Genomic DNA, 57,024 nt, shown 5'->3' with positions numbered 1-57,024 from the left:
AATACCTACACTCCAAAATGAAATGTAGGTATTTTTGTCGCTTACCTTTAGATATTTCACCTGTCTACTTGACAAGGGGCATATCATTTTGTTCCTACAGCGGCTGTTTTTATTTATGAATCTTCTCCAACAAAAGACAGGATATTTTCATCAGTTTGTAATGTAATTGTTGCGCTTTCTGAATCATCAGAATAAACTCTTGTTCCATATACGCCTGTAACAGGCTCCTCTAAATTTTCAAAAGTTAATCCGAGTTTCGAAGAAGAATTGTCAATCTTTTCAAGCGAATATGTACCTGTCCATTCTTGTTTATGAGTGTTATCTGTTAAGATAAAACTTTTTTCTTCAAAACTCAATGTCAAATCCAATACTGGTATGTCATCATGCACTGAACCTGAGAATAACATATTACCATCTAAATCAGTAATAAATTCTAAAGACCAGTTATATGATGATACCGACCGAGTTTGGGAAGAATCACACGAACATAAGCCTACACACATAAAAAAACATACGCATATTGCCAATAACCGTTTCATTTTACCTATTACCAACCTTAATTCACAACTGTTTTGCATTTAATTAGGGAAGTGTCACAGGGTAAGAAATAGCGAAAGCTCCACCGCCTGCCAAGGCATTATTAGCGGTAGCAACACCAGAAACAGAAACCGTTCCCTTATCTCCGCTATTACCTGTTCTTCCAGTATCCACATCAGTTTCGATTGTTTCTTCACCGTCGGCTAATTCTGCAAATGCCGTATTGGTGGATTTTTTGTTCATAAGCACATTAACTGTACCAGTCATACCAGTGAACTCCGGTTTTGGAGATTCATACCACGGTACATACAACTTCACATGAACTTGAATCCCATCATCCTCATCATAAGTTGCATAAGAGTTAATACGAACATTAGCGACTGCTCTTTTGGTGACACCATCGGAAATCATAACATCGGTTAAGTATCCGTCATATTCTCCAATGACTACCGGCTGTTGAGTATCCGTTATTTCCGTTGTTGTTTCCGCTGCAAAAGCAGGAACCGCACTCACAGAAAAAAGCATACAAAACGCTACCAACGAGGTAAACAATCTTTTACTAAATTTTTTCATAAACAATGCTCCTCGTATTATAAAGTAGTAGTGTTTATAGACCCTCTCCAAGGTCTGTATGCTATACTATTGGAGATACTGTGGATTGTTTTGATTCTCCTACCACTTGATGGTTTCAGAAAGGCTACAACCACAGTCCCTTTGTATATTTGTTAATCAGTTAGATACCGCATGACGGTTTATTTAGAACGAGGTTACAATCGCAAGGAGTACCAGTGGTTCTATAAACAGTATCAAAATATTTACTCAAAGGAGATTTTTATGATTTACGTTGGAATTGATATTGCCAAAGACAAACACGATTGCTTTATTACTAACTCAGACGGTGAGGTATTATTTAAATCCTTTACCATCTCTAACAACCGGGATGGGTTTGAAACCTTATTTCAGAAAATACAATCCGTATCAGATGATTTAACCAAAGTAAAAGTAGGACTTGAAGCCACTGGACACTATAGTTACAATCTGCTTGGATATCTCTTAGATAAAGGTCTGCCAACCTACGTTATCAACCCGTTACATACTAATCTTTACAGAAAAAGTCTTAGCCTTAGAAAGACGAAAACGGATAAAGTAGATGCCCGCACGATTGCGTCTATGATTATGTCTGATGTGAACTTAAAGTCCTACTCAGACACATCTTACCACAATGAGGAATTAAAGTCACTCACTCGTTATCGTTTTGATAAAGTAAAGGAACGTGCAAAACTCAAAACATCTGTCTCACGGCTTATCTGTATCCTTTTCCCAGAATTAGAAAAGCTTGTTCCAACCCTTCATATGGCATCTGTTTACGCTTTGTTATCTGAATTTCCATCTGCTCACGCTGTTGCATCTGCACATCTTACTCGGCTTATCAATCTGCTCTCCCAAAGTTCAAAGAACAGATACGGAAAAGACACTGCTGTCATGTTTCGTGAAGCTGCCAGAAACTCAATCGGTTCGAATATGCCTACAAAATCCTTGGAACTGAAACACACCATTAAACTCATTCAAGAATTGACTTCTGAAATTGATGAAATCGAAGCCGCCATCAAACAGATCATGGATGAAGAAATCCAGTCACCGATTCTTACCATTCCTGGCATCAGTTACCGGATGGGTGCCATGATTATTGCTGAGATTGGAGATTTCTGCCGTTTTGATTCTGCAGATAAGATCCTCGCATACGCAGGAATGTCTCCCTCTACTTATCAATCAGGGCAGTTAGATAACTGTTATTCCCATATGGAGAAACGAGGTTCCAGATACCTCCGGTATGCCCTTTACAACGCCACAAAATACGTCTGTCACTGGGATAAATCCTTTGGTGAATATCTTGCAAAGAAACGCTCGGAAGGCAAGCATTATAATGTTGCCATATCCCATGCCGCTAAGAAGCTTGTGCGATTGATTTTTGCAATGGAGAAATCCAGAAAAGCATATCTGCCAACAGCTTAACTTTTTTTCTGTAAATATCTCCTTTTAGAGTGCCAGCAATGACACTCTGTTTGTCATGCAGTTTTCAAAGTACAACTATATCTGAAGTGCATTTCTGCAATTCATTCAAAAAAACTTCGTTTTAGACTTGACTTTTAATAGTTAGTCTTTCTAAAATGACCAGAACCTACATTTTTTGTATTCAGTTATTGGCAATATGCTACTAACCTGCAAGCACACTCTCAAATCATAAAATGTTTCAAATGTACTTGTTTTATTTTATGATAGCACTTATTTACATTGGGTACAATAGAAAATATACACCATTAAAATTTAATTTTTTGTGCAAATCGAATCAAATATAAAATTATATCGCTTTAGATATTGTCCTGTTCTAATTTAATCACATTCATAATACCACAATTCAAGGCTTCACAAATGCGAACCAGCGTTTCCATGCTGATATTCTTTCCCTTGCCCATGTTGGCAATCATATTTGTGGTAAGACCGGCGGCAAGCCGCAAATCCTCTTTCCTCATGCCACGCTCTTTCAGTGTGTTCCATAGTGGCTGATAACTAATGTGCATAGGCTTCCCGCCTTTCTTTCCATCGTCAAGTGTTTTATACCCATTATAGCAGAAATCTTGCGTTTCCACAATATTTCTTGACTACACCGCCGGTTCCGTCTGGATTGTGCTTTTCCTTTCTCCGCTTTTATTACATCTAATTAGCCATGAGCTGCTTTATGCCTGCGGGCTCATTTTTATAGTCCGGCATATACAGCAAGAGTGTATAGAGATATTGATAAATGTTCAGGTTGTTTGCCTTGGCTGTTTCAATCAGGCTCATGACGATTGCGCTTGCATTTGCACCGTCAACTGTATCATGAAACAGAAAGTTTTTCCTCGCTGTTGCGTAAGACTTTGCCCTCCGTTCCGCTGCGTTGTTTGAAATCTCACATCTTCCATCAAGAAGATAGTTCATCAGTGTTTCTTTGTGGTTGAAGGCATAGTTTACTGCTTTTTCAAGTTTGCTTCCGCCTGTCGGATTCAGGCTTCCCAGCCATGACCAGAATTCATTCCATATTTCCGGTTCCTTTTCCTGGCGTTTCTGTTTCCGTTCCTCTGCAGGCAGTTCCTTATAGCAGCGTTCCAGGAAAAACAGACGGTTGCAGAAAGCTACTCCTTTTTCTGCCGGAAGAAGGCCGTTATCATCTGACATTCCGGAAGAAGGCTCTTTTAGTTCCTCTTCTGAATTGATATCCAGAAGCTTCAGCTTTTTCCGACGTCCTGTCGGGACAGCTTCATAAAACTTCCTGCGGCAGTGTGCCAGGCAGCATACCAGAACCACATCTTCAATCCTTCCATATGCGGAATAACCGTCACAGTGCAGCAGCCCTTTGAATCCGGACAGGAATTCGATCGGGTTTTCCCCGCCTCTGCCGGGCCGGTAATCGTAAAGCACGATCCCCGGAAGCCCATCGCTTTCACTCAGATAGATCCACATATTATGTGACTAGTTACATAATATGTGGGTCTACCGGTCAGGCTTCATGTATCCGGAACGTCAGATCATCCTTTATGAATACCAGAAGACACGGAATGCTTCACATCCCCGGAACTTTCTGAAAAATTATACCGGGATCTGTGTTACGGATGGATATCAGGTATACCATACCCTGGAAAAGGAACGGGAAGACCTGAGGATTGCCGGCTGCTGGGTTCACTGCAGGCGGAGATTTCATGAGGCGTTGGAAGTCATACCAAAGGCACACAGGGAAGAATCCATCCTGTATTTATTCATGAAACAGATACAAGCCATCTACCGGGAAGAGGGAAAGTTGTCCGGTATTCCGGCAGAGGAACGGCTCACCCAGCGTCAGCTGGTGGTAAAACCACTGGTGGATGCTTTCTTTGCGTACCTGAAGCAGAACGAAGCAAAGGTTCCCAAAAGCGGAAAAACAAGGGAAGCATTTACTTATGCTTTAAATCAGGAATGGTATCTTCGGGTGTTCCTGGATGATGGTGATGTTCCGATAGACAACAATGCCAGTGAACGGGCAATCCGTGGTTTCTGTATTGGAAAAAAGAACTGGGAGATGATTGACACAGTCAATGGAGCTACAAGTTCCGCAATCCTTTACAGCATAGCGGAAACCGCAAAAGCGAATAACCTGAAACCATTTGACTATTTTGAATACCTGCTGGCTGAGATTCCAAAGCATACAGATGATCAGAATACAGACTTTCTTGAAGAACTTTTGCCCTGGTCCAAAACATTGCCAGAACATATCCGGAAACCTAAGAAGGCAGACGATTAACGGCCGCTAAAAGCGGCCTGATATTTGTCAAGGTACTTGGGTTCTACCGTTTACGCCTAACATAATGCCCGCAGCGCAGAGAATGTATTTGCGATCGTTTCCCTAGCTGCCCTGTTTGAGATATCAGGCTGGATTCCGTTCATCCGGATTGTGATGACAGTATCAGGATGAATCCCCTCTCCACCTGCTGTTTAGGTTGGCGGGATACAGAATTTCTGCTCTGCGAAAGAAACCGGAACAACTTCCTGTTTCTGGGGAAGCGTATCCTCCCGTTCCGTGATTTCACATGCCTTGGCCCGCAGGCGGCGTATATGATAATAAAACTTGCTTGGCTGGATATGATGCTCTTCGCACCAGATTTTATCCGAAAGACCGCTGGTACGGCACTCATGAATAATATTTAGCCATTCCTCATCAGATCGGCGCGGATGTCTTTTCAAAGTAAATCACTCCCTAATTATAAGAATTATTTGGAGTGTTTTTTTACACAGGACCTTAATGATGTGAAGTAAAATAGTCCGAATAGTAAAGTCACATAGAAGATGTATAGAAGTTCCACTCCATGAGAGAATTATCTTATGAAAAAAGAAAACTGTCTAAACGGTGGGTTATTCATCGCTTACGTTCTTTTTTCTTGCATTGTTTTGCTTCTCCTATGTGTATTTTTGTGTAAAGGAAAAAGGACAATAAATAAAAAATGTATAGTGCAGTGGAAACACTATACATTTCAAAAATTTCTTTTTCGCTAAACATACTTTGGGATTCTGGAAATATACTGTATGCAACACGTCCGGATAAATAAATTGAGATAATTTTGTCTTAAATCATGGTTGGAAGGTATTTTTTTATTTCTTCCAAAATAAAGCAAGCAGACTCATATTGTTTAGCAGCATCCTCTGCTGATGCGATGTAGAATTCACTGTAATCGCTATCTTCTCGGACTGTTTTAATCCTTCCCAGCCTTTTTCCTACTTCTCTTGATACCTTTCCTGATGCTACGTACGTTTTGTTAAAATATGCTACAGCATCTTTATGTCTTTTAAAGTCTACTCCTTCAATGGCCAGCACAGCCTTTACTGCATAAAAGGCAACATAATAAGAACGGTTAATACAGTCCTTATATAGATGATATTCCAGGCACATTTTAGCAGCTGTCAGAGTTTCTTCCGCTTGTTCCATGCGGTATACAGAAAGAGCTTGTCGTTTTTCATTATCCATTAACTACGATCCCCTCCTGTTCTACATTATAATAATAAGGAAGATCATTCTTCCAATAGTTAAAATGATCTATATTTTTTATAACTGGTGAAATATCTACCCTGTATTTCATAAGATATTCGAATGCGCAATCTGAAACCTGATCATAAAATGAGTTTATTTTATCCACAGGAGTATTTACCAAAACCATTACATCTATGTCTGAATTCTGGTTATAATCACCCCTTGCATAAGAGCCATATAAGCGAACCATACGAAAATCATCTTTAAAAATGTTTCTCATATCTCGCTCAAATTCTTTTAATATAGTTGAAAGTTCTCTTCTACGCATATAGTCACCTTCTCCCATTTTTTGGATACTTTAATTATAATCCTTCCCATATAGATTGCAAGACTATAATTTTTGTAAACAAGAAAAAAGGCTACTTAGAATTCAACCTAAATTTTTGCTTCACGTTCAGTGTAACCATATTTTTCTGCAATGTCTCTGTTTGATTCGAAATAAAAATATTTTAGAACGAATATTCTTTGGCTCACCTTTTGTTCCCGAAAAAAAGACTGACCAATTTTCTAATCTCTTCATCGTTTCTGTCAGAAGCATACTTTTCATTCGGCAATATGCCCGTAAATTCATCTAGTGCGATAATTACTTTAGCTGACCGCTTTTTTGCTTTTTAGATACCTTGAGGTATCTATAGAAATCATTTCTGGCAACTTTAGCAACATGAGCCCTAAAATTGACTGACTGTGTAGGTGGATTTTGTTCCATATTCCTAAATATGTGTCATTCAGTCATCGTCCCATTGGAAACTTCAATTATCGTTGTCTCACTCTGTCGAAAAACAACTTTTCCTATCGAAGCTAAGAGTTCGCTATTGATTTCTCCATATTTCTCATACTCACAGCTTCCGATGAATAAATAAGAAATCTTATACTTTTCTATCAAAGATTTTATTTGATCAGCGTTGCTTGAAGTGTATATGGTCTGTACGTCCTCTTTTCTCTGGTTTTCTTCTTCCAGATCATTTCTCCACAGCCATTCATGCACATACCAGCCTAAAACCGTTGGCAGTCCTGTCATTGCAGAAACACGGTTATCATAATCCTGGTAACTGTCACCGCTGGCTTCCAGAATGATAGGCTGGCCTTCGACGTTATCATTCAGCCAGCGGATCGCAGCGGCGTCATCGGAAATTGCAGTTTCCAGATAATTTGTTGCATTTAGTGTCTGATATGCATTTCTTTTCGGGAATCCGGTAAACCAATGGGTGATCGCATTTTCCAGGTAGCCGCAGGTTGAGATCAGAACAAGGATCGCAATGATCTCTGTCAGGGACTGAAGCCTTGGACACCTCAGAAGCCCTTTACACATGACAGTACTGTCAGCGCCATTGCATCTTTTTATCCTGTTTACTGTAAAGAATACCAATATATACGCCATCATAATCCCAAACATGATATACGCCTGATAAGTGAGCTTGAACATAGTGTTAGCTCTTGGGGCTGTTTTTTCATAAATGTCCCGTACATAAACAAACTCGGGAATAAAGATCAGCCCTATAGCACAAAGTACAAGAACCAGACCATACAGATCTGGATAGTTTATACCGTTAAAAAAGTTGCGAAATTTTTTCTCTGGAAACATCCCTATACTTCTTAGAATCCCGATAACAAATGGTACGCAGACCAAAAGCGGGAATGCCCATAATACACAGAACTGGTAAAAAGCAGTATGTATTTTTACAATTCCAATTCCCTGGACCATTACATTTTCAAAAGTCATATGAAATGGAAGGGATACAAGAAATGCAGCTACCAGCAGTTCAACCCATTGTACCACACTCCATTTCAGTGCCTGGCTTATAAAAGAACCAGCAGAATAACGTTTCAGATTTCCAAAGAGCAATGTTCCGCAGATCACAACGTAGTAGATCATAAAATCCCATGTATTGGAAAAAAGGAACATTCCCAGAAGCAGCCCAAGAAGTCCAATTTCTCTCTGACTCCAGCTTTTTCCTGAGTTTATCTTCATCCAGGAATAAAGGATCCCAAGTACCGTCAGGACCAGAAAGACATTGATCACATGGGCATGAAGATCTCCCAGTACAAAAGAATAGGATGGAAACTCATGGATCGTCTCATCCCCGGTCACAGCCGGATCAAAGCCGATATAGCGGGTAGAGCTTGGAAACCAGTAATCTGTTTTTATTTTCAGCAGCCGGAGGAGGATCCCATAAATAATATAGTGGAGATTTCCGCTCATGGATACTGCCATTCCTGCCAGGATGCCGCCAAAATATAAAGCCCATTTTCTCCCAGTCCTTAATTTATCCTTCAGCATCTGACGCACCAGACTAAAAGGAAGAAGAAAGGCAAAAGCTGCAACCATAGTCCTCATCAGATTATAAGTGATCTCTACATTTGTTCCGGTCAGTTTGGTAAGGAATACGGCAAGATACTGTCCGCCATAATAATAATTAAAAGGCTTTCCGGCATACCACATATCCTGGGCTGGTAAAGTGGTACTTCTCATCATGGCCTGCATGAAACCAAAATCCATATATTTTTCCGTCCCATGGGCTGCCGGATGGAAGCCCGCCAGATACGTCCAGAAAAAGAACACAATGAAAAACAGGATCTCTTCCCGGTAGACCAGGGTTGCCTGTTTCCAGGGAAGTGAATCCGGGAGCCTGTTCTTACATTTGATTCCATATAAAAGACTACCCAGGCAGCAGCTAATGGTGAGAATCACACAGGTGATTCCTGTAAATGGGGTGATTTTCAGACAAGCCAGCAACCATTGAACATATCCGCAAACCGCAACCGCCAGTACCTTGGAAAACATCCAGCCATTATCATCAAATCCCTGAAACATCCGAGATGTTACCGGCATAAATACCAGTCCTAACAGAAACAGCATCTCCCACCAGGTTAGAAATGTAAAAAAATCAGAACCCAGGAGCCAGTAAGCAGCGCCTGCCAATAAAACAACAGGGGCAATCTTTATCCAATAAATTCGTTTCGCATTCAAACCAGTACCCTTCCTTTTCCTGTTTTTATTATTCCTGAGTTAGAATATCATCTTCTTCAAGCGTTCCTGTAATATGGAATATGCTCCCGTTACCTCGCAGTTGCTGGAAATTTTCCCTTCATATTCAACCGCTACAAGATCTCCTGTCTTGATTTCCCCGCTTTCAATCCATCTTCTTACCCTTATATCATCTGTATATATCTTATATTTTTTTCCGGCTTTTGGTTTCCGGCATAAAACTGTATCATCAACTATCATATATCCATCTCCAATTTCCGTAACAGTTCCGGATATGGTTGGCACACTGCTGCTGGATTTTGTTTCCGTGGAATGCTTTTGTACATAACTGCTGATTTGTCCTGCTGCTTCTTTTCCAATGAAATAGCTGTATTCATAGTCTAAAATATTGGTTGCGAAATAGCCGTCTTCAGAAATGTAGATCACCCGGTTATAAACACCCAGCGTTTCCGAGGTTGCAGTGAAAGCGAGATAAATACGGTTCTCTCTTTCAAAGAAATCACTTGTATTATCAAGTTTTGCATCACTGCGGCCCGCAAGGATCTGCCAGATCTCATCATCATTATCCAGCAAAAGTTCCTCTTTTTCCTCATAATTTTCACATTTTGTCACGTAGTTTAACTCTATATTTTGAGAAAGACCATACAGTTCCAGCAACTTCCCTAAAGTATCTGGAGCAGTGCTTTCATCAGCTGCATAAACATAAAATCCGTCTTCATTCCCTGCAGCAATCATCAGTTCTTCTGATATTCCATGAATCTTCCGCACCTCAAATGTTTCCGTATATTTTTTTTCGGTATCAGGATCAAGGCCTTCTGCTATACAGGAGCCAATCTCATCCCCTAGTGCATCTGTGTGGATTGGATTCTGGCTTTTTACGGTAAACTGTTTTCCATTAAACTTAATAGCAGGATACTTTTCAGCTGCAGTCTTGTATTTCCATGGCCATTCTATGGCTCGTTCTGTTTTAGAAACATGATATTTATATTTGCTTTCAGCTGTTGCGTCATTCTTTAAAAGATGCGGAATCAAAATACCTGCGATTACAAATAGGGTAAGACAAGCCGCAGCCGTCATCCATTTCATTACAGGATTATGCCTTTTCTTTGGCGGTGCTTCCAGTGTAGCAGTGATAAGCTCATTATCAATATAACCAATGGCATCTGCAATTTTGGGTATGTTCATAGATAGATTTCCTCCTTGATCAGATATTCTTTTAATTGGGCTCTGGTGTGAGCCAGCATATGTGTTACTTTGCGTTCAGTAAAACCACATCTCTCTGCAATAGCTATGTTAGATTCAAAATAAAAATATTTTAGAAGAAACACTCTCCGGACCACTTCTTTTTGTTTATTAAGAAAAATACTGATTGATTTTCCAATCTCTTCGTCATTCCTGCTCGGAGCATACCTTTCATCTGGCAGTATATCTGCAAGTTCATCCAATGCCATAACCATATCAGCGGATCGTTTTTTAGCTTTTTGTTTTCTAAATTTATCTATGGAAATACTTCTGACAATTTTGGAAATATAAGCCTTAAAGTTATCCGGCCTTGTAGGTGGAATTTTGTTCCACACTCCTAAATATGTGTCATTCACACACTCTTCCGAATCCTGGAGGTTATTTAGGATATTATAGGCAATTTTATGACAAAGTTTTCCATATTTTATATCTGTTTCCTTAATTGCCTGCTCGTTTCTTTCAAAATAGAGTTCTATGATTTTTTTATCGTCTATGATATTCCCCTCCTCAAAAATGTTCTCAATTATAAAGTCGGCTTTTTTTGATGGGCGTCTCAAAAAATTTATATTTTTTTGAATTATAGCATAGAAAAAAGAGAACAGCTTTAGCCATTCTCTTTTTGTCATCTGAATCCAAATTTTTTTTATCAAGAATACCAATTTTCTACTGCTTTTCTTGATTTCGAATCTCCTTAATCAGCTCTACTGCATTTTCTGCATCATCAGTTTTTACGAATATATCCATTCCATATATTCCAAAGCCAGGTGCCCCATGCATCGCAACATTCGCACTTGCCTCCTGTGAAAAAGCCATTATTCCATTTTGTCTTAACATTTCCATGAGTTGTTCCGTTTCTATTATATTTTGTGCATTGTAAATCTTGATATATTCCATCTTAGATAATGGTGAAATTTCTTTTATATTTTGAGTATTTGTTGGATTTTGTTTCTTTTTCCGATTGATAAATGTCAGAATTCTAAGAATAATAAATGCGACAATAGTAATACCGATCCAAAATTCAAAAGCTAATCGTGTTATCTGTGTTTCTGTAGCTCCCATTCTTAACAAGCATACGCCATAGAGGAAAGCAAAAATTCCTGAACATAATACGCTGGTAAGAAAATCCCTCCATACAGTAGTATTTTGGGGCAAACATTTATCCCATATTCCATTGTATATCATAATAGTTGCATACAGGATTCCTCCGGCTAAAACACTTACTGTCTCTCCTAAAATAAAACGAATATTTATTGTCAATAACATTTGAATAATAATTGCCATTACACCAATCACAAACATTGATGCAAAGGCAAGATTTCCAGCCTGTAGTGCTTTTCGTTTTGTCCATTCTTCATACATTGCAACTTTGTCCAAAGTTTCTCTCATCTCTTTATTCATAGCCTGGCTCCTTTCTCCATCCAGGAGCTCTCTCATTTCAACATCGTAATATTCAGCAAGCTCAACAAGTATGCTAAGATCTGGCATATTTGTTCCTGTTTCCCATCTGGAAACTGTTCTTGCAGACACTCTGAATTTCTCAGCAAGCTGCTCTTGTGTCAGATTCTTTTCCTTACGACATTGCTTTAAAAAAGCTCCGATCTTTTTTGTGTCCATGTCTCTACCTCTCTTCCACTTACAGTTTACCAATATGTAACAAAATTACCACGACATAAAATGAGAATCCACGAATTTTCAACCAGACATTGTATGTCTACGATATTCAAAGTTACTTTCAACATCAAAAGTTGCTTTATGGTCATTCAAAATTATCAATCCTTCTTTTCAGCTTTAGGTTTATGATAGGCCATTTATATAAATTATCGTATTTTTTACTCTCCGGTCCAGCATTTTTTTCTGCAAACTGGAGGTATATCAGCCTTTCTTGTGAGTAGCAAAGTATTCTTTCAAAACAATCAGTGCTTCCTCTCTCAAAATGCCTGATTACAGTTTTATTATTCTGCTATGATTTTATGTAGTTTTATTAGTATGCAATACCACACTACAGTGCAGACAACCGTTCAAAAATATATTCCTTCTCTGATGACAAGTCTTCTCTAAACCTATAGCCCAGTCTGTTAAATTCTTGTATATCAGCTGGATTTTCAATCCCTCTTTCTGCCATAAATCTGACCATTTCGCCGCGGGCCATTTTTGCATAAGTACCTTTTGTTACCAGCTTTTCTCCGGATAATTCACAAAATGTAATCGTTATATACGTATCTTTTGGTGACAGATATTTTTCTATGCATTTCGAATATTCTTTTGATGCCAGATTAATAATGATCCGGCTGTCATCAATAACGGACTGATATAGCAGATCTCCCCAATAGTCATATAAATTTCGGGTATTTCCTATTGTAACCTTTGCCTGCATTTCCAGGCGATATGGTTTCACACCGTCCAGTGGCTTTAAGTTTCCATAAAATGCGGATAAAATTCTCAGATGCTTTTGGATATACTCAAACTGTCCGTCTTCAAACACTGCTGGTGCCATATACTGGAATGCAATTCCTTCATAAGACAAAATAGCTGGAGTAAGCATGTGATAAAGATCCATATTTTCTAATCTGTCAAAGTTCTGCCTGGCAATCTTGTCATTACATTTCCAGATTGCTTTCAGTTCCTCTTTTTCCAGGCTCTTCATCCAACTCAGTATCTTCGTTGTCTTATCAAGAAAATCCGGCATTCCTACGGGTGCTATGCTGTCCGTATCCGTAACCATCTTTTTTGCCGGTGATAATATAATCTTCATCACGCCAATTCCTTCAGCATATTTTCAGGATCATCTGCTGCTTTCACTTTATCATTTGCCTTTATGATAATTCCATGCTCATCAATCAGATAGGTCGTCCTTACTACTCCCATAGAGACTTTTCCATAATTCTTCTTTTCTTTCCAAACGTCATATGCCTCAATCACTTTGCGCTCCGGATCTGCCAATAAGGTAAATGCCAGTCCGTATTTTTCTTCAAATCTCTTATGAGAAGCTACTGAATCCTTACTAACACCAAGGATAACAGCTCCTTTTTCTGTAAACTGAGGATACCGATCTGAAAAGCCACATGCCTGTTTCGTACAGCCAGCTGTATTATCTTTCGGGTAAAAATATAAAATTACTTTCTTTCCGGCATAATCACTTAATTTATGCATGTTTCCGTTCTGATCCGGCAGTTCAAAATCAGGGGCTTTTGTTCCTGTTTCCAACATTTTTTAATCCTCCGTTTCTGTAGCTTCCGCTTTCTTTCTTGTTTTTTTACTGCCAGAAATCATTTTGTGTCCTGTATAGATAGACATTATCATACAAAGCAGAGAGCTTAGTGCAAAATATTTGTGACTTGATTTTAAGCCTTTATATCCTGTATAAACAGTTCCAATCATGGTAATAAATGCTCCTAACGACCAATATTTGTGTGCTTTCATGTGATTCCTCCATTTTTCAGTGTATTCAATTGTAATTATACTCTACCGCATTCCTATGTCAATTTTATAATAGATCCTTCCTATAAAATTTTTCAGAATATCTGATATGATACCCTCAAGTAGGGCATAAAAATATAAAAACCTACTTGAGGGTATCATATCAGAACTGGCGGTTATGTTTGAGGGAAGCACCGCCAGCGGTACAGAGCAGGCTTACCGGAAAGCGATGGATAAGCTGACAGAGCTTCTGATTGCCGAGGATGCCATCCATGCAGGCCGGCATATTTTTTCATTGCCATCCGATGTTCTTACAAAACATATACTTCTCCCCCCTTGATGCGTCATTCTTGTTCTGAAAACAGGAACAGAATTCTTACAGCGACTGTAAGTGTTATATATTGTGTTTCTGTGCTATCATTTACTTAAAAATGGATAGGAGGTATTCATATGAACCCAATTTTGAATATTGAAAATCTTACCAAAGTCTATGGGACTTTGCCAAACCAGACGAGAGCCCTGAACGGAATCACTTTTCAGGTCATGCCGGGAGAGTTTCTCGGTATTATGGGAAGCAGCGGTTCCGGTAAATCCACGCTTCTCAACTGTATTGCAACTGTGATTCAGCCCACAGGCGGACGCATTCAGGTGGATGGGGATACTTTGCAATCGCTCAAGGGAAAGACTCTTGCAGAGTACCGTAGCAAAAAAGTTGGTTATCTATTTCAGAACTTTGAATTGCTGGACAACCTGACTGGCAGAGAAAACATCCTGCTTCCGACTTCCTTGCATGGGGTATCCGAAGCAGAAAGCAGCCAGAGGCTGAAGCAGTTGACTAACTATCTGGAAATCACTGATGTTCTGGATAAGTTTCCGTCCAAGATGTCCGGCGGCCAGCGTCAGCGTGTTGCGGCAGCAAGGGCTCTGATCTTACATCCCCAAATGATCCTTGCCGATGAACCGACGGGTGCGCTGGATTCTAAGAACGCAAGAAGTCTTATGGAGAAGCTGTCCGGCCTGAATCGTGACGAACAAGCTACGATCCTGATGGTAACCCATGATTCCAATGCCGCCAGCTTCTGTAAGCGCATCCTGTTCATCCAGGATGGCGTGATCTTTCATGAGCTACGACGTGGAGACGAATCCCAGCAGGAGTTCTACGGGCGCATCCTAAAAGTGATGGCGCAAATGGGAGGGGGCGGCGCAAATGTTCTCTAATCTCATTCTTCGGAACAGCCGTCGCAGCCGAAAGGAAAACGGTCTGTTTTTCAGCTCCCTGGTGATTTCTATTGTTGCCTTTTACATGATTCTTTCCATCTCCACTCAAGATGTGATGCTCTTTTTGCAGAAAATGGAGAGTGACGCAGTTGACAAACTCCTGCTTCTGATTCCTGCGTTTTATGGGATGACCCTCGGTATTCTGTTCTTTTTGATCTATTTTGCCTGCAAGTATCAGTTCGAGCGCAGACGGCATGAGTTTGGTGTTTATCTAATGTTGGGGATGCGTAGAAATAAACTGTTTGGTATGCTTCTGGCGGAAGATTGCCTGACTAGTATTCTTGCCATGCTCATAGGTTTACCTGTGGCTGTGGTGCTTTCAGAAATTGTCAGTCTTGTCATCGCCAAGCTAGTAGGCATGGGAATCATCGGTCATCAGTTTTCTTTATCTTGGTCTGCGATTGAATGGACGTTGGCAGGATTTCTGGCAATTAAGCTGACGGCACTTCTGATTTTGAGTGGACGGATCAGCCGCCAGGAGATCGGTACTTTGCTATCCCAGCCAGCGAACCGTCCCAAAAAGCAAATGCCTTCTATTTTCTATGGGCTGGCTGCTGTATGTGCAAGTGTGATGTTGGCAACGGCTTATTACATGGCAATTCAAGGAATTGCATGGACAAAGGTAAGTATGATGGGACTGACTTTACTGTTAGGTTCGGCTGGTACGATGTTGCTGTTCTACGGAATGCGGGCACTGATTGCTCTGATTGTTAAAAAAGGCAAAGGAAAAAAGCAGCTTCATGTATTTACTTTCCGCCAGATTCAGGAGAATGTCATTCATCAGTCAAGCTCTATGGCTATCAGCTCTCTGCTGATTCTTGCAGCACTGTGTTGCTTTGGTGCAGGCTTAGGAATCGCAGGGACAAACAATCTATCCACCGACCATGTAATTGACTATACCTTTGAAGATTATACCGTTGAAGATTCGGCGCAGGTTCTTTTGAATATACAGAAAACCCTGAACGAAAACGGTTTGGAAAATCAGTTTTCTGAGCTTTTTGAAATGAAGGTTGGGCATATTCGCACCACAGAAGATTACGAGAATGCCTACAGCATGGATGCTGTTATGGAATCTCTTCGGAGCCTGCCCCAGTCGGAAGATCGGGATGTCCTTTTGAACACTCTTGGTTATGCCACAGATCCGTATCTAATTTGTCTGTCAGACTATAATCGTTTACTGGAATTGTCCGGCAAACCTGTCATTAAATTAAGTGAGGATGAAGCCGCTGTTTATATAGGTTCCGACTTCACTACTGTAAATCGCACCGCAATGCTGAACGGCATACTTACTGAACATCCTGAAACGGAACTGGTTGGCAGTCCGATTCATCTTACAGGAGAGGTTCAGTCTGTGAATTTGGTCGCGGACCGTTCTATTACTTTGTCCTTTGCATTGATTCTTCCAGATGAAGCCTTCCTCTATCATACCCAAGGAATGTATGATACGTATGTGAATGCGGTACTCAGTAAGCAGGCTATGGAAGGAAATAGCCTTATGACTGCATATTTAAATTTGAGCGAGAAGCTGAACGAAACTGGCCTTGAATATGAAAGCTATCTTCAGAATATGGGCCGCCAGCTTTTCTACACCGTAGCATCCATCTATATTACCCTCTATCTGGCGATTGTGTTCCTGGTGGTTGCCAACACCATTGTGGGTGTTCAGTTCCTGATGAGCCAGCAGAAAACCGGGCGTAGATACCAGACCCTGATCCGCTTGGGAGCCACTTACGAAAGCCTTTGCCAGTCCGCCAGAAAGCAGATTTCGTGGTTTATGGGACTTCCTGTATTGGTTGCAGCTGTCAGCAGTCTGTTTGGAGTCAGAGCGTTGTTTACAGGGATACTCTCGTCACGAACCCGTGGGACAGTGTCTGAAATGCTACCTGTATCTGCTGCTATGATTTTGCTACTTTGTGTGATAGAATGTGTTTATATGAGTGTGGTCAAGCGCTCCAGTGATCGGTATTTGCTGACACTGATGCAGCCACAGAGAGAAGAATAATTTGGAAGGAGGTGCTGTCGTGAAAAGAATTGCTGTTGTGGAAGATGAAGTCTATATGCGGGAAGAGCTCTGCAATATGCTCCAAAAGGACGGGTATCTTGTGGAGGCAATCACCGAGTTTGAAGATGCCGCTCGGCTCTTGGCAGCCCTCCGTCCTGACCTTGTGATCTTAGACCTGAATTTGCCGGAAATCAGTGGCTTTCAAATCTGCCAGGAGCTAAAGAATAAAACCGCTATCCCCGTCCTGGTGCTGACTTCCAGAGACCAGGTAAAGGATGAACTGCAAGCGTTCCAGTTGGGTGCAGATGAATATTTGACGAAGCCGTGCAGAAAAGACCGGCTTCTTGCCAGGGTATCCAATATTCTCAAAAGGTATGAAGGCCGTACCAACCTCATAGAGGGATTGGATTTCCTGTTGGACCAGCAGACTTACACACTTTATATTCATAACACCTCTGTGGTGCTTCCCAAAAATCAGGGAAAACTGTTGGTTGCTCTTTTGGCCAGTGGTGATGCTCTGGTCACGACGGAGCAGCTTTGCTTAGCACTATGGGGAACCACAGAATACATAGACGAAAATGCCTTGCAGGTTAACCTGACCCGGTTGAAAAAGACGATGTCCGGTCTGGAGATGAAGCAACGAATCGTTGCGGTTCGTGGGATGGGCTATCGTTTGGAAGCGGAGGTATCTCCATGAAGCAGTTTTGGCGCATAATAGAACGGTACTACCCTTGGCTGCTGTTGCTGCTGGGTGTGGATTGCTTTTGTTCTATCATTCTTTGGATTTCTGACATTCAGGCATTTCAGACCTTGATTGGGTTAGTGGTTCTGACAAGCATCCTTCTGTTTTCAGCGATCCTGTTTGTGCTAAACAAGCGGGAGACCACCCGCCGAGAGCTGTTCCGGGATTTCCTCAGTGATCCTACCATCTGCAACAGGGAACGGCTGCTCAGTGCCATCAGCCGGGAAGAAGGAGAATCTATCCAGCTTCTGGCATCCGTTTTACAGGAACACAAAACTGAGAGTAACAGTATGGCAGATGCCCTACAGGACTATGAAGAATATGTGGAGGGCTGGGCACATGAAGCGAAAACGCCCCTATCGCTGTTGACTATGCTCCTGGATAATCGGAGCGACGAAATATCTCCTCCCCTGCAAGCAAAGCTGGATTATGTCCGCAGTCAGCTTCAGGAGGATGTCACTCAAATGTTATACTATGCCCGGTTAAAGAGCAGTACAAAGGATTATCAGTTTGAGGATATCAATTTGAATGACTGCTTGGGGGAAGTTCTGGAGGACTATGCCCCACTTCTGGAAGAAAAGCAGTTTGTAATTCTCAATAAACTGCAATCTGAAACAGTCTATACAGACCGTAGAGGGCTTCAGTTTATGTTGGGACAGATCGTGAGCAATGCCATAAAATATAGCAGCGATAGTCCCATGCTAACGATCTCTATGATACATTCGGAGACCGCAGATGTCCTTTCAGTTGAGGATAACGGCATCGGTGTAAAAAAATATGATCTGCCGTATATTTTTCAGAAGGGCTTTACCGGGGATTTTACTGACAGCAGAAAGAAAGCCACCGGTATAGGGCTTTACCTGGTTAAGAAGATGGCTGACGATCTAAACCTTCGTCTGGAAGCTGCTTCCCAATGGGGAAAGGGCTTTAAGATAGTCATCTTCTTTCCAAAATTGAGATTTAATGGAAAATCATATAAATAGAAAAACGCCCGCAGATTTTCTCCTGCGGGCAGCGTGGTGTCAGCTATCCAAAGGCTTGTATTGTTATTCTTTAATCTTTCTTTAAAAAATATGATAAAAGGTTTGCCCACAGGAAATTCTTACTCAATCTCTTCTCCATCTATATATAGTTGAAATTTATCAGGATTATTGACAACGTCATAGTCCTTTCCGTATTCTATAGGCCTATATTCGGCTGTCATTACCGACTCTCCTTCTTCAATATCCTCTTTCCATAAATAAATGTACATATCAAGGCTCGTCGCATATCCATGGTCTGTTGAGAATTTTGTCGAATGAAAAGAATCATCCTTGTACATCTGCAATAGTTCTCTTGCAAACGCTTCTCTATCTTCAATATTTTCCCGGTTAGCGACCACAGTTATATTTTCATCACGATTTATGGAAAATGTTCCAACTACATCCGGTTCACCTTTCTTATGACCGGATTCAGATTTCATATAAATACTTTTTGCCGCAATTATCAAGATCACTGCTCCTGAGATCACTGCAATGATACTTCTCTTCATATTTCCATTCATTCCCTTCTAACTGTCCTACTGCATAATCTGTTACTTCTTTCAATACCGATTTGTCTCTTTTAAGTGTTACTTTCTTTCGTTCTTTCTGCACAGACAGATTAACATCTTCAAATCCTGCATTTTGCCTATATCTATTTTTAAGAATTATATATAGTTCTTTAGAACTATAATATCATGGTTTTGATTGCGAAAAAAGACATGTTTTACAAATGAATCCATAAAAAAAAGAAGAGCTTTATGCCCTTCAATTTTGCAGTTAATTCTATTAGCCTACAAAAGCTCTGACTGCATTTAAAATTCTTTTCTGTTCGTTCTTTGGTAATTTTTCTATCATTTCAGACAATTCATTGGTAACACCTGTGACAGAATGTGTCACGACATCAATCAGCAGTGCATCTGCCGATATATCAAGTGCATTGGCTATCGCTACAAAGGTATCAAATTTTGTTACTTTTAGTCCTCTCTCTATCACACTGACATGTGTTGTACTTAAATTTACCAGCGCTGCCAGTTCTTCCTGTGTAAGATTTTTTGCCTCTCTTGCAGCCTTGATTCGCTGACCAACCGCTTTTAAATCCATCGTAACACCTCCTTCAGAACGATAATTCGCTCTAAAATTAGTATACTGATGGATAATCAAAAGATACAGAATCTACAGAAGATGTGCTAGTTCTTTAGAACAAGTATTGATATTTTATATATCTTAACTTCCGGTTTTTTACGACTCTTTTTCTTGACCTCTTTATCTATTGTACTCTGATTTGTCATATGATTACCTCCGATAGCAGTCGTCTCCCCTTGTGATGATACCGTGTGCTTTTGCAGATGTGCGATACTCGTCTGTGGTGCTTAGCGGGACAAACTTTTCTTCGGTCAAATATTCAAGGGAGATTTCCCGTTTCCACCTTGCCACCAGCATACGGGCAGCGTCAAAGGACGCATGACGAATAACAATCCGGCAATAGGTATCATGCACTAAAATATCCGAATCCATATAGAAAGCACATATTGAACAACACTGCCAAAATCAGAGCTGACAGTATAAATGCCACTTTTCCTTTCCCCTTTGTATACCAGCAGATAAAAGCCAATAATGGAGAAACAGATGTAAATCCAAACCAAACCACCGCATAGCTTCTTGGAAAAAATCCTGCAATATAGTTTGAATACAAATAGTAACTTGCAACCATACCAACAAAGAATGCAAAAACATTAATGCTTTGCGTTCAGTAAAACCACATCTCTCTGCAATAGCTATGTTAGATTCAAAATAAAAATATTTTAGAAGAAACACTCTCCGGATCTCTTCTTTTTGTTTGTAAAGAAAAATACTGATCGATTTTCCAATCTCTTCATCATTCCTGCCCGGAGCATACCTTTCATCCGGCAGTACATCTGCAAGTTCATCCAATGCCATAACCATATTGGCTGATCGTTTTTGGGCTTTTAGTTTTCTAAATTTATCGATGGAAATATTTCTGACGATTGTGGAAATATAAGATTTAAAATTGCCTGGCCTTGCAGGTGGGATTCTGTTCCATACTCCTAAATAGGTGTCATTTACACACTCTTCCGAATCCTGGCGGTTATTCAGGACATTATAGGCAATTTTGTGACAGAGCTTTCCATATTCTATATCTGTTTTCTTAATTGCCTGTTGATTCCTTTCAAAGTAGAGTTCTATTATTTTTTTATCGTCTATGATGTTCACCTCCTCAAAAATGTTCTCAATTATAAAGTCGGCTTTTTTTGACGGACGTCTCAAAAAAATTATATTTTTTTGAGTCATAGCATAACAAAAAGAGAACAGCTCATTAGACATTCCCTTTTGTCAGCTGAAGTGTTCCCTTATGGTTATTCAAAATTATCAGTACTTGTAATCTTCTGGTTCAATACTCTATTTACTCTTTCAATGGGGAAGCTATCTTCCATATCAGTCACTTCAAACAAATTTAGCGGTAGCTCCCTTTCTCCAATCAGAGACAGATATTCATTAACAGCTCTGCGGTCGATCATGATTTTTCCATGTCCATCCCAATGACGATTACTCTCTTTCTTCTTCAACCCGGAAATCCAATATTCGTCGCCATTCTCAATATCTATATAATTGGAATAATTGCCATTATATTTTTGAAAGGCATGGTTATTAAAATAGATTGTTTTCTTACTCTTTGAAGTTTTCACATATCCGATCCATGCCGGACCATCATCTGAATATCCCGTTTTAAGTTCAATGTACATTAAATCATGAATCATTTTTAACATCTCCACCTAAAGGAACAGTTTTAGCCATTCTCATTTTTTAATGCTGCTTAATAAGCTCCCGGATTCCACAGATAAACGATAAAACAATTACTATAATGTAACAACTCCGGTTTACAACCGTATTCTCAGCCCAGTTGCTTACTGCGATCACAGTCCATAAAGCTCCCTGTACAACCATCAGCATTCCATTTGTTTTTGGATTACTTTTATTAGCAACCAGTAAGAAAATGTAAACGGCTAAAATAATGAGTGATATAATGATTGTTAATGTTGGCATAGGCTTGTTCTCCTTTGCTGTCCTGTTTTTTATTATTTCTGAGTCAGAATACCATTTTCTTCCAGTGCTTCTGTAAATACGAAATATATTCGTGTTACTGCGGGTTTATAGTAATGAAGCATATAGCAGATATCGCAATGCATTCTTTATTTTGCAATATACAAAACACCTAGCGTACCAGGTCCGCAATGACTTGATACAACACCGCCAGCCCTGGTTTCCAGTATCTCATCAAAAATGTCAAGTTCTTTCAGATAAGCCCTCACTTTTTCTACAGTTTCCTGTTCACAGCCAGAATGTGTTATAAATACGCGTTCAGGTCTCGCTTTTTTTAAATCTTTTTCCATATCTTTTACATAGTTCATGACAACAGAAGCAATTTTTCCACGGTATTTCTTAGATGCATTCATTGCACCATCCTCCACTACAATCCTGGGATGCAGTTTTAAAACACCTCCGGCCATAACCGCTACTGCATTGCAGCGTCCGCCACGGTATAAATAAGTAAGGGTATCTACCACAAAGCTTGCTCTCACATTTGGTTTTAACTTCTCTATCTCAGAAACAATCTGGGAAGCTGTCCGGTTATTCTTTGCCATAATTGCAGCTTCTACTACAAGAAGGCCGATACCGGTAGAAAGGTTTGCAGAATCGATTACTTTTATTCGGTCAGAAGCCCCCAGTTCTTCAGCAGCAAGGCGCATCACATTTCCAGAAGTGGACATACCTGCTGAAATAGAAAAGCAGACAATTTCCCTTCCAGCCTCTGCATAGGGGCGAAAAAGCTCCATGGCATCTGCCAGGGCAGGTGCAGAAGTTTTAGGTGTTGTCTTGTTTGCATCAGACCAGGCATAGATCTGATCCGGAGTAATGTTTTTTCCATCTTCATATTCTTTATCACCCAGAAGAATATGAAGCGGAAGAATGTCAATCTCATATTTTCGCAATAATTCCTGTGAAAGGTCGCAGGTACTGTCTGAAATAATTTTTACCATATATTCACACCCTTTTCCCGAACAAAGTCTGGGATATCTTCGGCTAAGGCAGGATAAAAGTTTCACTCTTACGCATAAATCCCGCCAGCTATTTCACTACTAATCAATATATTGTACCAAAAAACAATCGCAATTTCTACTCATTTACTATAAATTACATTCTTTCCCAAAACGGAAACCTGCCCAGACCTTTTTATTGGTGTTGCTCTTGCTATAATTCATAAATGAAGTATAGCATGAAAAAGTGGTTTTTTGTATTGGATTTCCATCATATAAAAAACTGCTAAATTGTATCTAAAAGATCACAATCTAACAGTTTTCCATTATATGGTACAATTTACAAAAATACCAATTTATTATGATTAATACGTTGGAAGAAGGCCTCCATTGCCTGTCATGCAGACAATGGAGCAAGCCTTAGGGGAATAAAATACTTTTATTTACAAGAATAAAGTATATACTTTTCTTTTAAATAAGTACATGGATAAAATTACATAAAACATGCACAAAATACAATAGTTAGTCAAATGAATACCAGAGATTGATACAAATTAATTTTGCAAGAATACCTTATTCAAATAATTTTTTTGCCTTCTCCAGATTCATTTTTCCATTCACTTTCAAATAAATTTTTGTAATTTTAAGCGGCTCACCCATCTCACTGCAAAGCTCCTGCGCCTGTGATAAAGGAATATAGATATCTTCATTTTCCGTTACGGCAGTTACTTTACATGGAAGATAAACAGTTTGCTGTTCATTTTCTTCGTGCCCAGTCAAGGATACCAGATGATCTGCCGCGCCAGAAAGCTCTTTTGTATTTCCAGCAAGTGCATAAGAAATGGTTAGATTTTCTCCCATTTGCAGGAATTTTTCCTGTTGTTTTTTTGAAATGGAATGATTATTTGAGTCTTTCATGTTTTGCAATGCTTTACTTCCAAGCAACAACACCGGTGTATTTCCTAAATCATTCTGCTCTGGATTTTCTCCAAACGCATTCAGATCTATTCCTAAAAAGGTGGCTGTTTCCGTATAATCTTCAATCTTGATGGTTACTGGAATTTCCACAACGGGCCATATCTCTTTTATCCCTTCTATTTTTTTTGCCTTTTTCAAAAAATCATCATCATAAGTAAGGTCTCCAAGGGAAACCAGTGCCAAGTATTGTTTTTTCCCATCCTGTATTCCTGCAAAAAGCTTTATAGAGAAAAATAATGCCAATATCAGAAGAAAACCTACAAAACAGGTAAAACTATCTATTCTATTCTTTTTCAATGGGCATCCACCTTTCTGGTTTCTTCCAGAAGTATGTTTTTCTTATGAAGCTTACCCAAAAGAAGTAGAATCACAGAAACAAGCAGTACTGCAATAACTGCAATAACGGAATACCACCAGTTGTTTGTTTCTTCCTGGTCATCCTCTATTTTTAAAGACTGGATTTTAGCTTCTTTAATCTCAGACTCAAACTCTGTACTTTCCTCATAGGAATTGCCGGCTGCATCCTCATAAGTAAGAATCAGTTTTCCGGTAATCCTGCCAGGAAAAGAACCGTCATCTTCTTCTGATTTTCCTTTTACATACACACGGAGACTTCCCTGTACTGCGGTTCCAGCTTCTAATGTTCCTAAAAAAGCGGACTCTTTTGGGTTCAATCCGTCTGCTTCCAGCCGGACACTTGCATTATATATCTTATCCCTTCCAAGATTCATTGCTTTCACCGGAATTTCTACCGTATCCATGGTATATAAAACGGAAGGAATATCAGAAGCTTCCAGTTTTGCACGCGCCGGCTGAGTGATCTGAAAGGACAGCGTTTCTGTACCTGTCGCTCCCGTCGCTTTTGAATCTTCGTAATCCAGAGAAAAAGAAACTGTTGCCTGACCTGGAGTACAGTCCTCTGCTATAGTGACCTTTTGCTTCAGGGTAATTGCTTCTCCTGGAGTCAGTCTCTGAACATAAAAAGAGTTTCTCTCAAATTCAATTCCCTTTGTATCCGCAGAAATAGAAATCTTTAGACCAAATACATTCTGGCTACGGCTTTTATTCCGGAATGTCAGTGACATTTCTGTGACAGAGCCTGCTTTTAGATTTTGTCCGGAAAGATTGTTATCCTCTAAAAGAACCTGCGGTTTATGTAGTATTTTCTCACCAGACAAGCTGGCAGAAGAACCGCCTCCACTATACTCTCCAGCAGAATAATCCCCACTATCTATAACAGGATCTGTAATCTGTGTTCCATTATCTGTATCAGTATTTCCATTTTCTATTATGACATGGATTGTCTTCTTTTCGTCCTCAGCAGAAGCGTCTCCTGATATAAATCCATCCAGGTCAGAATTTTGATTTTCCGAATCCGTTTTTTCAGGAGTCTGTTCCTCAGTTTCCGGAATCTTCTCATCTGTAGGATTGTTTTTTTCCTCTTCAAAAGGCAATGTACTGTCTGCATCACTATAAGAAGCTGACTGATCTGCTTCCAGAACAGACTCTCCCACAAAAGCAGCTTCCATATTCCCTGCATCTTCTGCAAAAACAGATGTCGGCAGAAGCATCATGAAACTTAATATTGCGAATGTGGTTTTCACAAATTTTTTTCCCATTTTCAGGCTGTCCTTTCTCTTAAAACTCCGCCATCCATCTCATATACGTGATCACATAAAATCCGGATATCCTCATCATTATGGCTTGCCAATAAAATGGTTTTTCCAGCTGCCTTTAAATCAAGCAAAAGTTCCCTGATCTCTGCCACGCCGTGTTTATCCAGACCGTTAAATGGTTCATCCAGAATCAGGAAGCGAGGATCTTCCATAATGGCCTGTGCAATTCCAAGGCGTTGCCGCATTCCAAGAGAGTACTTTCCAACCGGCTTTTTCATATCCGGATCCAGTCCTACTTTTTTTAGGATCAGGCGGATATCTGCCTTTGAAATCATTCTTTTCATATCTGCCAGTATTTCCAGGTTCTTTACACCTGTATACTGGGTAAGAAAGCCAGGCGTCTCAATGATGACACCAAGGCTTTCTGGAAAATCTACATCACGACCGATTTCTTTTCCGAAAACACGGATGGTGCCTGTGGTAACAGGAAGGAATCCGCAGATACATTTCATAAGTACTGTTTTGCCAGAGCCATTATTTCCTACAACGCCGTAAACCTGTCCCACCTTTAAGGTAAGATTTACTTCTTTTAATACCAGATCTTCCCCGAACCTTTTGGTTACGTGTTCTATTTTCACACAGGTATTTTGAAATTCAGATTTCTTCCACTTTTCCATTTAAAACACCTCCAAAAATTCCCATTAACACCAATAAAAATAATAGCAGAAATAACCACAGTCCCGCTTTATCCGTTCCCCAGTTTCCATCTGCCAGAATCCATTCCACTGGGTAAAACCAGATCTGGTCTTTGAAATAGCGTTCATGAAGTATAATTCCAAAATAATAGCTGACAAAAGGAATCCCATATGCCATATAAGCTGAATTCCATAAGGTACCACAGATTCCACCAAAAGTGCTTAGAATACTTCCGATCAGTCCCATCCTAAGAGCTTTCATAAGCAGCTCCAGAAACTGTTCCTTTGGAAAGCTGCCTTTTATTTCCATAGGATAAAATATAACAAAATTAACAAGAAGTATGGTGCTTATAGCAAATATCCAGACTAAAAATCCAGATGTCATAACAGAAAAGACTTTTCCTTCCACATATAGCCTGCGGTTTGTCCTGGGAAATGCAGCTTTTAAAAATCCACTTTTATACTCCTGTAAAAAAGAATCACTCCACGGCAGTACCGCAGCTACAGGGATGGCAAAAGATACCATCTGACTTTTCAATGAACCATCCAGCAGGCTGATAAAAGTTCCACATGTTAATGCTTTTTTCAAACTTGGATAAGTCTGACCTGCTGCGATAGAAAAGCAGGCAATCAGCCATGCCGCCAGGAAACTCCTGCCAAGAAGCATACGTTTTGTTTCTACCCGCATAGATATTTCCCCTTCTGATTATGTTTTTTCTCCCAGAAATTCAAAGGGATATTTTTTCATCCTGCGAAGTGCCAGAACCATAAGAACAAATAAAATACCTGCGAAGAACATACAGGACTGCCAGATGGTCGGAAGTAATAGATCATAGCCAAAGTTATGTTTTCCATATACAGCCTGGTTCAAAGGACTGATCCAGCAGATCAGTACATTCACTTGATACATTTCATATTTTTCCTTATGCAAAATTGCGGCTACCACACTGGGTTCCAGTAAAAATCCAAATACACTATAAAGTAGTCCAAACACCATGCCTTTTGTTTTTCCTTTATAAAGATTTCCAACAAGGATCACAAAACCAAGTGTCAGGGAATAGCAGAATAACAGGAGAAAAACCTGCAGCATACAGCCATACGGAGAGATACTCTCCATGACTCTTACTGTAGAGGGGACCTGCAAGTTTTTCCCCAGTTCAGAATATCCGAGCATGGCAGCAGTCTCGCTCCACAGGTTGCCCGGATAACTGTCCTTCATACACAGTACAGATGTAAATAGCAGCATCAATACTGTATAAAGAGCAGTCACAAGAATAATATAAATAAACTGTCCCAAAAGCCATTTTTTCTTTGTTGTTCGAATTAACTGATATGGAGTAACTGGTGTCATCTTTGGCAGGTCTGAGAACAGCAGAAGCAACAGAAGAGAACTGAGCAGTACTGCTGTTCCATCCCCAAAGGTCCAAAGAAATGGCTCTACGGCCTGTACCGGTGTATCATAGTTTTCCATAACAACCATGATTCTTCCAGTGAGAAGAAAGCTAAGTACAAATTCCAGAAGGAAGGTAAAAATGACTTTTGGATTTCGAAAATAGCCAAAGAAATTGTAATGTACAATTCCAAGTACCTGCTTCATATCAGTAGCCCAGATCCCTGTCTATAATACTGCCATCCACGGCGTTAATGGTAAGGAAGCTCCAGCTTGGATAGTCTGTGATGTCCGAGTAACTATTCCCATCATAGTCACCTTCCACTTTTCTGCTTCCAAAGAAATCCCAAACGGGAACCAGAAGACCTGTATGCGGATCTGTGGATGGTTCATAAATTCTGGCATAGCCCAGAACAATCCGGTCAATGTCATAAACTCTTGATTTTTCATATTCTATATTATCTGCATTGGTTACTACCATCATTTTTTCATATGTTTTCATAATCTCAGAAAATGGAAGAAGGTTTAAATTTTCTGTTTTTGTCTCTCCTATGGTATAAGGGTTTGAATAAGACATGCTTTCAATTCCATCTTTATCGACAAAGAAATAAAGACTTTCATAAGACCAGGTCTCCATAGTGCTGTCCATATCTTCCAAAGCACCGCCATCTGCCATTGTCTGAGTAATCGGAATACCGTTTATAGTACGTGTGTAATAAATCGCATATCCGCTTCCAAGATTACTTAAACTATTATCCTCTTCAAGACTATTGCACAATGCATAACTCCAGTCTGAAAACTGCAGATCTGTAATCCCCATTTTATCTACTTTTTCCTGTACCATTTTTTTTGCTTCATCTAATGAAATCCCAATGGACTCCTCAGTAGGTTTTTCTCCTTCACTGAAAGAAGTATACTCAAACCAGGTCGTGTCCGCAGGCAGCTTTTCCCCGCCAGATTTTGCCGTTTTTCGGATTTTGACAGATAAGGTATCGGATCCGTAGGAAGATGTCTTGTAAAAATATTCCGATCTATCCGGCATCTGTGCAACACCGGAGAAGTCATTTTCCGCAGTACCATTTTCTGTCTCATGGGAGCCTGCAACAGGTCTTCCTTCTACCAGAGTCTTCGTTTCCGGAGCAGACTCATATTCCTGCTCATACATCTCAATTTCTCCATAAATGTCATAAATATAATTTCCATCTTCATCTGTTCCATAGTTATAGGGATCCAGATTTCCGTTTGCTACATCTTCTTTTAGTTCATCCAACGTTTTTTTGATTTCATCCTTTGTCTGGGTATAATAGCTCTCCGATGTATACAGCTTTGCCTCTGAGAAAAAGGCATCTGTAATACGGTCAAGAAGATCCTGTGTAACTTCTGCAGGCGTGACAGAAATTGCGGATATCTTTTCTACATCCGGTATTTCTACGGTGGCATCCGTGTTCACTACAAGTTTTGCACTGTCATCTGTAGTCTGACTTTTATAGGTTTCCGGAGCATTGAGCAGGTCTCGAATAGTTGTTCTTACCGCTGTGTTCTTATCCTTTGTATTTTCAGAAGAGTCCTCCTTCACCATATCTACGCCTTCAGTTTCTGTATAAGCATTTTCTACCTTGCTCCCTTTTGGTTTTACAAGGGAAGATTCCGGGGTCTGGGCACATCCTGTGAGCATTCCTATACAAAGTGTTAATCCTACAATTTTATTTATGTTTTTTCTCATGTTGAATAAATTCTCCTTCCTGTTTATGTCCACAAGTATAGCATCTTTCATTGCACCAAATCTTCCGCAAGTTGTAACTGTTCTGTAAATTCCAATTATTTACCATAAAACAGATACGATTGTTCCTTTTCCCAGATGGCTTGTAATTTCCAGCTGAAATCCATGTATATCTGCAATTTTCTGGCATAGCGCAAGACCAAGCCCAACACTTCCCTTTACTCTGGAACGTGATTTATCGACCATATAAAAAGCTTCTGTTACTCTTTTCAGATCTTCTTCTGGAATTCCCTTCCCATAATCCTGAACGGATAAATGATTTTGGGTTGCCTCCAGTACGATTTTTGAATTCTCATCGGAAGCCTTGACTGCATTATCAATAAAATTTGTCACTGCACTCATCATAAGGTCCGGATCAAATGTTTTTCTAAGATTCTCTGGATTACAATGTATTTCAAGACAAATTTTTTTCTCCTGAAGCCTGTAAGTAACAAGTTTTTTTACAGCTTCCAGAAATTGATTCATCTGAACTTCCACTGGAACAAATTCTGTTTCACCTGTTTCATATAATCCGGTAAGTTCCAGCATTTTCACAGAAAGTCTGGAAAGCCTTCGGCATTCATTTCTAATATAATCAAGCGCTATCTCCTGCCTCTTGGGAGATAGGCGTACCGTTAGAAGTGTATCTGCATATCCTATGATTGCGGTCATTGGGGTCTTTAATTCATGGGCCAAACTTCCAAGCAGCTGTCTCTGTGCCTGGTTTACGGAAGAAAGCTTTTCAATCTGCTCCCTTACTTTACCTGTCATAAGATTAAAGCTTTTCCCAACCTGTGCCAGTTCCATTTTTCCTTCTGATGGCACTTTTATCTCATAATTTCCATTTGCCACAGAAACAGCCGCTTCTTTTAGCCTTGTGAGCGGTTCCATAATTTTCCGCAAAGTCAAAAACAGGAAAAAGCCAACAAACAGAACCAGAAACAGGGTAAACCCTCCTGCCTGATAAAACAGTGTCTGACTCTGTTTTTGTACACTGGTAATATCTTTGTAGGTGACAATCTGATAGTTCATGTCTGTAGAACTGTAGCTGGAAGAATAAAAGAGCAAAAATACGTTGCCATTTGTTTTGCTGAGCAGTGGTTTATCACAATAGATGTCATTTTCGAATCCATCATGTTTGTTTTTTGTTAGGTTTCTGATATTTTGCAGATCAAACTCATATTTTGTCCCATTATATTGTTCTTTTCCATCCTGATATAAAACGGCGCTGTCGTGGAATACCTGACGAAAAGCATAAATAATCATTTTTTCCCGGATTTTATCATCAGAGTCCTGTGTTTTGCTTTTAATCCGCATTAGCATGTTTTCAAACTTAGAAATATTTGTTTGAAACCTGCTATTTTCATAACTGTTGATATTCTGTATGCTCTGATTTTTCCACCTGTAAGTTGTATAGAAAAAAATTCCAGATGACAGCAGAAGCACCATGCAGATTACCTGTAAAAAAATTTTCGTAAATAGCTTCATAAATCCACCTCAAGTCGATAACCAATTCTGGGAATGGTTTTGATTTTATCCTGCCAGCTTAGTTTTTTTCTGATGCGTCCAACGTGTGCATCCACAGTTCTTGTTTCTCCGCAGAATTCCTCATTCCATAGTTCCTGCAAGATCTGGCTTCTGGTAAGTGCTTTATTTGGATTTTTTACGAACACCATGAGGCAGTTATATTCCATAGGTTTTAAATATATTTCTTCTCCATTTTTCGTAACTATGTGACTTACGGTATCAATTATGACATCGTCTATCTGAATCTGTTTCGGTGCCGTTCCATAACGATCTAACACTTTTTCCAAACGCACCATTACCTCCAGCATTTCAAAAGGCTTTACTATATAGTCCTCGGCTCCGTCTTTTAACCCTTTTACTTTACTTGTAACATCAGCCTTTGCCGTAAGAAATATAACCGGAATACCAAACTTTTTTAATTCCGGTAAAAGGGTATAACCATCCTTTCCCGGAAGCATAATATCCACAAGTGCGCACTGAAATTCATGGTCCTGTACGACGCCTTCACTTGCATCATTTCCATCCAGATAACCTACTGTTTCATAACCAGCAGCTTCCAGATTCATACAAAGCAGATCATTGATTGCCATTTCATCTTCTATCACCAGTATTCTTGCTTTCATAATAATGTTCCTTTCATTTTACACAAACCCGATTATTTCTTTATTGTGCGTGATTTTTACTATTACAATTATACACTAATTTCAGTACTGCGAACGTAACCGATTTGTAAAGAAAAAGGAATCAAGAACGATCCATCTGGAAGTCGTTTTGATTCCTCAAATCCCACTACATTTTTGATTTCATTTTGTTAATTGTGTTTATATGAGTCACACCCTCCCTCTCTTAGAACTGTCTATTTCCCGACAGCCTCTTCCTATAAAATCATATGTTACACAAGTGTCTGTCCCATTGCCGCTGCAATTTCCTTTAACTTGTCGATAGCATAGCCTGTATATTTTGAAATCTTATCGACAGGTTCCTTTTCCTCGATCATCATCTGGGCCAGGGACATTTTTTCTTTTTCAACTCCCTGTTTCATTCCTTGTTCAATTCCCTGGTCTACAAGAGCTCTACTTAGATTACACATGTCTCTCACCTCACTCTCGAATTCTTCTGTCATGGCAATATCAAAATCTTTATGTAACCGCTTCTTTTTTTCTTCTGGCGTGGCGCTCATATATTATTTTCCCTAGCGGTAATCAACATTTCAAGTAATCCCTTTGGCTTGTTGTGTCCACCTTATAGGGTACATTATAAAAATCTTCATTTTGTGAAAGATTAGTAAGTTCTTTGAAAAATGAGCAAGCCCGAAACAGACCTGCCCATCAACAATATTATCCTACTTATTTCATTATGCACAAATTCTCATCAATCCATTTCTGGACATCTTTTTCGCTGAGATTTACGGCTTTCGCAATTTTATCAACTGGGATTCCCATTTCAGCCAGCGAAAGGATGGTTTCTTTTTTGGCTTTTAACTCGCCCATTTCTATACCACGTTTCTCTCCGCTTTCCATTCCTTCACTATAAATTTTCTCCATTTCATGGCACATAAGTTCCACCCCTTTCTGCGTCTCCTTCAATTCATATACTCGTTTTGCAAGAATCGGACTGTGCATCTCATCTGCCTTTTTACAGTGTAGATCATGCATCAGTCTTCCAAGTTCTGTATCATCCTGCTTCCTGGAATTTACATATATGATATGTGCTTCATCTTGAAAAGCCTCGTTCAGTTCTTTAATCTGCCGGTCAATGTGGTAAATGGGAAGTCCATATCCAAGAATATCGTCCCGAGTAATAAAAATTACATAGCTTTCCGGCAGTTCCTCAAAATCCTGTCCGGGATTTAAGGTATTCATATCCATCAGTCCACTATGGTACCGGGCTCTTTTGGGGGAAGCTCCTTCATTATCCTGCTGGATTTCCACATCAAATTGTTTGCTTGTGGAATCCCTGGCAACGCAGTCCATTACTGCGGAGCGTCCCTGCAAATTTTTATAATCTTTTTGGATTACCTGATCAATCACGTATAAATCCTGTTTCTCCATAATGACCTGCAGAACATATTCCAGACATTCTCTTTTCTTGAACACGTTTCGCATAAATATATCACTCATGAGTGTAAAATTCTTAATAATGCCTTTGTATTTTTCGTAGCGTGACTCTAAATCACTGTTTAATAGGGTGTTTTCATCAGTCATTTACAGCAATCACCTCCTGGCATTTTCGATTGATGAATGTGAAAGTGCTTTTATCTGATTCTATCTTAACATTAATGGAATTCCTTTACAAGATACTTTTTATGATGAGTGAACAGATGCAATAGAAAATAAATTTTAGTAACACTTTCTCGTATAAATACTATTTTGCGTTATTTGCGCTCAAATAGCACTATGTAACACAGTATGTAATTCCATAACACTATAAGGAAAATACCAGCAATAGCCGTCTGGAAACCGAACTGTAACCATAAGAAGTATTATTAGATAACTGACAGATTGCATAAAAACCTGTTTTTTACAAAAAGATCAAATTTTGTCATATAAAAGGGCATGATCCGAAAGTATGAAACAGAAAATTGATTGCAAAAGGTGGTCAAAAATGGCCTTTTGTCAAAGGCTTATTTTGTGTTATTGAATCCCTTTTAAGCTTAAATAACACGAACTAACACAAAATAATACAGATAAAAAGGTAGGAAATAACGGCAAATAGCACTAAGTGATTTTAAAAGGGAGTAGGTAAAAAAATCGTGTCTTAGACATCCGGGAAGCAAAATGCGACCCGGGTGGTCACCTCTTTTTTATCCTTCATTATGGAGTTGACTTCACCGCCAATGTAGCGAGCTGCTTTGTCAACACTAAGTAATACTTCGTCACTAAGTGCTAATTTTCTCATAGTTTTCCTTTCGTATTTTGTATATATCTTACAATAAAGACGGCAGAGTTTGCAAAACATAGATTGCTGTCATAGAATATCTGCCTGATTTAGAGCTTATTGATAATCTGTAAAAATAAGCCCTATTTTTTAGCTCATTATGGGGCTAAAAAGTGGGTTTGGTCACTTTTTTAGTGAGAAACAGCTTCCTTATTTAGAAAATTGCAAAACTATTTCCCATATAATGATAGTAATGACCGTTAACAGTACCTTTTATTATATAACAGGAGGTAAGGGAAGCGCAAGCTTTGTTTGTGAAATCGGCTTGAATATAGAATCATGCTGGAAATATTATAGAAAAAGAGGCTTTTTTTAGCTTGCGATAGGATCAGAAGCCAGCCTTGGTCACTTAATATGGAAAAAATTCAAGTGTTTTTAGCTTGGGCATACAATTATAAACCAGTTTGGTCACAAAAATAGGGAAAGCCCTATTGAAAAACAGAGATTTTTTTGCCTGACATGGAAAGAAAAACAGGTATGATTTTGGTAAATATGGTCTGTTTTTGTAAGAAAACATTTAAAACTTGATAAAAGGACAATCTGACTGGAATTAACTGTTCATGGGATAAAAGAAAAGGCGCACAATGCAATAGCTACATTATGCGTCTCATGAGAATAATTTGTTTCAAAGGATGTGCCTATTTAATAAAGAACCATTTTTTATAGATAGAGTCATCCGGAAGAAAAAGTATTTTGGGGTCGTAATCTTCCGGATGAAGGTGATTGGCAGAAACATACAGAAGTAACGGTTTGATTTCATTACTCATTCGTATAAGCAATCCGTCTGCTTCGATTTCAATTGTATGTGAATTGTCAAGGTGCATAGGTCTGTTCCCATTATCTGGGATCAGTCCTGCCGGAGAAGACTCCGGTTCTATAGCAATCTGGACTACATCCTGTTTATGGGATGTAAGGTCAAGAGAGCTGTCTTTGGGGGCTGGATCCGGTATCTGACAGGCTTTTTGGCGGAGACGGGTAACTGCATTGTAAAAACAGCTGGGAGATATCCCATGCTCATTACACCATGCAGCATCTGTCAGGCCACTTTGTCTGCATTCGGTTACCAGTTCCATCCATTCGTCCAGGGAACGCCCTGGAGCACGTTTCTTACTCATAATGAAACCTCCAAATGTAGTAAATTTCTATCTCCTATCAAGCGGAGTGTAGTAAAAATCTATTTACTATCATTATGAGTTTTAAAACGTAGACAGTAAAGCTACCCAAGATCTAAGCGCTTACGGATATCGTGCTCAGATGAGCCGGAATTTGCACTCCAATTCATACTCTGTTGTTACAGAATTTTTTATGGATAAATTTTTACAGCAACTATCTGGTCAATATTTCATATGCAGTATACTTTTTTAGTTTGTAATACACAAATCCCCGGCATCTGTCATAATGATCGAATGCCAGGGATTATTAAAGTCAGCCTTTTACAGCACCCACCATAATTCCTTTTGAGAAATACTTCTGCATGAATGGATATAGCGCGAAGATTGGCAGAGAAGCAAGTACAGTAATAGTCATTCGGATTCCCTTCTGGGAAATGGCTGCCATAGCCTGCTCCGTTTAAGCTATCAGCTTCTTTATTCTGTATTATTTAATTATCATTTTAATTTCAAAATTGAACTGTTCTGCATCAAGACGATACCGTTCTGACAACTCAGGCCCGCAACTGTTAGAACCAATTCCGTTTTGGACATAATCCAAGCACACGACCGTACTTCCACAAGGCTGTAATTCATAGCTATGTCTTTTTGCTGTCAGTTCCTCTTGAGTATATGGTGATACGTTAAAAGAAAATGTCCTTTCTCCTACTGCTGCAAAAGTATTTTCCTTTCCTTTTAAGATAAGGTAGTCACAGTCGGTATGACTTCCATTTTCCTGTGGACGCAGGTAATCTTCATGCATTTCAAGTACATTAGCATCATATTTTCCATGACTGCCGGCTCTTCTCTTATCTACGTAACTTTCCTCAGGTCCTATTCCGTAATATTCTACGTTGTCAAAATCTCTGTTAAGGAATAAACGGATTCCAAATCTCGGAAGCATTGGAAATTCCAAATCCCTCTTTACATCCATTTTTACCTGAATTGCGCCATCCGAAGTAATAATCCATTCTGACTTCACATCAAGAATTTTTTGTACGGTAGGTGCAGAAACACTTAACGTTCCTAAGATGTGTAGTTTCCCATTTTGGGTAATGCAGGAAGTTTCATATGCTCTTGCATAGCTCTGGTCATAATGAGCATTCATCCATTCTAGTTTGATTTTCCGGTCGTTGTCAGTTGGTGCTCTCCAGATATTTAATTCCATAGGACGAATCAGAAGTTCTTTTCCCTTTACAGTAATGCTTTCAAATAATCCTGTCAGTCGGTTGAAGCGATAAGTATTTTCCTGCCCTACATGAATTGTAAAGTATCTGTCACACTCTTCCACAGTAAAACTATTATCAGTATTCATTTCAGCAAGAAGTTCAATGGCTTTCTGATTTCTTCCATCTATGTTCTTTAAAAGGATTTCATCAAATCCAAGAGACTCATTCGAATGTAAAATCTGAGTATTATTTTTCAAACAATAAGATACTTTTAGGTAACATTTTCCACTATCTGGTATTGAAACAGGAAGTTTGATTGTTTTTTCTTCATGAGCTGGTATACTTTCATCTAATTCAATTTGTCCTACACAGTCAACTTCTCCGTCAACGCTCACCTCATATATAAGATAAATATAATCTTTAAGATCAACATAATTCATATAGTTATGAAGAACCATATCTCCAGTTTCCTGATCATAGTGAAGAACCCTTGCCGGTCTATATATATTTTTGTATTCTTTTAACCCAGTATGTGGTGTTCTGTCAGGATAAACCAGTCCATCCATACAGAAGTTTCCATCGTGAATTTCTTCGCCATGATCTCCTCCATAATAATAGATTCCCTTGCCATTTTCAGCCTGGCCTTTGTAAATAGCATGATCACACCACTCCCATACGAAACCTCCACAAAGACTGTCGTACTTCTGGATCAATTCAAAGTAATCCTCCAGGTCTCCAGGTCCATTTCCCATGGCGTGGCAATATTCTACCAGAAGAAGAGGCTTATCCGGATTCTTTTCCATGTATTCATCAATCTCAGAAAAAGCTGGGTACATTCTTCCAACTACATCAATATTGGAATAGTCATACTCACGGTCTGTACTCTGATAGAATGCACTCTCATAAGTCGTAAGACGGGTTGGGTCAAATTCTTTGGTCCATTTTAGGGATTCCTCAAAGGTACATCCATACCCACATTCATTACCCATAGACCACATTACAATACATGGGCGGTTTTTTTCTCTTTCCACACAAAGTCTGGTACGGTCCATGGTTGCAGGAATGAAATCCGGGTTATTTGCAATTCTTTTATTCCACTGCTCAACTACATTTTCCCACTCTGAATTTTTTAAGTACTGTGTCTGGGTTCCATGGCTCTCATTATCAGCTTCTGCGATCACAAATAAGCCATACTCATCACAAAGCTGATAGAAATAAGGAGAATTCGGGTAATGGCTACTTCGGACTGCATTAAAGTTGTGCTGTTTCATCATGATCAGATCTTTTTTTATCTGCTCCATATTTACTGCGGAACCGGTTATCGGATCGGAGTCATGACGGTTTACACCTTTAAATTTTGCTTTTACATCATTAATATAGATTACGCTTCCCTCACAGTGGATTTCACGGATACCGATACGGTCTATGATCACCTCATTCTCGGAAAGGAAAAGCACCTGATACAGATATGGCTGTTCCGGATTCCAGAGTACAGGGGTTGTGATATCTAATACCGCTTTGTAAGCAAAATTTTCATCGTCACATTTCTTAAATGTACCTGTAGCCACCGTATTTCCCTCATGATTCCGGATTACAATTTTAGTATTTTCTGCTGCATTGCTCTCCCCAAGAAAATTCGCACGAATTTCAATTTCTGCACCATTTTCCCCTATAGATGTAGTGGTAAAATAATCATACAGTACACTTTCTGGTCGCTTTAACAGATATACATCACGGAAAATTCCTGTCATACGGAATTTGTCCTGGTCTTCTAAATAAGTTCCATCACACCATTTCAGGACAAGTACCGCTAAAGTGTTTGTTCCTTCTTTCAGATGATCGGTCACGTCAAATTCACTGGTTGCATGAGCCACCTGGCTGTAGCCTACATAGACACCATTGATCCATACATAGAAGCAGGAATCTACACCCTCAAAATTCAAGTATGCTTTTGGTGCTTTGGAATCTTTCTTATATTCAAACTGGTGTACGTACGCTCCGCAAGGATTCTCCTGTGGTACATATGGCGGATCAAGCGGAATTGGATAACGGACATTGGTATACTGATGGCTGTCATAGCCATAGTTCTGCCAGATTCCCGGAACTGGAATTTCGTCGAAGCCCTTAGTGTCATAACCTGCTTCGTAAAATTTTTCCTGAAGATCATAAATGCTCTTATAGAACTGGAATTTCCAGTTTCCATTTAAAAGCTCCATACGGTCAGATTTCTCTCTGTCATGTACAAGAGATCCCATATCCTTTGATGCAGGCATGTAGTATGCTCGATGGGGCATGGTGTTTTCATGTAACACATTCAGATTTTCGTAGTGTTTTGGTACGATCATATTTGCTCCTCCAATATTATATATTTTTCTGTTTTAACATCTGATATGATTATACCTGTTTTTTAAAAAAATTACATAAACTCTGTTCGACAAAACATGCACAAAATGATATAATTTAACAAGTAAAGACACAAAAATATACACTTTTTTATTAATTTTGAAATATGCACAATCTGTTCCAATAAAAATTGTGCATATTTACAAGGAGGTAATTTATATTGTACACAAACTCCGCTTACTGGCACCAGACACGCTTGGATTTTAAAGATAAAAAACATCCTATTTTTATAGGGAGCTGCGGTACTTACCGTCTGTACACAATAAAGAAGCTGCCAACGCACCGGCCGCGAGGTCGGCTTGATTACCAGCTTCTTTACGTTGCTTCTGGAAAAGCACATTTCTATTTTGATGGAAAAGAGGAAATTGTTTCTGCTGGAAACATGGTTTTGTACCGTCCAAAAGAAGAACAGCGCTACTACTATTATGGTGCCGACCATCCGGAAGTGTACTGGGTTCATTTTACTGGGAATAACGTCAAAAATATCCTCCGCAAATACGGCATTGCAGATGGCGTTCGTGTGATTTATTCCGGAGTCTCCATGGAATACAAGCATCTGTACATGAACATGATTGAAGAACTGCAGCTGCGGAAAGAAGACTATGAAGAGCTTCTTGTGTATTACTTTATGCAGCTTTTAATCCATCTTCACCGCCAGATTCTTGTAAAACCTCACAAGAAGAATCCGATGATCATGGATGACATGGCGCAGGCAGTTGATTATTTCCGAATGCATTACAATAAACAGATTAATATTGAAAAATATGCAGCTTCGAAAAATATTAGTGTTAGCTGGTTTATCCAGAACTTCAAACAATATACGAATACAACACCCGCCCAGTACATACAGAACCTGCGTCTTTCAAATGCGAAATCTCTGTTGGAAACCACAAACTACAATGTTACAGAAATTTCCAATCTGGTTGGATATGAAAATCCATTATATTTCAGCCGCTTTTTCCGGAAACAGTTTGGCGCTTCGCCGTCACAGTTTCGGAAACAACTGCGGCAAAATGAAGAGAATCAGATGACTGAACCAGAAAAGAAATGATCTGTATACGAAAGCCCAGGTTCAAAAACTGCCTGGGCTTTTAATTGATTTATTTTTATTACTAATATTCTACATACGCTCTCCCCTAGTCATATGTACTTCTTATTCTTCTATTTTAATATACTCCCACAAATGCCATCGCAGGTGCAACTCTGGAATCTTCAATTACGATTGCCAGACTATCTGTATGGATTCCCTTCAAATCGACGATTCTCTTATATCCGATAGTTGTTCCTTCATAGCATTTTTTTATGCTGCCGTTTTCTTCATAGCAGACATTAAATGCCTCAACTCTCTGGCTAAGCGGAATTGCTTCTTTCAGAACAAGATAATGTAGTTTTTTTCTTTCAATCCATTTAATCTTGATAACCAGTTTATTGGTTCCAGCCTCATTTAGGAAATAAGTCTCATAATCATCGGTTCTAAGAACTTCTGGGGACATCTCCCGGCAGTCAAGTGGTGGAATGGTTGTAATACCAGCTTCTTCCACTAAATTATTGGAAAAGCTTTCTTTGATAAAGTCACCTAACTGCTTCAGGTTCTGAATATCCGTTGGATGGATCTTTCCGTTTTTCATCGGAGGGATGTTTAACAGAAGTGTAGTATTTTCACCAACTGATTTTAAGTAAATATCCTTCAGATTCTCAAAAGAACGTACCTTATCATCCTCTTCTTCGTGATAGAACCAGCCCGGTCTGATGGAGACATCTGTCTCAGCCGGATACCAGGCAAGTCGTTCTTCCTTCGCAAGACGTTCCCTGCTTCCCAGATCAGACTGTGTTTCATCCAATGGTCTTTCACGGAACTCTTCATTATCCTCCTGCTGGCTTAACTCTGCGGTCAGAGCCGGATCTTTCATATCTGCTGCTACCACGCTCCATTCACTTGGGCGTACCTCACCAGCTTCATTTCCACACCAACGGATATCAGGACCAGAAATAGAGATCACAGCATTTGGCTGTAGCTTGCGAACTACCTGGTAGTATCTTTGCCAGTCATATTTCTGTACCTTTCCGTTTGCGCCTTCCCCACAGGCACCGTCCAACCATACTACAAAAATATCACCATACTCTGTCAGAAGCTCTGTAAGCTGATTCACATAATAGTCATCATACTCTTTTCCTTTTCCATAGGATTCATTGTTTCTGTCCCAAGGAGAAAGATAAACACCAAACTTCAGGCCATATTCTCTGCAAGCCTCCATTGTTTCTCTTACAATATCACCCTTTCCATTTTTATATGGAGAGTTTTTGATACTGTGTTCGGTATATTTTGATGGCCACAGGCAGAATCCGTCGTGATGTTTGCAGGTAAGGATCAGTCCCTTCATACCGCCCTCTGCGGCTGTTTTCGCCCACTGTTTTGCATCCAGCTCTGTCGGATTAAAAATAGATTCCGGCTCTGTTCCATCGCCCCATTCTCTTCCGGTAAAGGTATTTACTGTAAAATGAATGAAACAGAAAAATTCCATGCTTTCATATGCAATCTGTCTTGCGGTCGGTACTGCTTCAATTAATCTTTTGTCTTCTTTTAAGCCGCTATAGTTCATAATCATCCTCTAGACATTTTTATTGTTACATCCCATTGCTATATTTCGTTATCTTAATGCTTATTTTGTTTCCAGCATTTTACTGTTCTTTAATTCTTCATTTGCCTTTTCTACATTCATCTGTGACATAATAAAAGTAATGATTACACAAATCACAACTGGAATCCACAGATACATAGTATGAAGCATGCTAAGGCAGGAATCCGGCTGTACAGCAAGTGAACTGTTAAAGTGGCTGAATTCCAGAAGCCAGCCTGTAATCGCAGTTCCAAGTCCTCCTCCAAGTTTCACACCAAGGGAAGTACAGGAATACATGGTTCCGTCTACACGTTTATGCTTTGTCAGATAAGTATACTCTGAACAGTTAGCAATCACCGCATTCATATCACCCTGCCATGGTCCCATACCAAATGCAGCAACGGCTGTAAAGGCAATCATAAGCGGTACGCTTCCCATATAAGCAGCAACTACTACAAGGGCACGTCCAATGGTTCCAATGGTATATCCAACCAGATTCAGCTTATATAACCCTTTCCATTTTGCTACTAAAGATGGTGTAATAACCAGTGCAATGATTAACGGGATATTGATTGCCCAGGAAAATACCGGGAACAGATCCTCGTTTTTCAATACATACATCATGTAATAAATACCCATACTGAGCATTGCGGAATAAATCTGCTGCAGAATGTAGGTTACGCAGATCATAATATAAAATCTGTTGGAAAATAACAGTTTTGCAGCTTCAATAAGGCTATATTTTTCATCTACTGCGCTTGATGCATCTTCGTTTAAGACTTCTTCTGGAAGCTCTTTTACAGATAATGCAGAAACTGTATTTATAATAAGTCCAATGATGGCATAAATAATTGCTACAATTCTCCATCCAGCAGCTCCCCCTCCCATAATCTCAACAAACTTGATAGTAACAGACTGGATCAAAAGACTGGTAGAAAATGCAAAGATAAAACGGTAAGATCCCATTTCTACACGTTCTTTGCTGTTTTTGGTAATCAGAGCTGTAAGAGCTGAATATGCAATGTTATTTGCTGTATAGAACACTGCATTTAACAGGGAATATGCAATAAAGAACCATGCATACTGCGCTGTCTGTCCAAGACTTTCCGGAATTGCAAATACACCGATCAAAGTAACTGCACAGCCGATATAACCATACAGCATCCAAGGTTTTGCTTTTCCCATTTTTGTTTTTGTCTTATCAATCATAGAGCCGAAGAAAATATCGGTCACTCCATCAAACAGTTTTGATACTGCAATCAATGTTCCTACAATACCCGGGTTCAATCCAACAGTATTGGTCAGATAGAGCATTACAAAGGTGGAAAGGAATGCATATACCACATTTCCAGCCACATCTCCGGAACCGTATCCGACTTTGTTGTACCATTTCAAATATCTTTTTTCTTCCATGTTTTCCTTCTCTTTCTCCTGTTTTTTCAGGTTTATTTTCGTACTTCCTTAATCCGAATATAATTATATCTTTATCTTTCCCAAAATTACATAAACAACATTTAACAAAACATGCACAAAATTGTAGAATTTTAAAAAATAGAATATTTCAGGATAAAAAATGCGTTCATTTATAACATAAGGTCAATTATTCAAAAAAATAAGAGGGCTGCATCTTACAGCTCTCTTATTTTAAATATACATCCTATTCTTCATATCCCTGCGGATTATTAGACTGCCATCTCCAGGAATCTTCACACATCTCACGGATACCGTTTTCTGCTTTCCAGCCAAGCTCTTTTTCTGCCTTAGATGCATCACAATAACAAGTTGCAATATCTCCGGCTCGGCGAGGTTTAATCACATATGGAATTTTCACACCAGTTGCAGCTTCAAAATTCTTTACAATATCAAGAACACTATAGCCCTTTCCGGTTCCCAGATTGTAAATCGCAAGCCCAGGATTTTCTTCGATTTTCTTAAGCGCTTTTACATGCCCCTTCGCCAGATCCACAACATGAATATAGTCTCTTACACCAGTTCCATCCGGAGTATCATAATCATTTCCAAATACACCAAGTTCCTTCAGCTTACCAACTGCTACCTGTGTGATATAGGGCATAAGGTTATTGGGAATGCCATTTGGGTTCTCTCCAATTGTTCCACTCTTATGTGCGCCAATTGGATTAAAGTAACGAAGAAGCATAACATTCCATTCTGGATCTGCTTTCTGGATATCGGTAAGCACCTGTTCCAGCATGGATTTTGTCCAGCCATACGGGTTCGTACACTGTCCCTTTGGGCATTCTTCTGTAATCGGAATCTGTGCCGGATCTCCATATACAGTTGCTGAGGAAGAGAAAATAATATTTTTTACATTATGTTTTCTCATTACATCGACCAGAGTTAAAGTGCCTGCTATGTTATTTTCATAATACTCCCAGGGCTTAACCACAGATTCTCCAACTGCCTTCAAACCTGCAAAATGGATGCAGGACTCAATAGTTTCCTTATCAAAAATATCATTTAAAGCATCTCTGTCCAGAATATCTGCCTTATAAAACTTCACTGGTTTTCCTGTGATTTTTGATACTCTGTCCAGTGCTTTTTCACTTGCATTGCTCAAATTGTCCAGTACCACAACATCATATCCTGCATTCTGAAGCTCCACTACCGTGTGGCTTCCAATATAACCAGCACCACCTGTAACTAAAATTGCCATAATGATTCCTCCTGAACGGTTTTTTCTTTTATTATAGTCTGATTTTTGTAAAAACATATAGACAAAGTTTTAGAAAATATGGAGAAAATGCCACGATTTCTTGTCTGTTTTCTTAATTGCAAAAACTTATATTTTTATATATTTTTTTCTTGCTTTTTCCAATAATTTGCTATATACTGCCCCATGTAAAGTAATGCAGAGTAAATTCATGAGCGTAAAGTGCCTTCCGGATGGAGAGTTGCCGGAGGACGAAAAGAGAAATCTTGCGGTTCGCGAATTGCTTCTCGCTGCAACAGAAGATAAATATGAATCCATAAATTATCTCCTATTGTGAGCGAAAAAAGAAAAGGAGGTAATTTTTTTATGGAGAAAACAAAGAACATGTTTCTCACCTCAGCCAAAGAGCTGAAAACCACTTCTACACTGGCAGTCTGTGCAATGCTTGCTGCCCTGGCACTGATTTTAAATTCAGTTGCTTCTATCAATATCGGTCCCTATGTAAAAATTGGATTTTCCGGTATCCCAAACCAGATTGCTGATTATCTGTTTGGACCCATTACCGGATGTCTGTTTGCCGGTGTGCTGGATATTGTGAAATTCTTTATCCGCCCGGATGGTCCATTTTTCTTTGGGTTCACCTTTAACGCAATGCTCGCGGCATTTATTTATGGATGTTTTTACTACAAACATAAGCTCACCTTCCGCCGCGTGCTGATTGCAAAACTGGTTGTCGTTCTGATTGTAAATGTTCTGTTAAATACCTTATGGCTGGATATGCTCTACGGAAAAGGCTTCCTTGCAATCCTCCCAATGCGTACTGTAAAGAACTTGATCATGTGGCCAATTGATTCCTTTATCTTCTTTACCATCACAAGATTGATTGAGCAGACAGGAATTTTTAATCTTTTTAGAAAACCGGCTGCCAACTGATTACATATATTTGAAAATATAAAAACTTTGCGATATCAAATAAAAAACGCGAATATTCCAGTACTAAATAAGCCACTGATATTCGCGTTTCTTATTATCCTAACCACTTAAAAGAAGGATAGTATCTTACAACAGCTTTCCCCACAATCTGGTCAAATCGCACGAATTTGTTTTTCCATGAACGTGAATCTCTTTTCATTCTCCCAATTAGACACAGTCTGTCTGGTAACATGAAATATTTTTCCAAATTCCTCCTGAGTCAGCGCCTTTTCTTTTCGTATTTTTAATATCTGCGTTCCAATGTTCATATTTGCTCTGCTCCTGTTCTTCCAATCGGTTTTGCTTCTCACTTGGATTATATAAAAAATTCTGCCTAATGAAAAGCAATTTACCTTTTACAGTGGAAAAAACAGGTATGCAAAGCTTCTTTGACATGGTATTTTTTAAGAAGATTCACGTTTCTCTACTTAATCTGAATCCTTATTTTTTCACCGACAGGTGTCCAGTCAGATTCTGCAGTGATTTCACCTGTAGTTCCATCATATGCGCTTTCTTCGGTTCCATAATCTTCATCCGTTTTATTTGCTGCGTCGGTATTTTCTTTCTGGTCTGTATCGTCTTGAAGCCTTACTTCTGTGGGAGCTACTGCCCCTCCGATAATTTGAGTTTCAACCTGCTCTTCTGCATCTGACGGATTTTCTCCCTCCAAAGTATCCTCTGGAACTTCTTCCACTTCTTCTGTAGTCTCACCAATTTCTACAAAATCGTCATCAACCCAGATAGTGTCTGCAGCAGCCATATAAGGCTCTCTGGTATAAAGCTGTAATTCCAGATAATCGCTGTCAATATCCGGGAGTAAAAGAACCGGACCGTCAGAATCCAGCTGATACATGCCCCAGAAACTGGTTTTAAAACTCCATTGAGATTTACCATCTGCTGAATTACTGCGCAGTTCATACTGTACCTGATTTCCTTTACTGTCTGTCCCCATAAGCATCATCTCATTACCTTTATACAGCTTTTCCTCAAGTTCTTCCGGAATTTCTGCCGCAATTATACTTTGCAGTTTATTCATGGAAAAGTCTGTTAATTTCACGGTTCCTTCTTCTGTTTTAATAGAAATATCTTCTAGCTTTTTATGAACTGTCTGTTTCATAAGCTCCGCATGAGGAATAGAAAAATCAAACTCAAATTCTGCAAAATAATCTTCGCCAAGATTTTCATTTTGATAAGCACCAAGTACCAAATGTACTTCCGGATTTTCTCCCAAATCCTCATCAAGGGAAAAGCGGGATTCCAGAACAGCATCATAGACATTTTCATCCAGTCCGGTATTTAGTAAATCCTCATCCGAATACGGCAGATAGTGTCCGCTTTCGTATTCTTCAATTTTCTGTCTATTTATTGTAGTTTTCTGATAATCAATGTCAAGCTGTGTATTGGCAAAGGTCCAGGCATCTTGGACATCATCCGTGCCCTTTTGCCCGGAAGATGTTTTTTCTGCATGCACCTTTGTTAACAGAACCCCATTATCCAGAACAACTTCTTTTAATGTTACAGTAATTCCTTTGTCTTCCTTAGAGGTATTCAACACTTCCGTATAAGATTCAATGCTTTTGGGGAAACCAAGGGTTTCTCCTATGGACAATGTAATATTTTTTATTGAAGCCTGGATATGCGGATTAGAAAAGATAACAGAACCCAAGGTGACGATCACACAGGCAGCTGCTGCTTTGCTCCACCCTTTTGGTCTCCAGTTTTCCTTTTTGTCACTCCATTCCCGCTCTGCTTCCTCTATATATTTCGGATCAATATTACCAAATTCTTTTGAAAAATCAAATTTTTTCATATGCGTCCTACTTCTTTTTCCAACAGTTTCAACAGCTTTTTCCGGTTTCTGTATAAATTCATTTTCACGCTTCCCGCTGACATATGATGCTTTTTGGATATTGCAGAAACAGGATCTAAAAACCAGTATCTTCGTACAAAAATATTTCTGTCCTTTGGAGACATTTCTTCCAAAAAACGATTTATGGTTTCCATCAGTTCTTTTTCCGCCAGCTGTTCTTCCACGGTATAAGTTACATTTAGCTGATCCATTTCCTCTATAACATCTGCCATATGAACATCCGGGCGCTTGCCTGCAAACTTTTTCCTTAAACGGTCGATACTAAGATTTCTTGTAATCCGACCGCAAAAGTGTGCCAATACAGGAGGATGCGTAGGAGGAATCTGTGACCATACTGAAAACCAGGTATCATTCAGACATTCCTCGGCATCTTCTCTATTTGCCAATAAATTCCAGGCAATCTTGTAGCAATAGGGATGATACTTAGTACTTAATTCTATAATTCCATTCTCATCTCTTTTCAAAAACAGGTTTATAATTTCATCATCATTCATTTACAGGTTGTCCTCCGGGTTTCTTTAAGCTAAAAGTCACTGTCCATAATCTGACCAGCAACAGATAAGGCGCCTTTTTGAATAAAAATATTTCCATTCATATTATATATCGTAAAAAATAGTGGATGGTAACAGAAAAATATAACTTTTTTCAATTGAGAACCAAATTACAATTTTGGTTTTTAGTAGATTAACTTTTGGGGGTAAAAATAAATAATGAAAAGCAGCCGATATTCTCATTTTATATATCATGAGATACCGGCTGCAACTGCTGTTATAAAATATTTTCTTGTTCTGTAGTTTTGTACTTCATACTACAGCATTCATTATAATCACGATCAGAATACGTCCTATAAACTGTCCACAAAACGCATAAAATCTTCTCTTCCTTTTGGTGTGCATTTATAAACTCCGGCATCTTCCAGCACATGTACAAATACCAGTCCTACTTCTTTTTGAAGAATTGCTTGAATGTTCTCTGCATTAATATCCGGATATTTTTCCAGCAATTCTTTCACCCAGTCCTCATGCTTTGCTATTTTTTCATTTGAAGAAATATCTTTTCCAGATAAAATGTATTCCTCTAAAAGCTCCAACTCTTCTTTTAATCGGGTCGGAAGAACTGCAAGCCCCATTACCTCGATCAGCCCGATATTTTCCTTTTTAATATGATGGTACTGTGCATGTGGATGATATACACCAGGTGGATGTTCTTTCGTCGTAATATTATTGCGAAGTGTCAGATCCAGCTCGTATACATCTTCCACTTTACGGGCAATTGGGGTTATGGTATTATGTGGCTCTCCGTCCGTATTGGCAAATACAAAGGCTGCTTCATCTGTATAGCCTCTCCATGCCTGCAGCACATGTGTTGCAAGGTCAATCAACCGTTCTGGATTTTTATGACGGATACGGAGCACTGATAACGGCCACTTTACAATTCCCGCTTCCACATTCTCAAATCCAGGAATGGTCACATGCTTTTCAATCGGTGCCTTAGCCATTGCGAAGGTATAATGTCCTCCCTGGAAATGGTCATGGCTTAAAATAGAACCGCCTACAAGCTGCTTTTGGATTCTCCCCATATTTTTTCCAGAACGTTGTCTGTACTTCTGCAGGTCGTGGCATGAGGCAATTCATCAGTCTGGTATCAAACAGGTCTTTATAGACAACACTGTCTTCAATCAATCCCCGATCAATTGCCTCTTTTAACAGTTCATCCAGAACCTTCTCAAGTTCAATGTTCTGAAATTCCTGTTCCGGTGCAGTGTAATCATCCTCGTAAAATACATCCAGCAGAAGATTTGTTGTGTAATTTCTCTCACATTCTGGTATCAGTTCCGTCTCGACTCCATACTGTACCAGTTTTGCAATACTCTCACTCAGCATATTTTTATCCTCTCTTTTCTATATGATTTCATTTTGCAGAACAAACTTTTCTCTGTACAGATTCCGGTATTCTCTTGGTGTCATTTTGTAGCGTTCCCTGAAAACCCGGTTAAAAGTCCGCTGACTTTCAAATCCTGCATCCATGGAAATGTCCGTAATGCTTTTGTCAGTACACTCTAAATGAACACAGACATAGTTTAATCTCTGTTCATTTAAATATTGGTTAAAATTTCTATGAAAAGTTCCGGAAAAGACACGCGAAAGTGTAAATTTACTTACTCCCATATCTCTTGCCATCTTTTCCAGGGACATTTCTTCTTTAAAATGTTTTGCAATATAGGAGACCGTCTGATAAATGATATCATTGCTCTCCACACTGCTCTTTTCCTGTAAGTTAAATACCGGGATACTTCTGGCCAAAAGGATCTGCACATAAGCCTGTTCTACAACAAGGTTAGGATTTTGCTCCTTTTTATCGAGCTTCAGGCACCGAATTGCATTTACAATATCCCGGTGGACCTGCGGCTTTTTAATCACAGGATTTTTCGGACAGTATTTCTGCATAACAGAAGCAAATTGTCCGCAAAGTATGGGCTGCGCCCACAGATAGCATGCCTTATTATTCTCTCCTGAAAAGACCTGGCAGTGATGGATCACTTCCGGAAAAAGGACTGCAAAATCACCTTCCTCCATGTGAAAGAGTTCCTGGCCCATTCCAAGCTCCAAGCATCCTTCTGTAAGATAGATGAATTCAACTGAATTGTGCAGATGAGGGGATTCATGTCTGGCAATGCGGGAATGTAAATGCAGGTTTTCTTTTTTCTCTTCATAAACCGGAAACATAATTTCTCTCCTCTGCAAATTTTGTCTGTTTTTTCTTTTCATTTGGCACGTAATCCGCTTTCAGGTGATCTATAATGCACTTGTAAGTTAAGAAAAGAGGTGAACGAAATGAAAAATTTAAAAGCTTATATCTTATATGTGATGAATTTCTACGCAAACTATTATAAAGTTTGCCGCTAATGCCAGAAGAGAATTCCGGTATTCGGCCGGATTTTCTTCTGCATAAACTATCACATCCGCTTTTTATTAGTATAACCAACTAATGAACCCCTGTACATGAACAGGATTCTTTAAAATATAGACAAAATGATACAAAAAAAGATATGCTGCAAAAAATGACTGTATTTCCTGCCTCATATCTTTCCTTAATCCAATGACAGACAGCCCGAAAATATCGGGCTGTCTGCTTTTTAGATGGTATCAATCAGATCACTTCCACTAATGATCTGGCTCCAGCGGTTTTCACGTTTGTCCGCATTTTTCTCAAAGTATGGAAGTCGCGTTTCTTCCAATTCCTCCAGGCATGGGATGCTTCCATCCAGATACTTTTTGATTCTCCGTATGGTACTGTTAAGTCTGGTAATCACAGCTCCAAGTTTAATCTGTTTCTCAGCTTCTTCTACAGGTACAAATTTATTTTTCTTAAATTCTTCCAGACACCTAATTAGTGCATTATTATGAATATAAAAAAGAATATATTGAAGTTTTATTATTGCAGCCTTGTAACCAACTCTCCCTTCGAACATGTAGCAAAAAATCTATCGTACCAGATAAGGAATGTTAAAACTGTCCAGATTTTACGACTGTTATCTGCCTTTTTATTTTTATGGTCCTTCAGAAGCTGAAGCAGTTCCTCTGTACGAAAAAATTCTTCTGCCGCTTTTGAGGTAAATAAATCCGTTACCATCTGATACCAGTCATCCTGCCGCAGCCACACACGGATTGGAATGGGAAAACCAAGTTTCTTACGTTCATCGGTTTCCTGTGGAAGAAATTTTGAAACAGCTTTACGGAAAATATATTTGGTTGTACCTGCTGCAATCTTAGTTTCTTTCGGAAGCTTTGCTGCAAAGTCAAAAACTTCTTTATCCAGAAATGGTACCCTGACTTCCAGGGAATGTGCCATACTCATTTTATCTGCTTTCTGCAAAATATCGCCAGGAAGCCAGTAGTTCAAATCTACAGACTGCATTTTTTCCATGTCTTGAAGTGATCCTCTGTTTTCTGCCTCAAGCTTTTCATAAAATGGTCTTAAATATTCCTGCGTGGAAGGTCCTGTTACTTTATTTTTCAAAATCTGTGCTTTCTCTTTTTCACGGTAAATATATGCATTTCCGATGAAACGTTCTTCCACTTTCATTCCTGCGCGGATAAGGAAATCCCGTCCTTTCACATCTGGCAGCTTTGCGGCCAGTTTTCTAACAGCACGTCTGAGCCTGAATGGAATCCAGGCAACTTTCTTTAATGCTTCCGGTTCTCTGTAAATATTATATCCACCGAAAAGTTCATCTGCGCCTTCCCCGGAAAGGACTACCTTGACATGCCCTGCGGCCTCTTTGGAAAGAAAATAAAGTGCAACTGCAGAGGCATCCCCAAGGGGTTCATCCATATGATACATCACATCTGGAAGGGCATCCCAGAATTCCTGCTTGGATATGATTTTCACATGGTGTTTCAAACCTGCTTTTTCTGCCACTTTGGCAGCTTTGTTTACTTCACTATATCGATCTCCCTCATCAAATCCCACTGTAAATGCCTGATCTGCACCGGAGGAAGAAGCCAGATAACCGGAATCCACTCCACCTGATAAAAATGCGCCGACTTCCACATCACTTAACATATGATGCTTCACTGAATCCTTTAAAATCTCGGAAAGCTGGCTCCGCAGCTGCGCCATATTCGTCTTATGGTTCCACTGACCTGGTGTAAGCTTTGGTTTGAAATAAGTCTTTATTTCATAGCTTCCGTTTTTATATAAAAGCATATGTCCAGGCATCAGTTTATAAATTCCCTTAAAGAAGGTCTCTTCCAGAGGAGAATATTGAAATGACAAATACTGCTCCAGTGCCTTCTGATTTACTTTCCTTTCATAGCCTGGAAATGCAAGGATACTCTTAATTTCAGAAGCAAATACAAAGTGCCCATCTATTTCGGCATAGTACACAGGCTTAATTCCAAAGAAATCCCTTGCAAGCATCAAAGTCTGCTCTTTTTCATTCCATACTGCAAACCCAAACATTCCCCTGAGTTTATCCAGTGCCTTCTCCCCATACTGCTGAAGGGTATTTACCAGAACTTCCGTATCGGAATGGGTGCAAAAAGAAATGCCGAAAGTCTCAAGTTCTGCCCGCAGTTCTTTATAATCATAGATTTCTCCATTAAAAACAATATGCAGATTTCCATCCGCACTTTCCATAGGCTGCTGCCCATCTTCTAAATCAATAATACTAAGTCTTCGAAAGCCCAGCGTAATCTTCTCCCTGCAAAAGGAGCCCTCACTGTCCGGGCCTCTATGCTCAATGGCTTTCATCATCCTTTCAATTACTGTCTTCTGATCCTGTCTGTAACCTGTAAATCCACAGATCCCGCACATTTCTTCCTCCGTATCCATTTGATGTAGTTTAGACACTGCAACGACTTTTGTTACAGTCCAAAATTTTTTTCCGATATTTTATCATAAAAATATCTGTTTGTTGTAAAATAAAAATGTCTTTCTTATCAAATAATTATATTTCCAAATAGCTTTTATATCTCATATAACATTTTACAAGAAAAGAAACGTTTTCCAGTCTCTTATTTGCTTCCGGAAAACGTTTCTTTTCATTTACTCTTCATAAAGATTTCCGTTCTCATCGGTCCAGGTTCCGTCACCATTATCTGTGTATCCTACACCTTCTGAATCACAGTAATAATAATCTCCGTTTGTAGTCTCTTTTACATTAACGGTGCCGCTGCTGCCCTTGAGTTCATGCTTTTCCAGCTGTGTTCCGAAATTATAGTCTTCGTCATTCCAGGTACGATATGAATTTCCATTGGCATCTGCCCAGTTTCCATCTCCCTGATAACTGTATCGGCTCCCATAAGCATCAGAATAGGTCCCATCTCCGTTATCGTAAAGAACTCTGGATTCTTCATCTCCTCCACCCGGTGCTACAATTGATGCTACACCGGAAGCAGTAGTGAATCCACTGGTATATGGTACGCCTGCTGGCAGATTCTCATAAGATGAAACAGACTCGTTGTTGTCAGAGGTAATTCCATCATCGGTCGTTTCACTTACCTGTCCGCTGTTTTCCATGGCAGGTTCATCGTTTGTTTCCGCATCTGCTTTTTCCTCTTCGTCTACAGAATCCTCTGTATCTGCATTCTCTGTCACTCCTCCTTCGTCCTGTGTTTCAGCAGCTTTCTGCATAGTTACCATTTCAGAAAACGGTGCATAATCCGGTACATTATTTTTCTCTGGATCTGCATTTTTTTCAATACCAGACTTCTCCGTCTCTACTGAAACTGTATCTGTCCCGGCAGAGACATTAAATACCAGATTACCGCCTGCAAGCAGCAGCGTCACAAGAATTCCCGGAAGAATCCCTCTGCGGAGTTTCCGAATGTTCACCATATACAGAATCCGATCTTTAAACACCATTTCGCTGTCATTAAGACTTGCTGTCACATATGGAATCTGATTTTCCATGGCCACTGTCCTGAGAAGCAGCTGTCGATATAATTTATGTTCCTTTTTATTAACTCTGCGAACAACTGCTGTATCACACAGATTCTCAATATCCTTATCCGCTTCTTTCAGCATGATAAGAAGAAAGGGGTTGAACCAGTATATTGATGCACAGATTCGAAGGAGCATCTTATACCAGAGATCCCGATGGCAATAATGTGTGAGTTCATGGTAAAAAATAAGTTTTCTTTCTTCTGCTGAATACCCGGTTGCTGGTAGATACAATTTTGTATGTAAAAGTCCTGCAAGAAGCGGTGTGGTAAGACCTGCGTTTTGCCTGAGCTCCGGTATTCTGCGTACGTGCTTCTTTTGACACGCTGCACGGTACATCTGAATACTCACCGTATCACTTACCTGCAGACTCATCCGTTCCAGATTCCTTATAGAAAAATAATATGCCAGCAATTCTCCTGTCAGTTTAAGTACCGCTACGCTCGGCCAGACAACAACAAAAATCACAGCCACAATTCCCAGCCATTTATCTGATTCGTACCTGACAGTTCTCTTTTGTTCCGGAATTTCTGTCAGATTTTTCATGTCATTGCTCGCAGATGATACGGTTTCTGTTATCTTCTGACTTTCCTCTGGTCTGACTGCGTAATCCGTTATCTTCGGGTTTTGCGTATTCTGTTGACTGCTTCTAAGTACTTTGAAATCCACCAGTGCCAGATTCTCCGGAAGGCGCACCGGAACACAAAGGCTTATCGTAATCAACAGCCAGATAAAGTACTTCCATCTCGCTGATACACGTCCTTTAAACAGAGTCGCAAGCACTTTTACCAGTAAAATTACTATTGCTGCAATAATGTTCAGTTTCAGAATGTGCAGAATGAAAACCTCCATAATTAGCTATTCCTCCCTGTCCTCCAGGTTCTTAAGAAATTCACTGAGATCCTGGACTTCTTCTGAGCTGATCTTCTTTCCATGATAAAGTGAAGTTACAAACTTTTTTAGTGAATTCCCATAAAGTTTCTCAAGAACACTCTGGCTTTCATGTGCCTGATAATCTGACTGCGAAACCATGGGTGTATACAGATTCATTTTTCCCTGTTTCGTCACTTCCACGAAATTTTTGTTCTCCAATCTGGTCAGCAATGACAAAATTGTTGTTGATGCAAGCTTTTTCTTCATATTGATCACTTTCTCAATCTCCGGTCTGGTCATCGGCGGAGTATTATTCCAAAGAACGAGCATAATATCCAGCTCTGAGTCCGGAAGTCTCTGGTAAGTTTTTTTCACTTTTTCATACCTCCCCTGTTACATATTTTCTACAAATGTAGGAATGATTCTATTTTACCACGGTTCACGGAAATGGCAAGGGCTTTTGCACAATTTGCAAATGCCCTTGCCATTCCTGCAGCTACTGACCACTATCAGTCTATTTCTGTATAGCTGCTGCCATTTTCATCACTCCATGTCCCGTCTCCGTTGTCCGTAAATCCTGTACCATTTTCGTCCTGGAAATAATAATCACCATTTGTAGTTTCCGTAACCGTCACAGTATTACCGTTTGCATCCTGAAGGTCATGCTGTTCCAACGTATGTCCCAGATGATGAGTGTCATCATTCAGAGCTGAGTAGGTATTTCCATTTTCATCGGTATAAGTTTCATTCCCATTATCAGTATATTTCATTCCATCATCTCCACGGTATTCGCAAGAATAATCTTTGTGAAGAATGTAATTGATCTCAATTGTATTTCCATCACTGTCAACTAATGTCAGTGGTGAGGTGGAAATAATATCTGAACCATCACTGTTATCTGCGGAAGCATTCACTTCTGTATCGGAAGAATCTGAATCTCCCTTGCCTCCCGGATTGGAAGTATCGGTATCCTCCTGATCAGAATTCTCTGTTGAATCTTCATCTGCCTGTCTGGTAAGGGAGGGATTTCCTGGATAGGAAATATATTCTACGAATTTTCTGACATCACCGATATCATCTGCATCTTTTGCATATCCCACCGTCATATATAAACTGTTCCCCTCTGAATAAACTGTCTGATAGCAGGCTTCATACGTATCATTGCATTTTGCAATTGCTATATTGACATCATCAAGTGAATATTTGTAAATGTTTACATAATCACTTCCATTCGTGTAGCTGGCATAAGTACCTTCCGTATCTGCCTTTTCCCAGTCGGAATCTGCTGGCGGCTGTGTATAAAAGTCATTATTTTCTGCTGCCAGAACCGTTCCTGCTGAAAAAGTTCCCAATACCGCCGTAGTGATAAGTGTCATTAACTTTACTGTTCCTGTCTTCATAGTGCATTCTCCCTGTTTATTATTTTCTACTTTTGTAGAAGTTGTTTATATTCTACATCTGTAGAATATAAATGTCAACCATATTTTGAAGTAACTGGTTCTTGACACATAATATTCCTTGCATTATAATACGTTTAACAATTAGATTAAATGTTAAATGAAGGGATGTGATGAATTATTGGGTATACAGGATACATTAAAAGCACTAGCTGATCCAATACGACGTGAGATTTTGAACTTATTGAAAAATGGGCGGCTTTCAGCTGGAGAAATATGCGAACATTTTTCAGTGACGGGAGCATCCATATCAAGACATCTGGCAATATTGAAGGAAGCTGATTTGATCCGAAACCAAAGAGAAGGAAAGTTTATTTATTATGAATTAAATACTTCCGTATTGGAAGATGTCATGTTGTGGATCACAGATTTGAAAGGAGCATCGAACGATGAAGGAAATGATAAAAAAATATAGAGGTTCATTAATTAGCTCTATACTGGTAATTCTTGCAGGAGTCCTGGTGGGTTTTACGAGTACACACGGTAAATGGATAAATGTATTTTTTGTAGTAACGCACTGTATATTTGTAGCAATCATATTTTATGATAACAGAAGCCGACAACAGAGCCCTAAAGTTATAGGAATGGCTATATGGATGATACCTGTTATTACATTGCTCTATAATGGCATTGCCAGATTGGTAAATACCGGAGCAGGCATGGAGAACCTGTTCATGGCATTCATGTATTATGGAACAGGCTTACTATTCATGGTTATAGGAAATTATCTGCCAAAGGTAAAGCAGAATAATACGATAGGAATCCGGGTTATATGGACATTGCAGGATGAGGAAAACTGGAATGCAACTCATAGATTCAGTGGGAAACTATGGATGGCATCAGGTATTCTGTGTATGCTCTGTGGTCTTTTTGAGGAAAGTATGGCTGCTCTTGTTTTGTATATCGTAAGCATTATGGCAGCTGCAATCATCAGCATTCTCTATTCTTATCTATTTTATAAGAAAAAGATAGCGACCGGAGAAAAATTAAAAATTCAGTATAACAAAAAAACAATTGGAGTATCCGGAATCATAACCATTTTAACCATTATATTCGGTATATGGACGTTGTTTTTGGGAAGTATTGAGATTCGTTTCGAGGATAAAGATTTTACCATTGAGGCACAAGGCTGGAGCGATTATACAGTGGACTATGCGCAGATTGACAGTATCTCATATGAAGAAAATTCATCTCAGAACCGGAATGATTATAGAACCAACGGTTTAGGAAATCTTAGATATGCTATGGGAAATTTTAGAAATGATGTTTATGGAGATTATATCAGGTATACCCATTCATCCTGTCATTCATATGTAGTCATGAGTATAGATGGAAAAATATTGGTCGTAAATGGTGAAAATGATTCAGCGACAAAGGAAATCTATCATACAATTAGCGAAAAGGTGTCAAATGAATTAAAATAGCATCAGAAATGCTGGGAAAATGTTCCCGACTCATCAATTGACTTGTGTTTGGATAGGTGCCGCGTTTAATAAACCAAGTTCTTTCGCTTCTTTTATGTAATCAACAGAATTGTATTTTTTAATTCTCTTGCCGCAGCCCCTATAGGATGCTGGCTGTCATACACCAGGCAGATCTGGCGCTCCGGAATTTCATCTT

Annotated in this window: 57 protein-coding genes, 2 pseudogenes and 1 riboswitch; of the genes and pseudogenes, 11 read left to right on the top strand and 48 right to left on the bottom strand. The window is 39.4% G+C overall.

Translation table 11 applies throughout. The annotated features are described in order from the left end of the window. Positions 1 to 113 precede the first annotated feature (113 nt). A complete protein-coding gene (locus LIZ66_RS12720) occupies positions 114 to 407 on the bottom strand; it encodes a hypothetical protein (RefSeq protein ID WP_006859269.1) in 294 nt (97 codons plus the stop codon). Positions 408 to 582: 175 nt separating this feature from the next. Further along, on the bottom strand, positions 583 to 1,110 hold the full coding sequence (locus LIZ66_RS12715; RefSeq protein ID WP_007884079.1) for a hypothetical protein: 528 nt from the start codon (positions 1,108 to 1,110) through the stop codon (positions 583 to 585). A gap of 261 nt (positions 1,111 to 1,371) precedes the next feature. Here LIZ66_RS12715 and LIZ66_RS12710 point away from each other — a divergent pair, with 261 nt between their 5' ends. After that, entirely contained in the window at positions 1,372 to 2,550 is a 1,179-nt protein-coding gene (locus LIZ66_RS12710; RefSeq protein WP_227200880.1) for an IS110 family RNA-guided transposase, read from the top strand. A 356-nt stretch (positions 2,551 to 2,906) separates the two neighbouring features. Here the strand turns inward: LIZ66_RS12710 and LIZ66_RS12705 are convergent, their stop codons facing one another. Both LIZ66_RS12705 and tnpC (LIZ66_RS12700) read right to left on the bottom strand, forming a co-directional pair. Continuing rightward, positions 2,907 to 3,116 carry a helix-turn-helix domain-containing protein gene (locus LIZ66_RS12705; protein ID WP_015514784.1) on the bottom strand — a complete coding sequence of 70 codons (210 nt, stop codon included), beginning with the start codon at positions 3,114 to 3,116 and terminating at the stop codon, positions 2,907 to 2,909. Between the two features lie 136 nt (positions 3,117 to 3,252). Then, positions 3,253 to 4,035 (bottom strand): IS66 family transposase, encoded by a 783-nt coding sequence (gene tnpC, locus LIZ66_RS12700; RefSeq protein ID WP_227200881.1) that lies wholly within the window; start codon positions 4,033 to 4,035, stop codon positions 3,253 to 3,255. Positions 4,036 to 4,057: 22 nt separating this feature from the next. On the opposite strand from tnpC (LIZ66_RS12700), the pseudogene tnpC (LIZ66_RS12695) reads away from it, so the two are divergent. Beyond that, positions 4,058 to 4,849 (top strand): annotated as a pseudogene (gene tnpC, locus LIZ66_RS12695) (IS66 family transposase); the annotation flags it as partial. Between the two features lie 191 nt (positions 4,850 to 5,040). On the opposite strand, the gene tnpA (LIZ66_RS12690) reads toward tnpC (LIZ66_RS12695), so the two are convergent. The 10 genes from tnpA (LIZ66_RS12690) to LIZ66_RS12645 all read right to left on the bottom strand — a co-directional run bounded on the left by tnpA (LIZ66_RS12690) (position 5,041) and on the right by LIZ66_RS12645 (position 13,778). Then, positions 5,041 to 5,289 carry an IS66 family insertion sequence element accessory protein TnpA gene (tnpA, locus tag LIZ66_RS12690; protein ID WP_226837924.1) on the bottom strand — a complete coding sequence of 83 codons (249 nt, stop codon included), beginning with the start codon at positions 5,287 to 5,289 and terminating at the stop codon, positions 5,041 to 5,043. Between the two features lie 379 nt (positions 5,290 to 5,668). Next, positions 5,669 to 6,067, bottom strand: a complete 399-nt coding sequence (locus LIZ66_RS12685) for a HEPN domain-containing protein (RefSeq protein WP_195991791.1) — start codon at positions 6,065 to 6,067, stop codon at positions 5,669 to 5,671. Next, positions 6,060 to 6,398 carry a nucleotidyltransferase family protein gene (locus LIZ66_RS12680; protein WP_173736142.1) on the bottom strand — a complete coding sequence of 113 codons (339 nt, stop codon included), beginning with the start codon at positions 6,396 to 6,398 and terminating at the stop codon, positions 6,060 to 6,062. The genes LIZ66_RS12685 and LIZ66_RS12680 overlap by 8 nt, the downstream gene beginning before the upstream one ends. Positions 6,399 to 6,851: 453 nt before the next feature. Further along, on the bottom strand, positions 6,852 to 9,098 hold the full coding sequence (locus LIZ66_RS12675; protein WP_227200882.1) for a DUF2298 domain-containing protein: 2,247 nt from the start codon (positions 9,096 to 9,098) through the stop codon (positions 6,852 to 6,854). A 39-nt stretch (positions 9,099 to 9,137) separates the two neighbouring features. Continuing rightward, positions 9,138 to 10,301: a hypothetical protein gene (locus LIZ66_RS12670; RefSeq protein WP_227200883.1), complete on the bottom strand. Its 1,164-nt coding sequence runs from the start codon at positions 10,299 to 10,301 to the stop codon at positions 9,138 to 9,140. Next, positions 10,298 to 10,984, bottom strand: coding sequence for an RNA polymerase sigma factor (locus tag LIZ66_RS12665; protein WP_173772303.1), 687 nt, complete (start codon positions 10,982 to 10,984; stop codon positions 10,298 to 10,300). Before LIZ66_RS12665 ends, LIZ66_RS12670 begins: the two co-directional genes overlap by 4 nt. 37 nt (positions 10,985 to 11,021) lie before the next feature. Continuing rightward, positions 11,022 to 11,972 carry a helix-turn-helix domain-containing protein gene (locus LIZ66_RS12660; protein ID WP_173719092.1) on the bottom strand — a complete coding sequence of 317 codons (951 nt, stop codon included), beginning with the start codon at positions 11,970 to 11,972 and terminating at the stop codon, positions 11,022 to 11,024. A 385-nt stretch (positions 11,973 to 12,357) separates the two neighbouring features. Then, positions 12,358 to 13,110 (bottom strand): peroxide stress protein YaaA, encoded by a 753-nt coding sequence (yaaA, locus tag LIZ66_RS12655; RefSeq protein WP_173719093.1) that lies wholly within the window; start codon positions 13,108 to 13,110, stop codon positions 12,358 to 12,360. Then, positions 13,110 to 13,565: a thioredoxin-dependent thiol peroxidase gene (gene bcp / locus LIZ66_RS12650; protein WP_148462672.1), complete on the bottom strand. Its 456-nt coding sequence runs from the start codon at positions 13,563 to 13,565 to the stop codon at positions 13,110 to 13,112. The genes yaaA and bcp overlap by 1 nt, the downstream gene beginning before the upstream one ends. A 3-nt stretch (positions 13,566 to 13,568) precedes the next feature. After that, positions 13,569 to 13,778 carry a DUF6219 family protein gene (locus LIZ66_RS12645; protein WP_148462673.1) on the bottom strand — a complete coding sequence of 70 codons (210 nt, stop codon included), beginning with the start codon at positions 13,776 to 13,778 and terminating at the stop codon, positions 13,569 to 13,571. 175 nt (positions 13,779 to 13,953) lie between these two features. Between LIZ66_RS12645 and LIZ66_RS12640 the strand changes: the two genes are divergently transcribed. The 5 genes from LIZ66_RS12640 (at position 13,954) to LIZ66_RS12620 (ending at position 18,780) form a co-directional block, all read left to right on the top strand. Continuing rightward, positions 13,954 to 14,115 (top strand): hypothetical protein, encoded by a 162-nt coding sequence (locus LIZ66_RS12640; protein WP_173719094.1) that lies wholly within the window; start codon positions 13,954 to 13,956, stop codon positions 14,113 to 14,115. Positions 14,116 to 14,225: 110 nt separating this feature from the next. Further along, entirely contained in the window at positions 14,226 to 14,993 is a 768-nt protein-coding gene (locus LIZ66_RS12635) for an ABC transporter ATP-binding protein (protein ID WP_227227640.1), read from the top strand. Continuing rightward, positions 14,983 to 17,055 carry an ABC transporter permease gene (locus LIZ66_RS12630; protein WP_227227639.1) on the top strand — a complete coding sequence of 691 codons (2,073 nt, stop codon included), beginning with the start codon at positions 14,983 to 14,985 and terminating at the stop codon, positions 17,053 to 17,055. Before LIZ66_RS12635 ends, LIZ66_RS12630 begins: the two co-directional genes overlap by 11 nt. A gap of 19 nt (positions 17,056 to 17,074) precedes the next feature. Next, positions 17,075 to 17,752 (top strand): response regulator transcription factor, encoded by a 678-nt coding sequence (locus LIZ66_RS12625; RefSeq protein WP_023922618.1) that lies wholly within the window; start codon positions 17,075 to 17,077, stop codon positions 17,750 to 17,752. Further along, on the top strand, positions 17,749 to 18,780 hold the full coding sequence (locus LIZ66_RS12620) for a sensor histidine kinase (protein ID WP_173719097.1): 1,032 nt from the start codon (positions 17,749 to 17,751) through the stop codon (positions 18,778 to 18,780). The genes LIZ66_RS12625 and LIZ66_RS12620 overlap by 4 nt, the downstream gene beginning before the upstream one ends. A 119-nt stretch (positions 18,781 to 18,899) precedes the next feature. Here LIZ66_RS12620 and LIZ66_RS12615 read toward each other — a convergent pair whose 3' ends face one another. The 21 genes from LIZ66_RS12615 to LIZ66_RS12520 all read right to left on the bottom strand — a co-directional run bounded on the left by LIZ66_RS12615 (position 18,900) and on the right by LIZ66_RS12520 (position 38,438). Then, on the bottom strand, positions 18,900 to 19,340 hold the full coding sequence (locus LIZ66_RS12615; protein ID WP_226815833.1) for a hypothetical protein: 441 nt from the start codon (positions 19,338 to 19,340) through the stop codon (positions 18,900 to 18,902). Positions 19,341 to 19,605: 265 nt separating this feature from the next. Beyond that, positions 19,606 to 19,920: a helix-turn-helix domain-containing protein gene (locus LIZ66_RS12610; protein WP_173719098.1), complete on the bottom strand. Its 315-nt coding sequence runs from the start codon at positions 19,918 to 19,920 to the stop codon at positions 19,606 to 19,608. Between the two features lie 192 nt (positions 19,921 to 20,112). Further along, positions 20,113 to 20,334 (bottom strand): hypothetical protein, encoded by a 222-nt coding sequence (locus LIZ66_RS12605; RefSeq protein WP_148462679.1) that lies wholly within the window; start codon positions 20,332 to 20,334, stop codon positions 20,113 to 20,115. Between the two features lie 33 nt (positions 20,335 to 20,367). Beyond that, positions 20,368 to 21,162: an RNA polymerase sigma factor gene (locus LIZ66_RS12600; RefSeq protein WP_226815834.1), complete on the bottom strand. Its 795-nt coding sequence runs from the start codon at positions 21,160 to 21,162 to the stop codon at positions 20,368 to 20,370. Positions 21,163 to 21,194: 32 nt separating this feature from the next. Further along, entirely contained in the window at positions 21,195 to 21,596 is a 402-nt protein-coding gene (locus LIZ66_RS12595; protein WP_173719099.1) for a mannose-1-phosphate guanylyltransferase, read from the bottom strand. Positions 21,597 to 21,642: 46 nt separating this feature from the next. After that, positions 21,643 to 21,882, bottom strand: a complete 240-nt coding sequence (locus tag LIZ66_RS12590; protein ID WP_117854469.1) for a hypothetical protein — start codon at positions 21,880 to 21,882, stop codon at positions 21,643 to 21,645. Between the two features lie 146 nt (positions 21,883 to 22,028). Further along, complete coding sequence (locus tag LIZ66_RS12585; protein ID WP_173719100.1) at positions 22,029 to 22,877, bottom strand: DegV family protein; 849 nt, start codon at positions 22,875 to 22,877, stop codon at positions 22,029 to 22,031. A gap of 570 nt (positions 22,878 to 23,447) precedes the next feature. Next, a complete protein-coding gene (locus LIZ66_RS12580) occupies positions 23,448 to 24,149 on the bottom strand; it encodes a hypothetical protein (protein WP_226841042.1) in 702 nt (233 codons plus the stop codon). Next, the gene (locus tag LIZ66_RS12575) at positions 24,146 to 25,471 is read right to left on the bottom strand and encodes a COG1361 family protein (RefSeq protein ID WP_148463287.1); all 1,326 of its coding nucleotides are present in this window, start codon (positions 25,469 to 25,471) and stop codon (positions 24,146 to 24,148) included. Before LIZ66_RS12575 ends, LIZ66_RS12580 begins: the two co-directional genes overlap by 4 nt. Positions 25,472 to 25,473: 2 nt before the next feature. Next, positions 25,474 to 26,145 carry an ATP-binding cassette domain-containing protein gene (locus LIZ66_RS12570; protein WP_117854462.1) on the bottom strand — a complete coding sequence of 224 codons (672 nt, stop codon included), beginning with the start codon at positions 26,143 to 26,145 and terminating at the stop codon, positions 25,474 to 25,476. Further along, positions 26,123 to 26,851, bottom strand: coding sequence for an ABC transporter permease (locus tag LIZ66_RS12565; protein WP_227200884.1), 729 nt, complete (start codon positions 26,849 to 26,851; stop codon positions 26,123 to 26,125). The genes LIZ66_RS12570 and LIZ66_RS12565 overlap by 23 nt, the downstream gene beginning before the upstream one ends. An 18-nt stretch (positions 26,852 to 26,869) precedes the next feature. Further along, the gene (locus LIZ66_RS12560; RefSeq protein WP_173717237.1) at positions 26,870 to 27,760 is read right to left on the bottom strand and encodes a hypothetical protein; all 891 of its coding nucleotides are present in this window, start codon (positions 27,758 to 27,760) and stop codon (positions 26,870 to 26,872) included. Between the two features lies 1 nt (position 27,761). Then, on the bottom strand, positions 27,762 to 29,276 hold the full coding sequence (locus LIZ66_RS12555; RefSeq protein WP_227200885.1) for a DUF6034 family protein: 1,515 nt from the start codon (positions 29,274 to 29,276) through the stop codon (positions 27,762 to 27,764). Between the two features lie 99 nt (positions 29,277 to 29,375). After that, positions 29,376 to 30,629: a sensor histidine kinase gene (locus tag LIZ66_RS12550; RefSeq protein WP_227200886.1), complete on the bottom strand. Its 1,254-nt coding sequence runs from the start codon at positions 30,627 to 30,629 to the stop codon at positions 29,376 to 29,378. 167 nt (positions 30,630 to 30,796) lie between these two features. Further along, positions 30,797 to 31,462, bottom strand: a complete 666-nt coding sequence (locus tag LIZ66_RS12545; protein ID WP_227200887.1) for a response regulator transcription factor — start codon at positions 31,460 to 31,462, stop codon at positions 30,797 to 30,799. A 269-nt stretch (positions 31,463 to 31,731) separates the two neighbouring features. Beyond that, positions 31,732 to 32,019, bottom strand: coding sequence for a hypothetical protein (locus LIZ66_RS12540; RefSeq protein ID WP_195983371.1), 288 nt, complete (start codon positions 32,017 to 32,019; stop codon positions 31,732 to 31,734). Positions 32,020 to 32,185: 166 nt separating this feature from the next. After that, positions 32,186 to 33,043: an Rpn family recombination-promoting nuclease/putative transposase gene (locus LIZ66_RS12535; RefSeq protein WP_148463281.1), complete on the bottom strand. Its 858-nt coding sequence runs from the start codon at positions 33,041 to 33,043 to the stop codon at positions 32,186 to 32,188. Positions 33,044 to 33,596: 553 nt separating this feature from the next. After that, positions 33,597 to 33,737 (bottom strand): hypothetical protein, encoded by a 141-nt coding sequence (locus LIZ66_RS12530; RefSeq protein WP_178090726.1) that lies wholly within the window; start codon positions 33,735 to 33,737, stop codon positions 33,597 to 33,599. 677 nt (positions 33,738 to 34,414) lie between these two features. Beyond that, positions 34,415 to 34,891 (bottom strand): IS66 family insertion sequence element accessory protein TnpA, encoded by a 477-nt coding sequence (tnpA, locus tag LIZ66_RS12525; RefSeq protein ID WP_227199177.1) that lies wholly within the window; start codon positions 34,889 to 34,891, stop codon positions 34,415 to 34,417. A gap of 310 nt (positions 34,892 to 35,201) precedes the next feature. Then, on the bottom strand, positions 35,202 to 35,333 hold the full coding sequence (locus tag LIZ66_RS18585; RefSeq protein WP_255610632.1) for a hypothetical protein: 132 nt from the start codon (positions 35,331 to 35,333) through the stop codon (positions 35,202 to 35,204). 39 nt (positions 35,334 to 35,372) lie between these two features. Further along, the gene (locus LIZ66_RS12520; RefSeq protein ID WP_173774252.1) at positions 35,373 to 38,438 is read right to left on the bottom strand and encodes a glycoside hydrolase family 2 TIM barrel-domain containing protein; all 3,066 of its coding nucleotides are present in this window, start codon (positions 38,436 to 38,438) and stop codon (positions 35,373 to 35,375) included. A 218-nt stretch (positions 38,439 to 38,656) separates the two neighbouring features. Here LIZ66_RS12520 and LIZ66_RS12515 point away from each other — a divergent pair, with 218 nt between their 5' ends. Further along, the gene (locus tag LIZ66_RS12515) at positions 38,657 to 39,547 is read left to right on the top strand and encodes a helix-turn-helix domain-containing protein (RefSeq protein ID WP_173774251.1); all 891 of its coding nucleotides are present in this window, start codon (positions 38,657 to 38,659) and stop codon (positions 39,545 to 39,547) included. Positions 39,548 to 39,662: 115 nt separating this feature from the next. Here LIZ66_RS12515 and LIZ66_RS12510 read toward each other — a convergent pair whose 3' ends face one another. From LIZ66_RS12510 to galE, 3 genes are all read right to left on the bottom strand, one after another. Then, entirely contained in the window at positions 39,663 to 41,096 is a 1,434-nt protein-coding gene (locus tag LIZ66_RS12510; protein ID WP_227200888.1) for an alpha-L-fucosidase, read from the bottom strand. 60 nt (positions 41,097 to 41,156) lie between these two features. Then, positions 41,157 to 42,527 (bottom strand): MFS transporter, encoded by a 1,371-nt coding sequence (locus LIZ66_RS12505; RefSeq protein ID WP_148463276.1) that lies wholly within the window; start codon positions 42,525 to 42,527, stop codon positions 41,157 to 41,159. Between the two features lie 244 nt (positions 42,528 to 42,771). Then, entirely contained in the window at positions 42,772 to 43,788 is a 1,017-nt protein-coding gene (galE, locus tag LIZ66_RS12500) for a UDP-glucose 4-epimerase GalE (RefSeq protein WP_173774249.1), read from the bottom strand. A gap of 194 nt (positions 43,789 to 43,982) precedes the next feature. Then, a riboswitch (THF riboswitch) is annotated at positions 43,983 to 44,080 on the top strand. 71 nt (positions 44,081 to 44,151) lie between these two features. Here galE and LIZ66_RS12495 point away from each other — a divergent pair. Further along, positions 44,152 to 44,718 carry a folate family ECF transporter S component gene (locus LIZ66_RS12495; RefSeq protein ID WP_118583984.1) on the top strand — a complete coding sequence of 189 codons (567 nt, stop codon included), beginning with the start codon at positions 44,152 to 44,154 and terminating at the stop codon, positions 44,716 to 44,718. A 152-nt stretch (positions 44,719 to 44,870) separates the two neighbouring features. On the opposite strand, the gene LIZ66_RS12490 is transcribed toward LIZ66_RS12495, so the two are convergent. The 10 genes and pseudogenes from LIZ66_RS12490 to LIZ66_RS12445 form a co-directional block, all read right to left on the bottom strand. Continuing rightward, the gene (locus LIZ66_RS12490) at positions 44,871 to 45,026 is read right to left on the bottom strand and encodes a helix-turn-helix transcriptional regulator (protein ID WP_173719500.1); all 156 of its coding nucleotides are present in this window, start codon (positions 45,024 to 45,026) and stop codon (positions 44,871 to 44,873) included. A gap of 155 nt (positions 45,027 to 45,181) precedes the next feature. Beyond that, on the bottom strand, positions 45,182 to 46,567 hold the full coding sequence (locus LIZ66_RS12485) for a DUF4179 domain-containing protein (protein ID WP_227200889.1): 1,386 nt from the start codon (positions 46,565 to 46,567) through the stop codon (positions 45,182 to 45,184). Beyond that, positions 46,564 to 47,121, bottom strand: a complete 558-nt coding sequence (locus LIZ66_RS12480) for an RNA polymerase sigma factor (RefSeq protein ID WP_227200890.1) — start codon at positions 47,119 to 47,121, stop codon at positions 46,564 to 46,566. The genes LIZ66_RS12485 and LIZ66_RS12480 overlap by 4 nt, the downstream gene beginning before the upstream one ends. A gap of 350 nt (positions 47,122 to 47,471) precedes the next feature. Further along, positions 47,472 to 48,510, bottom strand: a pseudogene (locus LIZ66_RS12475) (hypothetical protein). 18 nt (positions 48,511 to 48,528) lie between these two features. Continuing rightward, positions 48,529 to 49,353: an AraC family transcriptional regulator gene (locus LIZ66_RS12470; protein ID WP_173772789.1), complete on the bottom strand. Its 825-nt coding sequence runs from the start codon at positions 49,351 to 49,353 to the stop codon at positions 48,529 to 48,531. Between the two features lie 410 nt (positions 49,354 to 49,763). Continuing rightward, the gene (locus tag LIZ66_RS12465) at positions 49,764 to 50,099 is read right to left on the bottom strand and encodes a hypothetical protein (protein WP_173717381.1); all 336 of its coding nucleotides are present in this window, start codon (positions 50,097 to 50,099) and stop codon (positions 49,764 to 49,766) included. Then, positions 50,063 to 51,946 (bottom strand): asparagine synthase (glutamine-hydrolyzing), encoded by a 1,884-nt coding sequence (gene asnB, locus LIZ66_RS12460; protein WP_227200891.1) that lies wholly within the window; start codon positions 51,944 to 51,946, stop codon positions 50,063 to 50,065. Before asnB ends, LIZ66_RS12465 begins: the two co-directional genes overlap by 37 nt. 231 nt (positions 51,947 to 52,177) lie before the next feature. Beyond that, positions 52,178 to 53,926: a M56 family metallopeptidase gene (locus tag LIZ66_RS12455; protein WP_173717379.1), complete on the bottom strand. Its 1,749-nt coding sequence runs from the start codon at positions 53,924 to 53,926 to the stop codon at positions 52,178 to 52,180. Between the two features lie 6 nt (positions 53,927 to 53,932). Next, a complete protein-coding gene (locus tag LIZ66_RS12450) occupies positions 53,933 to 54,322 on the bottom strand; it encodes a BlaI/MecI/CopY family transcriptional regulator (protein WP_148463261.1) in 390 nt (129 codons plus the stop codon). A gap of 134 nt (positions 54,323 to 54,456) precedes the next feature. Then, positions 54,457 to 55,347, bottom strand: a complete 891-nt coding sequence (locus LIZ66_RS12445; protein WP_173717378.1) for a hypothetical protein — start codon at positions 55,345 to 55,347, stop codon at positions 54,457 to 54,459. 157 nt (positions 55,348 to 55,504) lie between these two features. Here LIZ66_RS12445 and LIZ66_RS12440 point away from each other — a divergent pair, with 157 nt between their 5' ends. Then, entirely contained in the window at positions 55,505 to 55,819 is a 315-nt protein-coding gene (locus LIZ66_RS12440) for an autorepressor SdpR family transcription factor (protein WP_118584001.1), read from the top strand. Continuing rightward, positions 55,794 to 56,828: an SdpI family protein gene (locus tag LIZ66_RS12435; protein WP_227200892.1), complete on the top strand. Its 1,035-nt coding sequence runs from the start codon at positions 55,794 to 55,796 to the stop codon at positions 56,826 to 56,828. Before LIZ66_RS12440 ends, LIZ66_RS12435 begins: the two co-directional genes overlap by 26 nt. Positions 56,829 to 57,024: the final 196 nt, after the last annotated feature.

The sequence above is a fragment of the Blautia faecis genome, from assembly GCF_020554845.1.
In the GTDB taxonomy this organism is placed as follows: Bacteria; Bacillota; Clostridia; order Lachnospirales; family Lachnospiraceae; genus Blautia_A; species Blautia_A faecis.
This window is presented reverse-complemented; position numbering and strand designations above follow the sequence as displayed.

Excerpts from the sequence above, each read along its gene's own strand:
- LIZ66_RS12720 (WP_006859269.1), bottom strand. The coding sequence starts at position 407 with ATGTTATTCTCAGGTTCAGTGCATGATGACATACCAGTATTGGATTTG.
- LIZ66_RS12715 (WP_007884079.1), bottom strand. The coding sequence starts at position 1,110 with ATGAAAAAATTTAGTAAAAGATTGTTTACCTCGTTGGTAGCGTTTTGT.
- LIZ66_RS12710 (WP_227200880.1), top strand. The coding sequence starts at position 1,372 with ATGATTTACGTTGGAATTGATATTGCCAAAGACAAACACGATTGCTTT.
- LIZ66_RS12705 (WP_015514784.1), bottom strand. The coding sequence starts at position 3,116 with ATGCACATTAGTTATCAGCCACTATGGAACACACTGAAAGAGCGTGGC.
- tnpC (WP_227200881.1), bottom strand. The coding sequence starts at position 4,035 with ATGTGGATCTATCTGAGTGAAAGCGATGGGCTTCCGGGGATCGTGCTT.
- LIZ66_RS12685 (WP_195991791.1), bottom strand. The coding sequence starts at position 6,067 with ATGGATAATGAAAAACGACAAGCTCTTTCTGTATACCGCATGGAACAA.
- LIZ66_RS12680 (WP_173736142.1), bottom strand. The coding sequence starts at position 6,398 with ATGCGTAGAAGAGAACTTTCAACTATATTAAAAGAATTTGAGCGAGAT.
- LIZ66_RS12670 (WP_227200883.1), bottom strand. The coding sequence starts at position 10,301 with ATGAACATACCCAAAATTGCAGATGCCATTGGTTATATTGATAATGAG.
- LIZ66_RS12665 (WP_173772303.1), bottom strand. The coding sequence starts at position 10,984 with ATGACAAAAAGAGAATGGCTAAAGCTGTTCTCTTTTTTCTATGCTATA.
- LIZ66_RS12660 (WP_173719092.1), bottom strand. The coding sequence starts at position 11,972 with ATGGACACAAAAAAGATCGGAGCTTTTTTAAAGCAATGTCGTAAGGAA.
- yaaA (WP_173719093.1), bottom strand. The coding sequence starts at position 13,110 with ATGAAGATTATATTATCACCGGCAAAAAAGATGGTTACGGATACGGAC.
- bcp (WP_148462672.1), bottom strand. The coding sequence starts at position 13,565 with ATGTTGGAAACAGGAACAAAAGCCCCTGATTTTGAACTGCCGGATCAG.
- LIZ66_RS12645 (WP_148462673.1), bottom strand. The coding sequence starts at position 13,778 with ATGAAAGCACACAAATATTGGTCGTTAGGAGCATTTATTACCATGATT.
- LIZ66_RS12640 (WP_173719094.1), top strand. The coding sequence starts at position 13,954 with ATGTTTGAGGGAAGCACCGCCAGCGGTACAGAGCAGGCTTACCGGAAA.
- LIZ66_RS12635 (WP_227227640.1), top strand. The coding sequence starts at position 14,226 with ATGAACCCAATTTTGAATATTGAAAATCTTACCAAAGTCTATGGGACT.
- LIZ66_RS12630 (WP_227227639.1), top strand. The coding sequence starts at position 14,983 with ATGTTCTCTAATCTCATTCTTCGGAACAGCCGTCGCAGCCGAAAGGAA.
- LIZ66_RS12620 (WP_173719097.1), top strand. The coding sequence starts at position 17,749 with ATGAAGCAGTTTTGGCGCATAATAGAACGGTACTACCCTTGGCTGCTG.
- LIZ66_RS12615 (WP_226815833.1), bottom strand. The coding sequence starts at position 19,340 with ATGAATGGAAATATGAAGAGAAGTATCATTGCAGTGATCTCAGGAGCA.
- LIZ66_RS12610 (WP_173719098.1), bottom strand. The coding sequence starts at position 19,920 with ATGGATTTAAAAGCGGTTGGTCAGCGAATCAAGGCTGCAAGAGAGGCA.
- LIZ66_RS12605 (WP_148462679.1), bottom strand. The coding sequence starts at position 20,334 with ATGGATTCGGATATTTTAGTGCATGATACCTATTGCCGGATTGTTATT.
- LIZ66_RS12600 (WP_226815834.1), bottom strand. The coding sequence starts at position 21,162 with ATGTCTAATGAGCTGTTCTCTTTTTGTTATGCTATGACTCAAAAAAAT.
- LIZ66_RS12595 (WP_173719099.1), bottom strand. The coding sequence starts at position 21,596 with ATGATTCATGATTTAATGTACATTGAACTTAAAACGGGATATTCAGAT.
- LIZ66_RS12590 (WP_117854469.1), bottom strand. The coding sequence starts at position 21,882 with ATGCCAACATTAACAATCATTATATCACTCATTATTTTAGCCGTTTAC.
- LIZ66_RS12585 (WP_173719100.1), bottom strand. The coding sequence starts at position 22,877 with ATGGTAAAAATTATTTCAGACAGTACCTGCGACCTTTCACAGGAATTA.
- LIZ66_RS12575 (WP_148463287.1), bottom strand. The coding sequence starts at position 25,471 with ATGGGAAAAAAATTTGTGAAAACCACATTCGCAATATTAAGTTTCATG.
- LIZ66_RS12570 (WP_117854462.1), bottom strand. The coding sequence starts at position 26,145 with ATGGAAAAGTGGAAGAAATCTGAATTTCAAAATACCTGTGTGAAAATA.
- LIZ66_RS12565 (WP_227200884.1), bottom strand. The coding sequence starts at position 26,851 with ATGCGGGTAGAAACAAAACGTATGCTTCTTGGCAGGAGTTTCCTGGCG.
- LIZ66_RS12560 (WP_173717237.1), bottom strand. The coding sequence starts at position 27,760 with ATGAAGCAGGTACTTGGAATTGTACATTACAATTTCTTTGGCTATTTT.
- LIZ66_RS12555 (WP_227200885.1), bottom strand. The coding sequence starts at position 29,276 with ATGAGAAAAAACATAAATAAAATTGTAGGATTAACACTTTGTATAGGA.
- LIZ66_RS12550 (WP_227200886.1), bottom strand. The coding sequence starts at position 30,629 with ATGCGGATTAAAAGCAAAACACAGGACTCTGATGATAAAATCCGGGAA.
- LIZ66_RS12545 (WP_227200887.1), bottom strand. The coding sequence starts at position 31,462 with ATGAAAGCAAGAATACTGGTGATAGAAGATGAAATGGCAATCAATGAT.
- LIZ66_RS12540 (WP_195983371.1), bottom strand. The coding sequence starts at position 32,019 with ATGAGCGCCACGCCAGAAGAAAAAAAGAAGCGGTTACATAAAGATTTT.
- LIZ66_RS12535 (WP_148463281.1), bottom strand. The coding sequence starts at position 33,043 with ATGACTGATGAAAACACCCTATTAAACAGTGATTTAGAGTCACGCTAC.
- LIZ66_RS12530 (WP_178090726.1), bottom strand. The coding sequence starts at position 33,737 with ATGAGAAAATTAGCACTTAGTGACGAAGTATTACTTAGTGTTGACAAA.
- tnpA (WP_227199177.1), bottom strand. The coding sequence starts at position 34,891 with ATGAGTAAGAAACGTGCTCCAGGGCGTTCCCTGGACGAATGGATGGAA.
- LIZ66_RS18585 (WP_255610632.1), bottom strand. The coding sequence starts at position 35,333 with ATGGCAGCCATTTCCCAGAAGGGAATCCGAATGACTATTACTGTACTT.
- LIZ66_RS12520 (WP_173774252.1), bottom strand. The coding sequence starts at position 38,438 with ATGATCGTACCAAAACACTACGAAAATCTGAATGTGTTACATGAAAAC.
- LIZ66_RS12510 (WP_227200888.1), bottom strand. The coding sequence starts at position 41,096 with ATGAACTATAGCGGCTTAAAAGAAGACAAAAGATTAATTGAAGCAGTA.
- LIZ66_RS12505 (WP_148463276.1), bottom strand. The coding sequence starts at position 42,527 with ATGGAAGAAAAAAGATATTTGAAATGGTACAACAAAGTCGGATACGGT.
- galE (WP_173774249.1), bottom strand. The coding sequence starts at position 43,788 with ATGGCAATTTTAGTTACAGGTGGTGCTGGTTATATTGGAAGCCACACG.
- LIZ66_RS12495 (WP_118583984.1), top strand. The coding sequence starts at position 44,152 with ATGGAGAAAACAAAGAACATGTTTCTCACCTCAGCCAAAGAGCTGAAA.
- LIZ66_RS12490 (WP_173719500.1), bottom strand. The coding sequence starts at position 45,026 with ATGAACATTGGAACGCAGATATTAAAAATACGAAAAGAAAAGGCGCTG.
- LIZ66_RS12485 (WP_227200889.1), bottom strand. The coding sequence starts at position 46,567 with ATGAAAAAATTTGATTTTTCAAAAGAATTTGGTAATATTGATCCGAAA.
- LIZ66_RS12480 (WP_227200890.1), bottom strand. The coding sequence starts at position 47,121 with ATGAATGATGATGAAATTATAAACCTGTTTTTGAAAAGAGATGAGAAT.
- LIZ66_RS12470 (WP_173772789.1), bottom strand. The coding sequence starts at position 49,353 with ATGTTTCCGGTTTATGAAGAGAAAAAAGAAAACCTGCATTTACATTCC.
- LIZ66_RS12465 (WP_173717381.1), bottom strand. The coding sequence starts at position 50,099 with ATGTTCGAAGGGAGAGTTGGTTACAAGGCTGCAATAATAAAACTTCAA.
- asnB (WP_227200891.1), bottom strand. The coding sequence starts at position 51,946 with ATGTGCGGGATCTGTGGATTTACAGGTTACAGACAGGATCAGAAGACA.
- LIZ66_RS12455 (WP_173717379.1), bottom strand. The coding sequence starts at position 53,926 with ATGGAGGTTTTCATTCTGCACATTCTGAAACTGAACATTATTGCAGCA.
- LIZ66_RS12445 (WP_173717378.1), bottom strand. The coding sequence starts at position 55,347 with ATGAAGACAGGAACAGTAAAGTTAATGACACTTATCACTACGGCGGTA.
- LIZ66_RS12440 (WP_118584001.1), top strand. The coding sequence starts at position 55,505 with ATGAAGGGATGTGATGAATTATTGGGTATACAGGATACATTAAAAGCA.
- LIZ66_RS12435 (WP_227200892.1), top strand. The coding sequence starts at position 55,794 with ATGAAGGAAATGATAAAAAAATATAGAGGTTCATTAATTAGCTCTATA.